The organism is Pseudomonas sp. R4-15 (genome assembly GCF_055768815.1).
Genome location: NZ_CM147293.1, coordinates 3,360,310 through 3,413,968 on the forward strand (window position 1 = coordinate 3,360,310; position 53,659 = coordinate 3,413,968).

Annotated in this window: 59 protein-coding genes and 1 riboswitch (2 of these 60 running past the window's edge); of the genes, 12 read left to right on the plus strand and 47 right to left on the minus strand. The window is 66.4% G+C overall.

The window, feature by feature from the left end:
* The 11 genes in view from ACYRGX_RS15980 to btuB are tightly spaced (at most 13 nt apart) and all read right to left on the minus strand, a layout consistent with a single transcriptional unit that may run on beyond the window.
* Positions 1-32, minus strand: the beginning of a protein-coding gene (locus tag ACYRGX_RS15980) for an adenosylcobinamide-GDP ribazoletransferase (protein WP_473053441.1). 703 nt of this gene lie to the left of the window's left edge; only the first 32 of its 735 coding nucleotides appear in the window; the start codon lies at positions 30-32; its stop codon lies off the left edge, out of view.
* Complete coding sequence (gene cobC, locus ACYRGX_RS15985; RefSeq protein ID WP_473053442.1) at positions 29-583, minus strand: alpha-ribazole phosphatase family protein; 555 nt, start codon at positions 581-583, stop codon at positions 29-31. Before cobC ends, ACYRGX_RS15980 begins: the two co-directional genes overlap by 4 nt.
* Positions 580-1,635 carry a nicotinate-nucleotide--dimethylbenzimidazole phosphoribosyltransferase gene (gene cobT, locus ACYRGX_RS15990; protein WP_473053443.1) on the minus strand — a complete coding sequence of 352 codons (1,056 nt, stop codon included), beginning with the start codon at positions 1,633-1,635 and terminating at the stop codon, positions 580-582. The genes cobC and cobT overlap by 4 nt, the downstream gene beginning before the upstream one ends.
* A complete protein-coding gene (gene cobU, locus ACYRGX_RS15995; RefSeq protein WP_473053444.1) occupies positions 1,626-2,147 on the minus strand; it encodes a bifunctional adenosylcobinamide kinase/adenosylcobinamide-phosphate guanylyltransferase in 522 nt (173 codons plus the stop codon). Before cobU ends, cobT begins: the two co-directional genes overlap by 10 nt.
* Positions 2,148-2,151: 4 nt before the next feature.
* Positions 2,152-3,606: a cobyric acid synthase gene (locus tag ACYRGX_RS16000; protein ID WP_473053445.1), complete on the minus strand. Its 1,455-nt coding sequence runs from the start codon at positions 3,604-3,606 to the stop codon at positions 2,152-2,154.
* Positions 3,594-4,589 (minus strand): threonine-phosphate decarboxylase CobD, encoded by a 996-nt coding sequence (gene cobD, locus ACYRGX_RS16005; protein ID WP_473053446.1) that lies wholly within the window; start codon positions 4,587-4,589, stop codon positions 3,594-3,596. Before cobD ends, ACYRGX_RS16000 begins: the two co-directional genes overlap by 13 nt.
* On the minus strand, positions 4,582-5,502 hold the full coding sequence (gene cbiB / locus ACYRGX_RS16010) for an adenosylcobinamide-phosphate synthase CbiB (protein ID WP_473053447.1): 921 nt from the start codon (positions 5,500-5,502) through the stop codon (positions 4,582-4,584). The genes cobD and cbiB overlap by 8 nt, the downstream gene beginning before the upstream one ends.
* Positions 5,499-6,170 (minus strand): 5,6-dimethylbenzimidazole synthase, encoded by a 672-nt coding sequence (gene bluB, locus ACYRGX_RS16015; RefSeq protein ID WP_473053448.1) that lies wholly within the window; start codon positions 6,168-6,170, stop codon positions 5,499-5,501. The genes cbiB and bluB overlap by 4 nt, the downstream gene beginning before the upstream one ends.
* Positions 6,167-7,459 (minus strand): cobyrinate a,c-diamide synthase, encoded by a 1,293-nt coding sequence (locus ACYRGX_RS16020; RefSeq protein WP_473053449.1) that lies wholly within the window; start codon positions 7,457-7,459, stop codon positions 6,167-6,169. The genes bluB and ACYRGX_RS16020 overlap by 4 nt, the downstream gene beginning before the upstream one ends.
* Positions 7,456-8,028 (minus strand): hypothetical protein, encoded by a 573-nt coding sequence (locus tag ACYRGX_RS16025; RefSeq protein WP_473053450.1) that lies wholly within the window; start codon positions 8,026-8,028, stop codon positions 7,456-7,458. Before ACYRGX_RS16025 ends, ACYRGX_RS16020 begins: the two co-directional genes overlap by 4 nt.
* A 13-nt stretch (positions 8,029-8,041) precedes the next feature.
* Positions 8,042-9,913 carry a TonB-dependent vitamin B12 receptor gene (gene btuB, locus ACYRGX_RS16030; RefSeq protein ID WP_473053451.1) on the minus strand — a complete coding sequence of 624 codons (1,872 nt, stop codon included), beginning with the start codon at positions 9,911-9,913 and terminating at the stop codon, positions 8,042-8,044.
* A gap of 114 nt (positions 9,914-10,027) precedes the next feature.
* Positions 10,028-10,251: riboswitch (cobalamin riboswitch) on the minus strand.
* 169 nt (positions 10,252-10,420) lie between these two features.
* On the opposite strand from btuB, the gene ACYRGX_RS16035 reads away from it, so the two are divergent.
* The 4 genes from ACYRGX_RS16035 to ACYRGX_RS16050 all read left to right on the plus strand — a co-directional run bounded on the left by ACYRGX_RS16035 (position 10,421) and on the right by ACYRGX_RS16050 (position 15,454).
* On the plus strand, positions 10,421-11,278 hold the full coding sequence (locus ACYRGX_RS16035) for a metallophosphoesterase family protein (protein WP_473053452.1): 858 nt from the start codon (positions 10,421-10,423) through the stop codon (positions 11,276-11,278).
* Between the two features lie 112 nt (positions 11,279-11,390).
* Positions 11,391-12,755, plus strand: coding sequence for a chloride channel protein (locus ACYRGX_RS16040; RefSeq protein WP_473053453.1), 1,365 nt, complete (start codon positions 11,391-11,393; stop codon positions 12,753-12,755).
* 106 nt (positions 12,756-12,861) lie between these two features.
* A protein-coding gene (locus ACYRGX_RS16045) for an IS3 family transposase (protein WP_473053454.1) occupies positions 12,862-14,027 on the plus strand; the annotation gives its coding sequence in 2 pieces (ribosomal slippage) (positions 12,862-13,123 and positions 13,123-14,027; 1,167 coding nt in all).
* Between the two features lie 269 nt (positions 14,028-14,296).
* The gene (locus ACYRGX_RS16050; protein ID WP_473053455.1) at positions 14,297-15,454 is read left to right on the plus strand and encodes an integrase core domain-containing protein; all 1,158 of its coding nucleotides are present in this window, start codon (positions 14,297-14,299) and stop codon (positions 15,452-15,454) included.
* Between the two features lie 60 nt (positions 15,455-15,514).
* Here ACYRGX_RS16050 and ACYRGX_RS16055 read toward each other — a convergent pair whose 3' ends face one another.
* The 4 genes from ACYRGX_RS16055 to ACYRGX_RS16070 form a co-directional block, all read right to left on the minus strand.
* On the minus strand, positions 15,515-16,447 hold the full coding sequence (locus tag ACYRGX_RS16055; protein WP_473053456.1) for a D-2-hydroxyacid dehydrogenase: 933 nt from the start codon (positions 16,445-16,447) through the stop codon (positions 15,515-15,517).
* A gap of 321 nt (positions 16,448-16,768) precedes the next feature.
* Positions 16,769-17,062 carry a YcgL domain-containing protein gene (locus tag ACYRGX_RS16060; RefSeq protein ID WP_473053457.1) on the minus strand — a complete coding sequence of 98 codons (294 nt, stop codon included), beginning with the start codon at positions 17,060-17,062 and terminating at the stop codon, positions 16,769-16,771.
* Entirely contained in the window at positions 17,059-18,189 is a 1,131-nt protein-coding gene (gene rnd / locus ACYRGX_RS16065; protein ID WP_473053458.1) for a ribonuclease D, read from the minus strand. The genes ACYRGX_RS16060 and rnd overlap by 4 nt, the downstream gene beginning before the upstream one ends.
* Before the next feature lie 80 nt (positions 18,190-18,269).
* Positions 18,270-19,085, minus strand: coding sequence for a lysophospholipid acyltransferase family protein (locus ACYRGX_RS16070; protein ID WP_473053459.1), 816 nt, complete (start codon positions 19,083-19,085; stop codon positions 18,270-18,272).
* A gap of 86 nt (positions 19,086-19,171) precedes the next feature.
* Here ACYRGX_RS16070 and ACYRGX_RS16075 point away from each other — a divergent pair, with 86 nt between their 5' ends.
* Together ACYRGX_RS16075 and ACYRGX_RS16080 are read left to right on the plus strand one after the other, a co-directional pair.
* Positions 19,172-20,020, plus strand: a complete 849-nt coding sequence (locus ACYRGX_RS16075; protein ID WP_473053460.1) for a sulfurtransferase — start codon at positions 19,172-19,174, stop codon at positions 20,018-20,020.
* 336 nt (positions 20,021-20,356) lie between these two features.
* A complete protein-coding gene (locus tag ACYRGX_RS16080) occupies positions 20,357-21,715 on the plus strand; it encodes an outer membrane protein transport protein (RefSeq protein WP_473053461.1) in 1,359 nt (452 codons plus the stop codon).
* A 49-nt stretch (positions 21,716-21,764) separates the two neighbouring features.
* Here the strand turns inward: ACYRGX_RS16080 and ACYRGX_RS16085 are convergent, their stop codons facing one another.
* Together ACYRGX_RS16085 and ACYRGX_RS16090 are read right to left on the minus strand one after the other, a co-directional pair.
* Positions 21,765-21,887, minus strand: a complete 123-nt coding sequence (locus ACYRGX_RS16085; RefSeq protein ID WP_473053462.1) for a hypothetical protein — start codon at positions 21,885-21,887, stop codon at positions 21,765-21,767.
* Positions 21,887-23,080, minus strand: coding sequence for an MFS transporter (locus tag ACYRGX_RS16090; protein ID WP_473053463.1), 1,194 nt, complete (start codon positions 23,078-23,080; stop codon positions 21,887-21,889). The genes ACYRGX_RS16085 and ACYRGX_RS16090 overlap by 1 nt, the downstream gene beginning before the upstream one ends.
* Positions 23,081-23,234: 154 nt before the next feature.
* Between ACYRGX_RS16090 and ACYRGX_RS16095 the strand changes: the two genes are divergently transcribed.
* From ACYRGX_RS16095 to ACYRGX_RS16110, 4 genes are all read left to right on the plus strand, one after another.
* Positions 23,235-23,561, plus strand: a complete 327-nt coding sequence (locus tag ACYRGX_RS16095) for a four-helix bundle copper-binding protein (RefSeq protein WP_473053464.1) — start codon at positions 23,235-23,237, stop codon at positions 23,559-23,561.
* 108 nt (positions 23,562-23,669) lie between these two features.
* Positions 23,670-25,013 (plus strand): glutamine synthetase family protein, encoded by a 1,344-nt coding sequence (locus ACYRGX_RS16100; RefSeq protein WP_473053465.1) that lies wholly within the window; start codon positions 23,670-23,672, stop codon positions 25,011-25,013.
* A 70-nt stretch (positions 25,014-25,083) separates the two neighbouring features.
* Positions 25,084-26,403: an MFS transporter gene (locus tag ACYRGX_RS16105; protein WP_473053466.1), complete on the plus strand. Its 1,320-nt coding sequence runs from the start codon at positions 25,084-25,086 to the stop codon at positions 26,401-26,403.
* A gap of 125 nt (positions 26,404-26,528) precedes the next feature.
* Positions 26,529-27,694 (plus strand): IS3 family transposase gene (locus ACYRGX_RS16110; RefSeq protein WP_473053467.1). Its coding sequence is split into 2 segments (ribosomal slippage): positions 26,529-26,790 and positions 26,790-27,694, totalling 1,167 coding nucleotides; the frame shifts between segments, so codons are not numbered across the junction.
* A gap of 248 nt (positions 27,695-27,942) precedes the next feature.
* Here ACYRGX_RS16110 and ACYRGX_RS16115 read toward each other — a convergent pair.
* Together ACYRGX_RS16115 and ACYRGX_RS16120 are read right to left on the minus strand one after the other, a co-directional pair.
* Complete coding sequence (locus ACYRGX_RS16115) at positions 27,943-28,905, minus strand: integrase core domain-containing protein (RefSeq protein WP_473053468.1); 963 nt, start codon at positions 28,903-28,905, stop codon at positions 27,943-27,945.
* 420 nt (positions 28,906-29,325) lie between these two features.
* Positions 29,326-29,775, minus strand: a complete 450-nt coding sequence (locus ACYRGX_RS16120) for a YcgN family cysteine cluster protein (protein WP_473053469.1) — start codon at positions 29,773-29,775, stop codon at positions 29,326-29,328.
* Positions 29,776-29,933: 158 nt separating this feature from the next.
* On the opposite strand from ACYRGX_RS16120, the gene ACYRGX_RS16125 reads away from it, so the two are divergent.
* On the plus strand, positions 29,934-30,527 hold the full coding sequence (locus ACYRGX_RS16125; protein WP_473053470.1) for a nitroreductase family protein: 594 nt from the start codon (positions 29,934-29,936) through the stop codon (positions 30,525-30,527).
* A gap of 332 nt (positions 30,528-30,859) precedes the next feature.
* Here the strand turns inward: ACYRGX_RS16125 and ACYRGX_RS16130 are convergent, their stop codons facing one another.
* From ACYRGX_RS16130 to ACYRGX_RS16170, 9 genes are read right to left on the minus strand one after another with little or no spacing between them, the layout of a single operon-like run.
* Positions 30,860-31,522 carry a DUF7338 family protein gene (locus ACYRGX_RS16130; RefSeq protein ID WP_473053471.1) on the minus strand — a complete coding sequence of 221 codons (663 nt, stop codon included), beginning with the start codon at positions 31,520-31,522 and terminating at the stop codon, positions 30,860-30,862.
* Positions 31,515-32,201 (minus strand): tail fiber assembly protein, encoded by a 687-nt coding sequence (locus ACYRGX_RS16135; protein WP_473053472.1) that lies wholly within the window; start codon positions 32,199-32,201, stop codon positions 31,515-31,517. The genes ACYRGX_RS16130 and ACYRGX_RS16135 overlap by 8 nt, the downstream gene beginning before the upstream one ends.
* 11 nt (positions 32,202-32,212) lie before the next feature.
* Complete coding sequence (locus tag ACYRGX_RS16140; protein WP_473053473.1) at positions 32,213-33,733, minus strand: phage tail protein; 1,521 nt, start codon at positions 33,731-33,733, stop codon at positions 32,213-32,215.
* Positions 33,734-34,357 (minus strand): YmfQ family protein, encoded by a 624-nt coding sequence (locus tag ACYRGX_RS16145; RefSeq protein WP_473053474.1) that lies wholly within the window; start codon positions 34,355-34,357, stop codon positions 33,734-33,736.
* On the minus strand, positions 34,345-35,394 hold the full coding sequence (locus ACYRGX_RS16150; RefSeq protein ID WP_473053475.1) for a baseplate J/gp47 family protein: 1,050 nt from the start codon (positions 35,392-35,394) through the stop codon (positions 34,345-34,347). Before ACYRGX_RS16150 ends, ACYRGX_RS16145 begins: the two co-directional genes overlap by 13 nt.
* Positions 35,384-35,833 carry a phage GP46 family protein gene (locus ACYRGX_RS16155; protein ID WP_473053476.1) on the minus strand — a complete coding sequence of 150 codons (450 nt, stop codon included), beginning with the start codon at positions 35,831-35,833 and terminating at the stop codon, positions 35,384-35,386. The genes ACYRGX_RS16150 and ACYRGX_RS16155 overlap by 11 nt, the downstream gene beginning before the upstream one ends.
* Positions 35,833-36,363 (minus strand): phage baseplate assembly protein V, encoded by a 531-nt coding sequence (locus ACYRGX_RS16160; RefSeq protein ID WP_473053477.1) that lies wholly within the window; start codon positions 36,361-36,363, stop codon positions 35,833-35,835. Before ACYRGX_RS16160 ends, ACYRGX_RS16155 begins: the two co-directional genes overlap by 1 nt.
* A complete protein-coding gene (locus ACYRGX_RS16165) occupies positions 36,363-37,430 on the minus strand; it encodes a phage baseplate assembly protein (RefSeq protein WP_473053478.1) in 1,068 nt (355 codons plus the stop codon). Before ACYRGX_RS16165 ends, ACYRGX_RS16160 begins: the two co-directional genes overlap by 1 nt.
* Positions 37,420-38,778, minus strand: coding sequence for a DNA circularization protein (locus ACYRGX_RS16170; protein ID WP_473053479.1), 1,359 nt, complete (start codon positions 38,776-38,778; stop codon positions 37,420-37,422). The genes ACYRGX_RS16165 and ACYRGX_RS16170 overlap by 11 nt, the downstream gene beginning before the upstream one ends.
* Positions 38,779-38,818: 40 nt before the next feature.
* Between ACYRGX_RS16170 and ACYRGX_RS16175 the strand changes: the two genes are divergently transcribed.
* Positions 38,819-39,028, plus strand: coding sequence for a hypothetical protein (locus ACYRGX_RS16175; RefSeq protein ID WP_473053480.1), 210 nt, complete (start codon positions 38,819-38,821; stop codon positions 39,026-39,028).
* Between the two features lie 2 nt (positions 39,029-39,030).
* Here the strand turns inward: ACYRGX_RS16175 and ACYRGX_RS16180 are convergent, their stop codons facing one another.
* From ACYRGX_RS16180 to ACYRGX_RS16270, 19 genes are all read right to left on the minus strand, one after another.
* A complete protein-coding gene (locus ACYRGX_RS16180) occupies positions 39,031-41,241 on the minus strand; it encodes a phage tail tape measure protein (RefSeq protein WP_473053481.1) in 2,211 nt (736 codons plus the stop codon).
* A 108-nt stretch (positions 41,242-41,349) separates the two neighbouring features.
* A complete protein-coding gene (locus tag ACYRGX_RS16185; RefSeq protein WP_473053482.1) occupies positions 41,350-41,715 on the minus strand; it encodes a phage tail assembly protein in 366 nt (121 codons plus the stop codon).
* The gene (locus tag ACYRGX_RS16190; RefSeq protein WP_473053483.1) at positions 41,716-42,075 is read right to left on the minus strand and encodes a phage tail tube protein; all 360 of its coding nucleotides are present in this window, start codon (positions 42,073-42,075) and stop codon (positions 41,716-41,718) included. It lies immediately after the preceding gene.
* 12 nt (positions 42,076-42,087) lie between these two features.
* Complete coding sequence (locus tag ACYRGX_RS16195) at positions 42,088-43,566, minus strand: phage tail sheath subtilisin-like domain-containing protein (RefSeq protein ID WP_473053484.1); 1,479 nt, start codon at positions 43,564-43,566, stop codon at positions 42,088-42,090.
* Positions 43,566-43,772, minus strand: a complete 207-nt coding sequence (locus ACYRGX_RS16200) for a DUF2635 domain-containing protein (RefSeq protein ID WP_473053485.1) — start codon at positions 43,770-43,772, stop codon at positions 43,566-43,568. The genes ACYRGX_RS16195 and ACYRGX_RS16200 overlap by 1 nt, the downstream gene beginning before the upstream one ends.
* On the minus strand, positions 43,769-44,332 hold the full coding sequence (locus tag ACYRGX_RS16205; protein WP_473053486.1) for a phage protein Gp37: 564 nt from the start codon (positions 44,330-44,332) through the stop codon (positions 43,769-43,771). The genes ACYRGX_RS16200 and ACYRGX_RS16205 overlap by 4 nt, the downstream gene beginning before the upstream one ends.
* Positions 44,332-44,757 (minus strand): gp436 family protein, encoded by a 426-nt coding sequence (locus ACYRGX_RS16210; protein WP_473053487.1) that lies wholly within the window; start codon positions 44,755-44,757, stop codon positions 44,332-44,334. Before ACYRGX_RS16210 ends, ACYRGX_RS16205 begins: the two co-directional genes overlap by 1 nt.
* Before the next feature lie 12 nt (positions 44,758-44,769).
* Positions 44,770-45,672 (minus strand): Mu-like prophage major head subunit gpT family protein, encoded by a 903-nt coding sequence (locus ACYRGX_RS16215; protein WP_473053488.1) that lies wholly within the window; start codon positions 45,670-45,672, stop codon positions 44,770-44,772.
* A 27-nt stretch (positions 45,673-45,699) separates the two neighbouring features.
* Positions 45,700-46,155 (minus strand): hypothetical protein, encoded by a 456-nt coding sequence (locus ACYRGX_RS16220; RefSeq protein ID WP_473053489.1) that lies wholly within the window; start codon positions 46,153-46,155, stop codon positions 45,700-45,702.
* 6 nt (positions 46,156-46,161) lie between these two features.
* Entirely contained in the window at positions 46,162-47,121 is a 960-nt protein-coding gene (locus ACYRGX_RS16225; protein ID WP_473053490.1) for a phage protease, read from the minus strand.
* 264 nt (positions 47,122-47,385) lie between these two features.
* The gene (locus ACYRGX_RS16230; RefSeq protein WP_473053491.1) at positions 47,386-47,847 is read right to left on the minus strand and encodes a phage virion morphogenesis protein; all 462 of its coding nucleotides are present in this window, start codon (positions 47,845-47,847) and stop codon (positions 47,386-47,388) included.
* A 91-nt stretch (positions 47,848-47,938) separates the two neighbouring features.
* Positions 47,939-49,180 (minus strand): phage minor head protein, encoded by a 1,242-nt coding sequence (locus tag ACYRGX_RS16235; protein ID WP_473053492.1) that lies wholly within the window; start codon positions 49,178-49,180, stop codon positions 47,939-47,941.
* On the minus strand, positions 49,173-50,762 hold the full coding sequence (locus ACYRGX_RS16240; protein ID WP_473053493.1) for a DUF935 domain-containing protein: 1,590 nt from the start codon (positions 50,760-50,762) through the stop codon (positions 49,173-49,175). The genes ACYRGX_RS16235 and ACYRGX_RS16240 overlap by 8 nt, the downstream gene beginning before the upstream one ends.
* Positions 50,759-52,261, minus strand: a complete 1,503-nt coding sequence (locus tag ACYRGX_RS16245; protein ID WP_473053494.1) for a terminase large subunit domain-containing protein — start codon at positions 52,259-52,261, stop codon at positions 50,759-50,761. The genes ACYRGX_RS16240 and ACYRGX_RS16245 overlap by 4 nt, the downstream gene beginning before the upstream one ends.
* Positions 52,258-52,422 carry a hypothetical protein gene (locus ACYRGX_RS16250; protein WP_473053495.1) on the minus strand — a complete coding sequence of 55 codons (165 nt, stop codon included), beginning with the start codon at positions 52,420-52,422 and terminating at the stop codon, positions 52,258-52,260. The genes ACYRGX_RS16245 and ACYRGX_RS16250 overlap by 4 nt, the downstream gene beginning before the upstream one ends.
* A complete protein-coding gene (locus ACYRGX_RS16255; RefSeq protein ID WP_473053496.1) occupies positions 52,422-52,940 on the minus strand; it encodes a DUF3486 family protein in 519 nt (172 codons plus the stop codon). The genes ACYRGX_RS16250 and ACYRGX_RS16255 overlap by 1 nt, the downstream gene beginning before the upstream one ends.
* 1 nt (position 52,941) lies before the next feature.
* Positions 52,942-53,259: a hypothetical protein gene (locus ACYRGX_RS16260; RefSeq protein WP_473053497.1), complete on the minus strand. Its 318-nt coding sequence runs from the start codon at positions 53,257-53,259 to the stop codon at positions 52,942-52,944.
* On the minus strand, positions 53,249-53,638 hold the full coding sequence (locus ACYRGX_RS16265; RefSeq protein ID WP_473053498.1) for a hypothetical protein: 390 nt from the start codon (positions 53,636-53,638) through the stop codon (positions 53,249-53,251). Before ACYRGX_RS16265 ends, ACYRGX_RS16260 begins: the two co-directional genes overlap by 11 nt.
* Positions 53,638-53,659, minus strand: the final stretch of a protein-coding gene (locus tag ACYRGX_RS16270; protein WP_473053499.1) for a DNA-packaging protein. 623 nt of this gene lie beyond the right edge of the window; the window shows 22 of its 645 coding nt (coding positions 624-645); its start codon lies off the right edge, out of view; it ends in the stop codon at positions 53,638-53,640. The genes ACYRGX_RS16265 and ACYRGX_RS16270 overlap by 1 nt, the downstream gene beginning before the upstream one ends.

Consider the following 53,659-nt stretch of genomic DNA (forward strand, 5'->3'; position numbering starts at 1 on the left):
AGGAATTGCAGGGCGATCAGCAGGGGCGTCATGCCGTTGCCGTCTCCGTCAGCGAATGCAGCTCGCCATGCCCGACCAGCACTTCCAACAGACGCTCGCGCGGCAACCCCCGCGCCCGCGCCAGCAGCAGGCGCATCGGCCCGCCATGGCCAATGAGCAGCAGGCGCTGGCCGGGGTACTCGTCGAGCAGGCGCTGTACAGCGGCCAGCACGCGGCGCTCGAAGTCCTGCATCGGCTCCCCACCCGGCGGCGTGAAGCCATAGGGATCTTCCCAGAAGCGTTGCAGCGCCTGGGCATCGCGCTCCATCAGTTGCGCCGCCGTCCGCCCTTCCCAATCACCGAAGTGCAGCTCGCGCAGGTCCGCCTCCAGGCGCAACGGCAGGTCGCGCTGCGCCGCCAGGGTTTCGGCGAAGGCCCGGCAGCGTTGCAGCGGCGAGCTGACCAGCAGGTCCCAGGGCCCCGCGCCTTCGACAGCGGCGTGCATCTGCGCCCAGCCCTGCTCGCTCAGCGGCTCGTCCAGGCTGCCGCGAAAGCCGCCGGCGCCCTCGGTGGCGCCGTGGCGCAGGAGCTCGATACGGGTCACGCGTCGCGCTCCGAGACCGCCGCCTCGGCGAAGGTCGCCATCTCGCCGTGCAGCGCGCAGGCCATCTGCAGCAACGGCACCGCCAGCGCCGCGCCGCTGCCTTCGCCCAGGCGCAGGCCAAGGGACAGCAGCGGCTGGGCGCGTAGCGCACGCAGTACTCGCGCATGGCCCGGCTCGGCGCCGGCGTGGGCAAACAGCAGCCAGTCGTGGCAACCCGGATTCAACGCACAGGCGAGCAACGCGGCAACGCTGCAGATGAAGCCATCGACGAGCACCGGCGTGCCCTGCTGGGCACAACCCAGGTAGGCGCCCGCCAAGGCGCCGATCTCGAAGCCACCCAGGTGCAGCAGTACCTGCAGCGGGTCGTCGAGGGCCGCCTGGTGCAGGGCCAGGGCGCGCTCGATGACCGCGGCCTTGCGCCGTACACCGGCGGCATCCAGCCCGGTGCCCGGACCGGCCAGTTCGGTGGGCTCGCAGCCGAGCAACGCGCAGGCCAGGGCCGCGGCGCTGGTGGTATTGCCGATGCCCATCTCGCCGCCGATGAACAACCCGGCCTCCGCCGCCAACGCCCGCTGCGCGCAATGCCGTCCGACCTGCAGCGCGAGCAGCCCCTGGGTCAGGTCCATCGCCGGTTCCTCGGCGAAGTTGCGGGTGCCGGCGCCGATGTCCAGATGATGCACGCCAGGCAGACGCTCCAGAGGTTGCGCGGTCCCCAGGTCGACCACCTCGAGCTCGGCGCCAAGCTGGCGAGCGAGCACGGAAATGGCTGCGCCCCCTTCCACGTAGTTGCGCAGCATCTGCCCGGTGACTTCCTGTGGATACGCGGAAATGCCTTCGGCGACCACACCATGGTCGGCGGCGAAGACCGTGATCCACGGCCGTCCCAGTTCTGGCCGTTCGCTGCCGCGCATGCTCGCCAGACGGATCGCCAGCGCTTCGAGCTCACCCAGCGAGCCCGCCGGCTTGGTGAGCCGTGCCTGGCGCGCCTCGGCGCGCGTTGCGGCGATGCCGTCGAGCGGCTGGCACGGTGCCTGCCACCAGTTTAATTGCATGTTTCCCCCTTTAGGATCATGGGCAACCCGGCTACGCAGAAGGTGACTCGCGCGCTGCGCTCGGCGAGTGCCTGGTGCAGCCAGCCGGCTTCGTCGACGTAGCGACGACTGAGTTCGCCCAGCGGCACCACGCCCAGGCCGGTTTCGTTGCTGACCAGAATGACGTGCCCCGGCAGCGCCGCCACGCTCGAAAGCAGCGCATCGCGCTCGGCTTCCAGGCGTCCGGGCTCGGCCAGCAGCAAGTTGGTCAACCAGAGCGTCAGGCAGTCCACCAGCAGGCAGCGGTCGGCCGCCGCCTGCTCGCGCAAGACCCTGGCCAGCGCCAGCGGCTCTTCGCAGAGCGCCCAGTGCGGCGGGCGGCGCTCACGGTGATGGGCGATACGCGCCGCCATCTCGCCGTCGCCCGCTGCTGCCGTGGCGATGTAGCTGACGGCCAACCCGGAATCGGCGGCGCGGCGTTCGGCCAGGCGGCTCTTGCCGCTGCGGGCGCCACCGAGGATCAGTTCCAGCATGAAGTCACTCCAGTCCGCACAGGCGACGCAGTGCGGCGCCGTCCAGGTGCGCCTCGACCTGATCGGCCAAGCGCTCGATGTCACGTTCGCGCAGGGCACGGTAGTCCGGTGCCTCGGCGTTTTCCAGCCCGGCCCAGCGCAGCAGCGCGGCGCAGCTTTCCGGGCGCTCGAAGAGCCCGTGCAGGTAGGTGCCGGCGACCTGGCCGTCCGCGCTCCGGGCGCCATCGTGACGTCCGTCCGCCAACTGCACCAGTGGCCGCGATAGGCCCTCACCGCGGGTCACCCCGGCGTGGATCTCGTAGCCCTCGATCGGTTCCCCACCTGCGCACAGACGCCCGGCGACGTTACGCAGTTGCTTCTGCGGCGCCAGTTCGGTGTCCAGGTCCAGCAGGCCGAGGCCGGCGCTCTCTCCCGCTTCGCCCTCCAGCCCCAGCGGATCATGGATGCGTCTGCCGAGCATCTGCAGACCACCGCAGATGCCCAGCACCCGGCCGCCGTAGCGCAGATGACGGAGCAGCGCTTGATCCCAGCCCTGTTCGCGGAGGAACGCCAGGTCGCGGCGGGTGCTCTTCGAACCCGGCAGCACGATCAGGTCCGCCGGCGGCAAGGCCTGCCCCGCCGTGACGTATTCCAATTGCACTTGCGGGTGCAGGCGCAACGGGTCCAGATCCGTATGGTTGCTGATGCGCGGCAGCACGGGCACCACCACGCGCAGGGCATCGCCAGCCTTGGTCGCCTGGCGACGGTCCACGGCATCCTCGGCTTCCAGATGGAAGTCCATCAGGTACGGCAGCACGCCGAGCACCGGCACCCCGGTGCGCTGCTCCAGCCAATCCAGGCCCGGTTGCAACAGGGCGATGTCGCCACGAAAGCGGTTGATGACGAAGCCCTTCACCCGCGCCCGCTCACTCTCCGAAAGCAGTTCCAGGGTGCCGACCAGATGAGCGAAGACGCCGCCCTTGTCGATATCGGCGATGACGACCACCGGGCAGTCCACCGCCTCGGCGAAGCCCATGTTGGCGATGTCGCGATCACGCAGGTTGATCTCAGCCGGCGAGCCGGCGCCCTCCACCAGCACCACCCCGTAGCGCTCGCGCAGGCGCTGGTGGGAGGCCAGCACCGCCTGCATCGCGGTGGGTTTGTACTGCTGGTACACCCGTGCGTCCATGTTGCCCACCGCCTGACCGTGGATGATCACCTGAGCGCCGATGTCGCTGTTGGGCTTGAGCAGCACCGGGTTCATGTCGATGTGCGGCGCCAGCCCGCAGGCCTGAGCCTGTACCGCCTGGGCGCGACCGATCTCGCCGCCCTCGGCGGTCACCGCCGAGTTCAGCGCCATGTTCTGCGGCTTGAAGGGCGCTACGCCAACGCCCTGGCGATGCAGCCAGCGGCACAGCGCGGTGACCAGGGTACTCTTGCCAGCATCCGAGGTGGTGCCCTGCACCATCAGCGTACCCATGCGTATTCCTCGCGACGGCTCAGAGCCTGGGCCAGGCGCTGCCAGCCCGCCTCGTCCGCCGGCAGACCAAAGCGCAGGGCGGTGGGTTGTTCGAACAGCCGTAGCAGCACGCCCTGACGCGCCAGCGCGGCGTGCCAGCGGGCCGCCGCGGGCGTGACCATATAGCGGAACAACGCGCAGCCGTGGCTTTCCAGACCTTCGCGGGCAAGCAGCGCGTGCAGCCGCTCCGAGGCCCGTGACAGGCGCTCGCGCTGCCGCTGCTGGGCCTCGCAATCCCTCAGGCAGACGCGCCCCAGTTCCCGCGCCGGGCCGCTGACCGTCCACGGACCCAGACGCTCGGCAAGCGCCGCGAGCAGCGCCGGCTCGGCCAGTACGAAGCCCAGGCGGGCGCCGGCCAGGCCGAAGAACTTGCCGAACGAGCGCAGTACGATCAGCCCCGGCGGACCGGTGTCACCGGCCAGGCTCTGCGCCGGCTCGACGTCCATGAACGCCTCGTCGACCAGCAGCCAGCCGCCGCGTGACGCCAGCCGCGCGTGCCAGTCGAGCAACCGGGTGCGTTCGAGCAGACGCCCGGTGGGGTTGTTCGGGTTCACCGCGACCAGCACGTCGAAGGCGTCCAGGCGAGCTTCCGCGCCCGCCTCGTCGAGCACTTCGACGGCATGCCCGGCGCCGCGCCAGGCCTGTTCGTGCTCGGCGTAGCAGGGCCCCAGCAGCGCCACCCGTGCGCGCTTGCGCAACGACGGCAACGCCTGGATCGCCGCCTGGGAGCCGGATACCGCCAGCAGCTCGGCACAGCCGTAGTAGTCGCGAGCGGCGGCCAGCAAGCCGTCGTCGTCTTCCGGCAGGCGACACCAGGCCTCCACGCTCAGATTCGGCAACGCCAGCGGCCAGGGCGCGATGCCGGTGGACAGGTCGAGCCAGTCCGCGCGGGGAATGCCGTAGTCACGAACCGCCCGACCGAGACGCCCACCGTGCTCAAGCATGCAGCAGTCCTCCGAGCAGCAGTACCAGCCACCAAAGCCCGACGCCCAGGTAGACCAGATTCAACGCGCGCTCGATGTCCCGCGCACGCGGCGCCGGGCCTTCGCCCAGCGGCGGACGGACGTGCAACTGGCCGTGATAGATCGCCGCGCCACCGAGACTGACACCCAGCGCACCGGCGCCGGCCGCCATCACCGGGCCGGCGTTGGGGCTGTCCCAGGCCGGCGCCTGGCGCCGCCAGCAACGCAGCGCCAGACGCGTCTGGCCGAGCAGCGCGTAGGTCAGCGCCACCAGCCGTGCCGGCAGGTAATTCAACAGGTCGTCGATGCGCGCGGCGGCCCAGCCGAAGCGCTCCAGACGCGGCGTTCGGTAGCCCCACATGGCATCCAGGGTGTTCGCCAGGCGATACAGCACCACGCCCGGCGCGCCGGCCACGGCGAACCAGAACAGCGCGGCGAACACCGCGTCGGAACCATTCTCCAGAACCGACTCGCTGGCCGCGCGCGCCACACCGTCCGCGTCCAGCGCGTGGGTATCGCGGCTGACCACCCGCCCCACGGCCGCCCGCGCCGCCGGCAGGTCGCCCAGTCGCAGTGCCTGGGCCACGGGGGTTGCGTGTTCGGCGAGGCTGCGCAGGCCAAGGGCCGCGTACAGCGCGACGATCTCCAGCAACGGGCCGATCCACGGCAGGCTGGACAGCCAGGCGGCCAGCGCCACCCAGGGCAGTACCGCCAGACACCAGGCGCTGACGCCATGACTGCGCCAGCCGCGCCCGGGCCCCTCGCCCTCGCCGTTGAAGCGTCGTTGCAGGGCATCCGCCCAGCGCCCGAAGAGCACCAGCGGGTGATGCCGGCGCGGCTCGCCTATCCAGGCATCCAGTGCCAGTGCCGCGGCGCAGGACAACCATAGACTCACGAGCGGCCGTCCTCGTCGCCCAGCGGCTGGCCCCAGCGATCCTCGTAGAGCAATTCCTGCAGAGGACGTGGCTGGCGCCAGCCCTGCCGTACCAGCATCGGCTCGTCGTAGAAGCTATCCACCGGGCCCAGGCAGAGCAGCGCCACCGGCTCGGCACCGTCGGGCAGCTCCAGCAGCTCGGCCAGCGCCTGGGGATCGAACAGCGAGACCCAGCCCATCCCAAGCCCTTCCGCGCGGGCTGCCAGCCAGAGGTTCTGGATGGCGCAGGAGAGCGAGGCGAGGTCCATTTGCGGCATCGTGCGCCGCCCGAAGACTTCCTTGTCGCGATCATCGCCCAGCGCCGCCACCAGCAGCTCGGCGCACTCCAGCACACCTTCCACCTTCAGCCGCAGGAAGCGCTCGCCCCGCGCACCGAGCGCTTCGGCGGTGCGCTGGCGCTCCCTCTCCACCAACTGGTGAATCAGCTCGCGACGGGCGCGACTGGCCACGCGGATGAAGCGCCAGGGCTGCATCAGGCCGACACTCGGCGCCTGGTGCGCCGCCTGCAGCAGTCGGTTGAGCGTCTCACGGGGAATTTCGCCACCGCTGAAATGGCGCATGTCGCGGCGTTCGGCGATGACCCGGTAGAGGGCGGCGCGCTCGGGGGCGCTGAAGGCGTGATCGTTCATGGTCTGAGCAACGCGGCGGCGGCCAAAGGCGCCGACGGCAGGTAGAAGTGAATGTAACTGGCGGTGGTACGGCCGATACGATAGACGGCCTCCGCCGTGGGACCACCGTTCGGACACTCGCCCAGCGCCAGCGGCGCCTGGGGCGTGTCCAGCAGCGAATGGTGGAAGCTGTGTCCGCGCAATCGACCTTCCGGCAGGCTGACCTGCTGCAGGCCGAGACCGGCCAGGCGCGGCTGCAGCCGCGCGCGGCCCGGTAGAATCCCGAGCATCGGCGCGACCTGGCCATCGCGGTCGGCCAGTTCATCGAGCAGATAGAGCAGTCCGCCGCACTCGGCGAGAATCGGCCGTCCGGCGGCGTGGTGCGCGCGGATCGCCTCGCGCAGCGCCGTGTTGTTTGCCAGGGTCGCCAGGTGCAGCTCGGGATAACCGCCGGGCAGGTAGAGGCTGTCCACCTCCGGCAGGCTTACGTCCGCCAGCGGCGAGAAGAACTGCAGCTGTGCGCCGAGCGTCTGCAACAGCTCCAGGTTGGCCGCGTAGAGAAAGCCCAGTGCGGCGTCCCGCGCCACGCCGATGCGCACCCCGGCCAGCACTTGGGGTAGCTCGTGCGCCTCGCTGGCGGCGAAGTCGACGCTCGGCGGCAGGCCGATGCCCTGCCCTTCGAGGGCGTCGGCGGCGGCTTCCAGGCGCGTCTCCAGATCGGCGATTTCCGCCGCCTGCACCAGGCCCAGGTGCCGCGAGGGCAGCGTCAACGCCGCATCGCGCGGCAACCCCGCGAGCCAAGGCAGGTGCGCCGGCATCGCCTCGCGCAGCAACTGCGCATGGCGCGCGCTGCCGACACGATTGGCGATCACCCCGGCGAAACGCAGGGTCGGGCGAAAGGCCGCCAGGCCCAGCGCCATGGCGGCAAAGGTCTGCGCCATGGCGCTGGCATCGATGACAGCGAGCACCGGCAGGCCGAATCGCTCGGCGAGGTCCGCCGCCGACGGCTGGCCGTCGTAGAGCCCCATCACCCCTTCGACGAGGATCAGGTCGGCCTCCCCGGCCGCGTCCCAGAGCAGGCGCCGGCACTGCGCCTCGCCGAGCAGCCAGAGGTCCAGGCTGTGCACCGGGGCGCCGCTGGCGCGTTCGAGCAGCATCGGATCGAGAAAATCAGGCCCGCACTTGAATACCCGCACGCGCTGGCCCTGGCGCCGATACAGGCGCGCCAGGGCGGCGGTGACGGTGGTCTTGCCCTGCCCCGAGGCGGGCGCCGCGACCAGCAGCGCCGGGCATCGGCGAGGGGTGTTCATCCCCGCGCCTCACGACGCTGCAGCGCCAGCAGTCCCAACGACAAGTGCAGGATCGCGGCGGCGACCAGGTACAGCACGAGGTTGCCGAGCTGGCGCGGGTAGTAACTGGCAATGCGCGCGACGAAGCCGGCCAAGTCCGCCTGGGGGTAATGTCCGGACAGGAAATAGAAACCGCCGCCGGAGATCAGGTAAGCGCACAACGCCGTGCAGCAGACCAACGCGGCCAACGCCAGCAGGTCACGCGCCTCGCCCTGGGCACGCTGGGCGAACAGGCGTCCCGCGCCCCACAGGCAGGCGTAGGCTGGCAGCAAGGCCCAGTACGCCGGCGACAGACACCAGTCCGTGATCTGCCCGCCGCGCAGCGCTGCCCAATCCAGCAACGAGGCCTCGACGAACAGCGCGGCGAAGCCCCAACCCGCACGCAGGTAGAGGCCGGCGAGGAAGAACACCGCCCAGGACGCACTGGGCAAGGCATCCAGGCTAGCGAAGTGCTGACCGCGGGTGACCGCCATCAGCACGGCGAGGGCCAGGCCGATCAGCAGACGTTGCTGCAGGGGGAGAACGGGCATCGTCGGGTCTCCGTCAGAGCGCCTGGTAGCGCAGGGTCAGGTAGAAGGCGCGACCGGGTTGTTCGTAGGTCTGCGCGGTTTCGTAGTCACGGTCGAACAGGTTGGCCAGACGCGCCTGCAGGCGCCACTCGGCATCGATGCGGTACTCGCCGCGCAGGTCCACCAGGGCGTAGCCGGGCATCCGTTCGTCGTCGGCATTGTCGTTGCCGTCGAAGCGCTGGCTGGCGGCGTAGAGGGTCGCGCCCACGCCGAAGGCCTCGCCCAGGTCGCGATCGGCGTCCAGGTTGAAGGTGCGCTTGGCGCGACGTGCCAATTGCTGGCCATGGTTCTCGCTGCTGCGATCCTGCGGGTCCATCAGCGTGGCGCTGGCCGCCAATTGCCAGCCGGCCCATTCGCCGCGGACCCTCGCCTCCAGGCCGCGAATGCGCGCGCGCTCGACGTTTTCCGGCCGCATCGGGCTGCTGCCGGCCCAGACGATCATGTCGTCGATCTGGTTCTCGAAGGCGTTCAGCTCCCACTCGCCCCAGCCGGCCAGCCCGCGCAGGCCCAGCTCGTAGCTGCGCGATTTCTCCGGAGAGAGATCGGGATTGCCGGCGGTAAAGGCGCTTTCGGGGTAGTAGAGGTCGTTGAACGAGGGCGCGCGGAACGCGGTGCCGTAGCTGGCGTTGAGCGTCAGGTCGTCACGCAGCGCGTAGCTCCAGCCGAGGTTGCCGGTGTCGTGCTCACCGAACGCCTGGTTGTCGTCATGGCGCACGCCCAGGGTCAGCCCGTGCCGGCCAAAGCGGCCCTGGTACTGCAGGTAGTAGCCACGGTTGTCACGCGAGTCCTCGGCGTAGTTGTCGCTGGTATCGATGCGATCACGCTGGAAGTCGAAGCCCGCGCTGAGCAACTGGTTCTCCGCCAGGCGGATATCGTTCTGCCAGCCGAAGGTGTCGCGGGAGGTATTGAAGCGCGAGTAGAAGTTGCCGGCGCGGTAGTTGTCGGCGCGATCCTCACTGTGTCCGCTCTGCAGCACCACCGTCCAGGACTGGAATACGGCGAAACGCGCGGAGCCGGAGATCACCTGCTGCTCCCCATCGGCATAGGGCTTGCGGGCGCTGGCGCTGGAGGAGCTGGGGTCGTACTCGCTGTGGGTGCTCGCCTGCAGCCAACTGCCTTCGAGCTGCAGGCCGTTGTCGAAGTGGTAGCCGCCACGCAGCGAGCCTGAGGTTTCCCGGTAGCCATCGGCGTCCGGCTCGTAGCTGCCCGGCGAGGACGCCCGGTAGGCGCGCGCATTGGTGCCGTCGGTTTCCTCGCTGCTCACGCCCAGGTCGAACCAGCCGCCGCCGTGCCGCGCGGAAACACCCGCGCTGCGGGTGTAGCTGGAGCGACTGCCCGCGCCGATCGACAGATAGGGTTTGAATCCCTCGCCGGAGCCCTTGCGGGTGAAGATCTGCAATACGCCGCCGAGCGCCTCGGCGCCGTACAGGCTCGAACGCGGCCCGCGCACCAGTTCGATACGCTCGATGCGCTCCACGGGAATGTCCTGCAGGGCCGCGGTGCCGGTGGTCGCGGAGCCGATCTTGACGCCGTCGACCAGCACCAGCAGTTGCTTGTCGCTGACCCCACGCAGGTACAGCGAGGTGCTGGTACCGCGCCCTCCGTTGCTGGCGAACTGCACGCCGGGCAGGCCGCGCAGCAACTGCGGCAGGCTCTGCGCCTGGCTGCGCTCGATGTCTTCGCGGGTCAGCACGCTGCTGGAGGCGACGTCGACCAGCGCCTGGTCGGTCCGCGTGGCGGTCACCACCTGTTCGGCCAGGGTCAGGGATGCGGCCAGGGCCGCGGGAGAAAAGCAGGATGCACCGACCAGCGCCCAGGCGATCGGCGAGAAACGTACAGGATTCAAGCGAGGTTCTCCGTCGTGCCACCCGCACGACTGTCAGTCATCGTGGGCAGACGGAGAAATGGACGCGAAACGGGACGGGCGCCGACGGCGCACTCCCCGCCGTGCCCGCCGCACTGCCATGAGCTGCGCCAGGCCGGTCTCCGGGCTCGCGAGCGACGGGCAATATCACCCGCCAGGACACGCACCTTCCCGTGCTTGCGCACAGTGGTCATCGCGTATCCGAGGCTCGCCTACCGTTGCGGGGGCAGCGCCGGAATGCTCCCGCGCAGCATGCGCGCGGAGGTCACCGGCTTCCCTGTTTCACCCTCGGGGCAGCGCCGGCACGAAGCTGGCGGATGCCCCGCCGACGTCATGCATCGGGCGGGCACCTGAGGCAGGCGGCAGGTTAGAGCGCGAGGCTTCGCGCGTCAACGACGGCGCTGTCGCGCCGTGGGGAATCTTTTTGCCAGCATGCGTTTCGAAACCTGCAGGACCCCAATTCGACAACGCCGCGGTATCCTCTGGCCTATGACGACCATCGTGCAGATCTCCGACACCCACTTCGGCACCGAACAGCCCGAGGTGGTCGCCGCCCTGGAAGCCCACGTGCGCGAGCGTCCGGCGCAATTGTTGGTGCTTTCGGGCGACATCACCCAACGTGCGCGCAACGGCCAGTTCGCCGCCGCCCGCGGGTTTCTCGACCGCCTGCAGGCCGACGGCATCGAACGTTCCCTGGTGATCCCCGGCAACCACGACATCCCGCTGTACAACCTGCTGGCGCGCTTCCTGCGGCCGTACGGCAACTACCGCCGGCATTTCGGCAAGAACCTCGAGCCGATCTACGAGGACGACTGCCTGCTGGCCATCGGCCTCAACACCACCCATCCCAAGCGCCACAAGGACGGATTGGTGAGCCGCGGCCAGGTGCGCCGGGTACGTCGCCTGCTCGAACGCGGCGACCCACGCAAAGTGCGCATGGTGATCGCGCACCAGCCGTTCGGCTCGATGGTGCCCAGCGATCTGAGCAACCTGCAACGCGGCGCCCTGGCGGCGCTGACCTGCTGGGCGGACGTCGGGCTGGACCTGGTGATGGGCGGGCACATCCATCTGCCCTACGTGTTGCCCCTGCGCAATCAGTACCCCAGCCTGAGCCATGACATCTGGACGGTACAGGCCGGCACCACCCTCTCCTCGCGGGTACGCGGCAGCGCGCCGAACTCCTTCAACCGGCTGTGCATCGAGCCGGGTGAAAACAAGCGCGCACGGGTCGAGCGCTGGGACTTCCAGCAGGGCCGCTTCGTCCTCGGCGCCCGCTTCGAATTGGGCTGGAAGGCAAGCGACGCGATGCTGGGCCTGGCACCCGTCCAGGCCCCTATCCCTTCCTAGGAGGGGTTGCGGAGGAGGAACGTCAACGCCGGCGCAAAGCCTTCGCGCATGCACGAGCGGGCAAAGAGGGTCATAATCGCCCACTTCGCTCTGTAACAATCCATTTCCGCCGATGTCCGAGCAACCCAGTCCATCGCCCCAACCGGCGCCCAGCCCCACGCCCGCCGCGAGCAAGCCTGGCCGCTTTCGCCGCCCACGTTGGCGGGAGTGGCGACAGCGCCTGGCCTTCTGGGTCGGGGCTCTGCTGGTGGGCCTCGCGGCCTTGGCCTTCGCTTGGCTGGCGGACGAATCCTTCGCGCTGTTCAAACGCATGCTCGGCGCCGCCAGTTGGTTGCCATTGCTCATCACCCCCGCGGGCTTCGCCCTGCTGGCCTGGGTCACCCATCGCTGGTTCGGCAACGCCAAGGGCAGCGGCATTCCCCAGGTGATCGCCGCCCTGGAAACGCCCTCGCTGCGCTTCCGTGCCCAGGTACTGGCGCTGCCGGTAGCGGCGATACGCATGCTCTTCACCCTCGGCGCGCTGCTGGTCGGCGGCTCGGTGGGCCGCGAAGGCCCGACGGTGCACGTGGGCGCCGCCATCATCTATGCCTTCGGCCGGCGCCTGGGGCTGCACGACCGCCGCACCATCGCCGGACTGATCCTCGCGGGCGGCGCGGCGGGGATCGCCGCGGCGTTCAATACGCCACTGGCCGGGATCGTCTTCGCCATCGAAGAGCTCAGCCGCACCTTTGAGCAGCGCTTCAGCGGCCTGGTGCTCACCGCGGTGCTGATCGGCGGCGCCGTGACCCTGGGCCTGATGGGCCACTACGCCTATTTCGGCAACATCGGCGGCAGTCTGCCGAGTGGCTGGGGCTGGAGCGAGGTACCGGCCTGCGCCCTGCTCGGCGGCGTGCTCGGCGGGTTCTACGTGAAGCTGGTGCTGCCGACCCAGGAGGGCTGGCTTGGACGCATGTGTCAGCTACGCGGGCGCTTCCCGGTACGCTTCGCCGCCGCCTGCGGCCTGCTGCTGGCGCTGCTCGGGCTGGCCTCGGGCAACCACGTATTCGGCACTGGCTACGAAGAGACCCGTGCGCTGCTGGAGGGCGAGCCGATGACCGATGCGAGCTTCCTGCTCTGGAAGTTCCTGGCCAACGTGGTGTCCTACCTGTCCGGCATCCCCGGCGGGCTGTTCTCGCCTTCGCTGAGCATCGGCGCGGCCTTCGCGCCGTTGCTCTCGCTACTGCCGGACGTGGACCCACGGACCTGCGCCCTACTGGGCATGGGCGCCTACCTCGCTGGCGTGACACGCTCGCCGCTGACCGCCACGGTAATCGTCCTGGAACTCTCCCATAGCCCCGACCTGCTGATTCCGATGCTGGCGGCCAGCGTCATGGCCTCGAGCATCTCTGGATGGATCGCCCCCGTCTCGCTGTATCACGCGTTAGCACGGCAGGTAATCGACAAGGTCGCACCGCGCAAGGATCAGGAGGGGCAGTAGACCTGCCCCCTCTCCCCAACCCCTCTCCCACAAGGGGCGAGGTGTAGTGGTCTACTAACCCCGGACACCTTTTTAGGCGAAGATGATCGCCAGACAGAGGTGTTTGATGAGCAGACCAAGACGTACCTTCACCCCCGAGTTCAAACATGAGGCAGCCTGCCTAGTACTCGATCAGGGCTACAGCTGTGCCGAGGCAGCCCGATCGCTTGATGTGGGTGAAACGGCACTCAGGCGCTGGGTGAGTCAGTTGCAACAGGAGCGTGGCGGTATTACCCCGACAGCCAAGGCTCTCACGGCTGAGCAGCAAACCATTCAGCAGCTCCAGGCGCGGATTAACCGGCTGGAGCTTGAGAAGAAAATCTTAAAGGAGGCTACTGCGCTCTTGATGGCCGAGGAACACGGGCGCAGACGTTGAGTTCGATTCGGCGGCTGACCGCACGTTATCCGGTACATCTGCTGTGCTCGGTGTTTGAACTCCCTCGATCCTGCTATTACGCCCACCAGGCCCGTCGCCGTCACATCGATGTCCGGCAGGTAGGTTTGCGTAGTCGCATCCATGAACTGTTCAGCCAAAGCCGTCGTTCGGCGGGTAGCCGCAGCATCGTGGCCATGTTGAAGGACGAAGGCACGGAAGTGGGCCGTTTCAAGGTTCGAGGCGTGATGAAAGCGCTGGGATTGATCAGCAAGCAGCCCGGTGTTCACGTCTATAATCGCGCCAACGTTGAGCGCCCCGACATTCCCAATCGTCTTGCACGCCAATTCACCGTTGAAGCGCCCAACCGCGTCTGGTGCGGCGATATCACCTACATCTGGACACAGGGACGATGGCATTACCTAGCGGTCGTGATGGATTTGTACAGCCGCCGAGCCGTGGGTTGGGCACTTTCGGAGAAGCCAGACGCCGAACTGGTGATCAAGGCACTCGACAAGGCCTATGCCGTGCGTGGACGGCCAAGTGGCGTGCTGTTTCATAGCGACCAAGGTAGCCAATACGCTAGCCGCAGCTTCCGCCAGCGCCTATGGCGCTATCGCATGACACAGAGCATGAGTCGCCGCGGAAACTGCCACGACAACGCACCGATGGAGCGACTGTTTCGCAGCTTGAAAACCGAGTGGGTACCTGCAACGGGGTACCTGAACCAGGCCATGGCTGAGCAGGATATTGGCCGTTACCTCATGCGCTACAACTGGATCAGACCGCATCAACACAACGGCTTTGTGCCGCCTGCGGTTGCAGAGGAACAACTCAATTCTGTGTCCGGGAATTGTTGACCACTACAAGGGGCTTTTCCGGGGGGGCCGGAAATCCTGCGGAGCGCGAAGGCACCCTCTCCCCAACCCCTCTCCCGCGAGGGGCGAGGGGCTTTTCGGGGGCACCGAGGGCCATGCGTGGCTCCAAAGCTCCCCTCTCCCCTCGCGGGAGAGGGGCTAGGGGTGTCCAAACCGGCAACATGGGTAACAAACGAGACCGGGAGGATGGGTTACACAAGTTACGGTGTGAGCAGGAGGTGCTGCCCATGCCCTGGAAAGAGACTTGTGTAATGGATTTGAAGGTAAAGCTGATTGCCGACTGGCTAAGCGCCCGGTACTCGATTAGTGAGCTCGCCGTGGGCTATGGGCTTAGCCGCAAGACCGTCTACAAATGGATCGAGCGCTATCAGCGGGCGGGAGCCGAGGGTCTGATGGAGCGCTCTAAAGCCCCTCACTGCTGCCCGCATGCGGTAAATCCGCAGGTGGCTGAGCAGATCGTAGCCGTCAAGAAAGAGCATCCCAGCTTTGGTCCCAAGAAGGTGATGGACCTGTTGCGCCGCGAGCGGCCTGGCCACGATTGGCCGGCGGACAGTACCGCCGGTGAGGTGCTCAAGTCTGCTGGGCTGGTCAAACAGCGGCGCTATCGTAGGCCCTATCCAGCGGCGCCCGAGCCCTTCGAGCTAGGCCGCAGCAACAATGCGTTGTGGAGCGCGGACTACAAAGGTCAGTACGTTACGCAGGGCGGGCACTGGTGCTATCCCTTGACGGTGACGGACAACGCCAGCCGTTTCCTGCTTGGCTGCCATGCCGTGCAGGCCCCTGATTACGCGCAGGCCAAGCCAATCTTCGAATGGGTTTTCCATGAGTATGGCTTGCCCGAGGGGCTCTTGACCGACAACGGCTCCCCCTTTGCCAGTCGAGGCGCGGGAGGCCTGACGCGCTTGTCGAAGTGGTGGGTCGAACTAGGCATCCGAGTGCATCGCACCCAGCCGGGCACACCGACGCAAAATGCTCGTCATGAGCGCATGCATGGATCACTCAATCGGGCTATCGGTGATCAGCTGCGTGGAACGTCGGCGCTCGCTCAACAGGCAGCATTAGCCGCATTTCGCAAGGAGTTCAATGAGCACCGTAGCCATGAAGGCTTGGACAGATATACGCCAGCGAGCCTATATCAAGCCTCGCTGCGCCGGTATTCGCCAGTGCAGCGGCCTGTCGAGTACAACGAGGACCAGCAGGTACGCAACGTTCGACAAAACGGTGAGATCAAGTGCAAAGGCCGCCTCGTTTACATCAGCGAGCTGCTAGCCCAGCATCGTGTGGGGTTACGTGAAGTCGATGATGGACGGCTGGAGGTGCGTTATAGCTTTCACCTGCTGGGTTACATCAACCTGCAGACTTCACGATTGGAGCCCGCATCCCAATGGCATGCGAGGGGAAAGGTGTAACCCATGCTGCCGGTTTAATTTGTTACCTATGCTCCGGTTGCACAGGGAGAGGGGGAGCCTCTAGTAGCCGCGGGAGAAATCCACCTCGCCACGCAATCCACTTCCGGCGCGATAGCTGCGCAGGTTTTCCAGGAACAGCGCGAGCATTGCCGCTGGCAAGGTCGGGGCGGCGGTATGCCCGGTGAGCAACAGGTTCGGCGCGCTCCAGAACGGATGTTGCGGCGGCAGCGGTTCCTCGCGGCAGACGTCGATCACCGCCCCCGCGAGCTGTCCGGCACCCAGGGCCGCGACCAGATCCTCGTCGACGACCGCCACGCCGCGCCCGACGTTGATGAACAGGCAGTCCGCACGCAGGCAGGCGAACAACGCGGCATCGTAGAGATCGCGGGTGGCTGGCGTATCCGGCAGCAGGTTGACCAGGTAATCGCAGTCACCGGCCATTTCCGCCAGCCGGTCCAGCGTCGCCATCTGCGTGAAGCCCGGCTGCGGCCGGGCGTGGCTGGCAATGCCATGCACCTCGACGCCAAACGGGGCGAGGAAGGCGGCAACCTGCCGGCCGATCTCGCCGGCACCGACCAGCAGCAGCTTGCGCCCCTGCAGACTGCCCGGCAGCAACGCATCCCAGTGGCGCTCGGCCTGGCTCTGCAGACGCGCCAGCAGGCGCCGCTCGTGGGCCAGCAGGTAGCCCAGCAGGTACTCCGCCATGACCTGGCCGAAGACGCCGACCGCACGGCTCAGGCGGTAGTCTCGCGGCAGGTCGTCGGCGAGCAACGGAGCGATGCCCGCCCAGGTGGACTGCAGCCAGGCGGGACGCAGCCCACGGCGCAAGAGCTGCGCGGCCTGGTCGGGCTGACCGAGCCAGATCGTGCATTCGGCGGCCTCATCCGGCAGTTGCTCAGCACTGAGCGCAGTGCACAGTTGCAACTCCGGTTCCGCCGCGGCCAGGCCCTGGGCGTACCAGGCCTGGTCGTGATCGAGGATTAATACACGCATCGTCAGGCTCCTAGGGTCTGTTGACGTTTCGTTCGCGAGCCGCGGATGGCCGCCCCGCGTTCTCGCCAGAAATGGCCTGCGACTAGGCGCAGGCTGCAGCCAATGACCAGACTGGCCGTGTCATTCCCTTGGCAAAGCCTGCAACGACGGCGCAGGCCATTTCTGGCACAGCCTCGGCGGCCCCACCCGCAGGGCCGGTGCCTATTTTGGCGCGATACGGCGTTGCTCGTCTTGGACTTACCCCGGTAAGCCCTGCGACTCGCGCCTTGCCTCGCGCCGAAATAGGCACCGGCGCGGCCGTGAACGAAACGTCAACAGACCCTAGATCGGATCGTTCATGCGCAGCAGTTCTTCGGGCAGGTGCTCGATGTAGTCGTCCTCGGCGGGCGGCATCTGCAGGTGGTAGCCCTGTTTCTCCAGGTTCTCCAGCACCTTGGCGATGTCCTCGCGAGCCAGCTTCTTCTCCGGGGTGAGCACCAGGTCGAAGGCATGCTGGGGTGGGCCGAAGGCCGCCAGCAGGCCTTCGGGAACCCGCGCCAGGGCCTCCTTGCGCTCGACGTAGAGGTACATCTCGCGTTTGCGTGGGCTCTTGTAGATCGAACACAGCACTTTCATTGGGAGGCTCCCGGCGTGAGCACTGCGAGCAGCGCTGCGCCCATCAGTTCGCGACGCCAGCCGCGCAGGGATTCGGGCAGTTGGTAGGGGCCATCGGGCCAGCCGCTGCGCAGCAAGGCCTCGAGCGACTTCTTGCGCAACATCAGTTCGGGAACGATGCCCAGGCGCTGAGCCTCGGCCTGGCCGACCGCGCGCAGCTTCTTGAGGGTTTTCGAGGACTCCAGCGGCAGTGGCTCCGGCAGGCGCTGCGGCCACTCGTCAGGCGGACATTCGGCGCCCCGGCGAATCAGCGCGAGCAAGGTTTCGCCGTCCTGCCGCAGGCAGCGCGGGTGCATGTCCTCGATGCGCCCGAGCGCCGCGAGATCACCTGGTTGCTGACGGGCCATGGGCCATAGCGAGGTTTCCTTGAGTACCCGGTTGCGTGGCAGGTCGCGCAGGCGCGCCTGTTCTTCGCGCCAGGCGGCCAGCTCGCGCAGCACTGCCAGTTGCTGGGGCTCCAGGCGCCAGGCTTGCTTGACCTCGCGATAGGCCTCGCGCGGGTCGCTGTGGCGGCGCTGGTTGTCGGTCATTTCAGCGCCGTCCTCCAGCAGCCAGCGGTGCTTGTCGGCGTCCAGGCGCGGCAGCAGCGCCTGGTACAGCTCGGCCAGGTGCAGGGTGTCGGCGGCGGCGTAGCGCACCTGGATATCGCTCAGCGGGCGCTGCAACCAATCGCTGCGGGTGGCGTCCTTGGGTAGTTCGAGGCCGAGCACCGCCTGCGCCAGGCGCGAATAGCCCATGGAGAAACCCAGGCCGAGGTAACCGGCGGCGATCTGGGTATCGAACAGTGGGGCCGGCAGCGTGCCACACAGCCGCGCCAGGACTTCCAGGTCTTCGCTGCAGGCATGCAGGACCTTGGTGACGGCGCGGTCGTCGAGCAGCGCGGCGAACGGCGACCAGTCGCCAATACGCAGTGGATCGATCAACCAGACCTGATCGCCATCGCTGACCTGCACCAGGCCGGCCAGCGGGTAGAAGGTGTCGACGCGCATGAACTCGGTGTCCAGCGCCAGAAAAGGCAGGCGGCGCCAGTGGCTGCACTGCTCGGCGAGGACGGCGTCCTCGAGGATCCAGAGGGTCTCGTTTGCCACGCGAGGGGGCTTCCTGCGGGTTGCTTGATCGAACGCGCAGTATATCGGGCGTAGCCTGGCTCCGCGAACCGCAAGACCGGCTAGGCCGGTTCGCCCTGCTCCGCCTGCGGCTGGACATCGCTCGCGGGAGGGGCAGCCTCGACGCCGTGGGCCTGGTCGAGCAGCCCCTGCAGGCGCTCGCGACTGGCTTCCATCAGTTGCGCCAAGCCGGCGCTGCCAAAGTCGGCGGCCTCCAATGGCTCGCCGATCAGGACCTTCACCGGCTGTCCGAGGTTCAGGTGCAGGCTGCCCGCCGGGAGTACCTCATGGATGCCGACGATGGCCAAGGGGACGATCACCGCGTCGGTCTGCACGGCAAGCTGAAAGCAGCCCTTCTTGAACGGCAACAGCTGGCCATCCTTCGAGCGGGTGCCCTGGGGCGCCGCCCATAGGACGATACCGCTCTCCATCAGTTGCCGCGCGTGGGCCAGGTCGCGGACCATCGAGCGCCGCGCACGACGATCGATCGCGGGAAACTCGGCCGCACGCATGGCGGCGCCGAACAGCGGGATCTGGAACAGCTCGCGCTTGGCCAGCATGCGGATCGAGCCGGGCAGCGTGGCGAAGGTGACCGGGATGTCGTAGTGGCTGCAATGGGTGCTGAGAATGATGTAACGGCGGCCGTCGTTGAAATCCGGCACCTGGCCGGTCACTTCGGGGGTCACCCTGACCAACCGCAGCAGCGCGCCCGCCCAGCGCCGCGCCCAGCGGTCGATGCGCTCGCGCGACAGGCGGCCACAGGCGGCACGCGCCAAGGTCGCAACGCTGTAGCCTGCGGTCAGTCCGAGGGTGGCGATGATCACACCAGTACGCCGCAGCGGCCCCGCTTCCCTGTGGCTCGTGTGTTCTGCTTTCATCCGTTCTCCCATGCAACCTGGCACGTGGCGAATCCCGCCGCTGTGCTTATGATGTCAGCTCTGCCCGCCCGGATACAGGAAGCGCCATGTCCCATGCCCAGTTGATCGATGCCGTCGACCTTCAGGCCCGCCTCGGCGAGCCCGGCCTGGTGGTCCTCGATTGCCGATTCGCCCTCGAGGACCCCGCCCAAGGCGCCCGCGACTATGCCGAGGGCCACCTGCCAGGCGCCCAGTATGCCGATCTGGAGCGCGATCTGTCCGCTCCCGTGATCGCCGGGCAGACCGGCAGACACCCACTGCCCGATGCAGAGGCCTTGGTAGAGCGCCTGCGTGCCTGGGGCGTGGACGACGACAGCCGCATCGTGCTCTACGACGACGGCCCCGGTGCCTTCGCCGCACGCGGCTGGTGGCTGCTCGCCTGGCTCGGCAAGCGCCAGGGCGTGTATCTGCTCGACGGGGGCCTCAAGGCCTGGCGCGAAGCCGGTTTGCCGTTGACCCGCGAGCTGCCCACGCCCCGCCGCGGCCACTTCGCCGGCACGCCGGACCCCGCACTGCTGCTCGCAGCCGACGACCTGCGCCTGGATGACCCTCGCCAGACGCTGCTCGACGCCCGCGCCCTGCCGCGCTTTCGCGGCGAGGTGGAACCCATCGACCCGGTGGCCGGACACATCCCCGGCGCCCGCTGTGCGCCCTTCAGCGACAACCTCGACGCCAACGACCACTTCCTCGATGCCGAATGCCTGCGCACGCGCTTTTCGGCCTTGCTCGAAGACCGACCGTTCGCCGGCGTGGTCGCCTATTGCGGCTCGGGCGTCACCGCCTGCCACAATCTGTTCGCCATGAGCCTGGCCGGATATCCGCTGGCAGCGCTCTACGCCGGCTCCTGGAGCGAATGGATCACCGACCCGCAGCGCCCGGTGGCGAGTGGCGACTAACACGCCCTCCAAGTCACGGTATCCGCAGGCTGGACGACGCTTTTTCCGTCTTTCGAGCACCTGCGGACCGGCCCCGCGCCGCTGGTGGATCAACAGCGCGGCTCGCTGACCGGGGAGTCTGTGCATGACTCAAAAAGCCGTGTGCGCGCCACGAATTTCGCGCCATCCCACAGCACATCGGGACGCCGGCCATCGGGTGCAACAGGCGCGCCAATCGGCCCCGACGAACGCCGTTCTTTTTTGCTACGCGAACCTGCACAAGCCTGATTCGAACATGGCATCATCGGGCTCGCTCGCCGTCTATTTCGGGCGCTGCGCACTGACTGATCAGTCAGCATGCCGAATAAAAGCCAAAGGAGTTTCACCGTGACAAAAACAACCACAAGATCCGCGTTGGCCCTCGCAATCGCCCTGGCATCCGGGCAGGTATTTGCCAATGGTCTGTCCATCAACGAGCAAAGCGCCAGCAGCGCGGGCACCGCCTATGCAGGCCGCTCCTCCTCCGCCCACGATGCCAGCACCGTGTTCGGCAACCCCGCCGGCATGTCCAAGCTTGACCGCACCGAAGTCGTCGGCGGTCTGGCAGTGATCCACGCCAAGACCGACATCAGCGACGTACAGACCACCGCCGCCGGCACCAGCGACGGCGACATGGTGCCCAACGCCGCCGTGCCCTTCGGCTACGTCGTCACCCCGCTGAACGACAAGTGGCACTTCGGCCTCGGCGTCTACGTGCCCTTCGGCGTGATCAGCGACTACGAGGACAGCTTCCAGGGTGCTTCCCACGGTCTCTACAGCAAGGTGCAAGTGATCACCGTGCAGCCGACGCTGAGCTACAAGTTCAACGACCGCGTGTCGATCGGCTTCGGTCCGACCATCAACCGCATCGACGGCAAGCTGACCAACACACTGACGACGGGCGGTCTTCCGCCGATCATCGGCGGCACCGGCAGTGATGCGGAAGTGAACATCAAGGGCGACGACATCGCCTATGGCTACAACGTGGGCATTCTCGTTGATGCCACCGACCGTACCCGTGTTGGCGTGACCTACCACTCCAAGGTCGATTACAAGCTCGATGGGCGCACCCGCATCACCGGCCTGCCGAACCTGGGCGCTCCCATCGGCCTGCCGCTTGGGGCGCTGGCCAATGGCACCTACGATGCCAGCCTCGATATCACCATGCCCGAGTCGGTAGATATTTCCCTCACCCACGAACTGAACGACCAGTGGACGCTGTACGCGGGCACGACCTGGACGCGCTGGAGCCGTCTGAAAGAGCTGAACGTGGTCAACGAGGGCGTAAACCCTGCGGTAGGCCCGTACTTCGGGACCGTCAGTGAAGAGTTGAACTGGGAAGACACTTGGGCCTTCTCCGTAGGCGCGTCCTACCAAATGAACCGTCAATGGGTGCTGCGCACCGGTCTGGCGATCGACCCGTCGCCGACCAGCAACGCTGATCGCAACGTGCGCATCCCGGTGGGTAACCGCAAAATCTTCACCCTGGGTGCCGGCTGGTCGCCGAACGCGGACCTTACCGTCGACCTGGCCTACGCCTACCTCTGGGAAAACAAAGCCGGTGTGAACACCAGCGGTACCGATCTGGCGCCTGGCCTGACCGTACAGCCGGCCTACAGCGCCACCTACGAGAACAGCGCCCACGGCCTGGTCGCTGGTGTCACCTACCGCTTCTAAGTCCGCTCCACGCGCTGGCCAGCCCGCCAGGCCAGCGCGCTTCCCCTCCTCAGCAAAGCGGGGCGCCCAATTGCAGGATCGCCAGCCCGCCCTGCTGCCAGCCCCACCAGACCAACGCCAGCAACGCCGCGAACAGCACCGCCAGTGCCAGATGGCGCAGCGCCCGGCCCATCACGCCAGCCCTGGCGAACGCACGACCGGACGCTCACGCACCGGCCAGTTGAGTGCGGCCGCGACCACGGAGAGCGCCACGGCGATCTGCCAGACCAGGTCATAGCTGCCGGTACGGTCGTACAGGTAGCCACCGAGCCAACCGCCAAGGAACGAGCCAAGTTGGTGAAACAGGAACACCACCCCGCCGAGCATCGACAGGTTGCGCACGCCGAACAGCGTCGCCACGGTGCCGTTGGTCAAGGGCACCGTGGACAACCACAGCAGCCCCATGGCGATCCCGAAGGCGTAGGCGCTGGCCGGCGTCAGCGGTACCGCCAGGAAGATCACGATGACCACGCCGCGCATCAGGTAGAGCGCGCACAACAGGCGCGGCTTGGCATGCCGACCGCCGAGCCAGCCGGCGATGTAGGTACCGAAGATGTTGAACAGCCCTACCAGCGCCAGCACCGTGGTGCCGACCTGGGCGGAAAGATGCTGGTCGACTAGGTAGGCCGGCAGGTGCACGCCGATGAACACCACCTGGAAGCCGCAGACGAAGAAACCCAGCGCCAACAGCCAGAAGCCCGGTTCACGCGCCGCTTCCGCCAGCGCCTGCAATAGAGTCTGTTGCGGTCCATGCTGCACCGGCGGCGCATCGCGCAGCAGGCCGGCCAGCGGCAGCATCAACGCGGACACCAGGCCCAGCGCCAGCAGCGCACCGGACCAGCCCAGGCCGCCGATCAGCCCCAATGTGCCGGGTAGCATGGCGAACTGGCCAAAGGAGCCAGCCGCCGCCGCCAAGCCCATCGCCATGCTGCGCTTCTCCGGCGGCACCGCGCGCCCAACCACGCCGAGCAGTACCGAGAAGGAGGTGCCGGACAGGCCGATGCCAATCAGCACCCCGGCGCTGAGCGACAACGACAGCGGCGAGTTGGCCTGGCTCATCAGCAGCAGCCCCGCCGCGTACAGCAGGCCGCCACCAAAGACCACGCGCCGCGCGCCCAGGCGATCGGCCAGGGCGCCGGCAAAGGGCTGGCTCAGCCCCCACAGCAGGTTCTGCAGGGCCAGGGCGAAGGCAAACACCTCGCGCCCCCAGCCGAAGTCCGCGCTCATCAGCGGCAGGAACAGGCCGAAGCCATGCCGGACGCCCAGCGACAACGCCAGGATCAGGGCACTACAGACCAGGATGGATACGACAGGGCGTTGGGACACGGGCACTCCTGCGGGCGATTGCCCTCGGATTCTTGTTCGGATGCTCTGTTTAGCCGTCGCCACGCACGCCGTCAATCGCAGCGCTGTGCAAGATGGCGAACGCCTGCTTGGCCGGGATGGTCCATCGCAGCAACCGGCTCGGAGAACCCGCCCGATGAACGACGCCACCCTTCTTTCCTGTATCCAGGCCTGTAGTGCCTGTGCCATGGCTTGCGAACGCTGCGCCAGCGCCTGTCTGGCCGAGAATGCCACGATGATGCGCGACTGCATCCGCCTGGACCGCGACTGCGCGGACCTCTGCCGCCTCACGGAAACCCTGCTGGTACGCGGCAGCGAATGGGCTGCGCGGCTCTGCGCACTCTGCGCCGATGCCTGTCGCGCCTGCGCCGAGAAATGCGCACGCCACGAGTCCAGCCATTGCAAACAGTGCGCCCAGGCCTGCCATCGATGCGCCGAGGCGTGCGAGGTACTGGCGGCCTAGGAGTCGTCGCCGTCTCGTTGGTGAGCGGCGCTTGAAATTTCGAACGCCCGCTGCGTATGTTGTGCGCTCCCGCCGCGCCCGCGGCAGCCTGCCTCAAGGATGCACAAGATGACCAGCCCAGGCCTGACCACGCTCGCCGAGCGCTTGGCCGGTGTCGACGAAGTGGAATGCGTGACGCCCGACCTCAACGGCGTGCCACGCGGCAAGGTAATGACCGGCTCGGGCTTTCTCGAAGGCAGGCGCCTGCAACTGGCGCGTGGCGTGCTGTTGCAGTGCGTGATGGGCGGTTATCCACCCGCGGAGTACTACGGCAGCGACGACGGCGACCTGCTGCTGCGTCCCGACCCACAGCAGATCCACCGCCTGCCCTGGAGCGACACGCCACGTGCGCTGGCGATCTGCGACTGCGAAGAGCTCGACGGCGGCGCCAGCGGCCTGTCCACCCGCGCGCTGCTGCGGCGTGTGCTCGACGCCTACCGCCAGCGCGGCCTGAGCCCGGTAGTGGCGACCGAGATGGAATTCTTCGTCTTCGCCCACAACCCCGACGCCAACCGCCCCTTCGAGCCGCCACGCGGCCTGGACGGCGGCGTCGAACAGGGTTGCTCGGCCTTCAGCATCGGCTCGCAGAGCGGGCTGCGGCCGTTCTTCAGCGAGGTCTATCGCTGCATGGAAGCGCTGGGCATGCCCCGCGATACCTTCATGCACGAGATGGGCACCAGCCAGTTCGAGATCAATCTGCTGCACGGCGATGCCCTGCTGGCGGCCGACCAGACCTTCCTGTTCAAGCACCTGCTGCGGGAGGTCGGGCTCAAGCACGGCCTTTCCGTGGTGTTCATGGCCAAGCCGCTGGCACGGGTGCCTGGCAGTTCGATGCACATTCACCACAGCGTGGTGCGCGCGGACAATGGCGACAACGTCTTCAGCGATGCCAGCGGCGAGCCTACCGCGGCCTTCCATGACTTCATCGGCGGCCTGCAGGCGTGCCTGGCGGACTTCACCCTGCTGTTCGCGCCCCATGTGAATTCCTTCCAGCGCCTGTGCAATCCCTTCGCTTCGCCGAACAATGCCTGCTGGAGCCACGACAACCGTGCCGCCGGCCTGCGCATACCTGCCAGTTCGCCGGCGGCGCGGCGCGTCGAGAACCGCCTGCCCGGTGCGGACTGCAACCCGTACCTGGCGATCGCTGCGAGCCTCGCCGCAGGACTCTACGGCATGGACCAGCAGATCCCCGCCAGCGAACCGCTGCAGGGCGAGCTGCAGGTGCCCGCGGCCCAGGCGCTGCCGGCGAGCATGGTCGATGCGCTGGAGCGCCTGGCACGCTCGACGATCGCCCGGGAACTGTTCGGCAACGAGTTCATCGAAGGCTACGCGGCGAGCAAGCGCATGGAGCTGGCAAGCTTTCACGACGAGATCACCCCCTGGGAACGCCGCATTCTCGGCAACCAGGTGTGACGCTTCACGCGGCGGGGCCGTCTCTGCGTCCCCGTCATCGTTTTTCTATCCCCTGGAGCCTGGTGCCGTCATGGGCCGTATCTGGAAATCATTCCGCGCGTTGTACTTCGCCACCCTGCTGATGTTGCTCGGCTCCGGCCTGTTGAGCACCTATCTGGCCCTGCGTCTGTCCGAATCGGTCGATGGCCTGTGGGTCGGCGCATTGATGGCCGCCAACTATTTCGGCCTGGTGCTCGGCGGCAAGATCGGCCACCGACTGATCGCCCGCGTCGGCCATATCCGCGCCTACGTCGCCTGTGCCGGCGTGGTCACCGCGGCGGTGCTCGGTCACGGCATCATTCCCTGGCTGCCGGCCTGGCTGGTCCTGCGCATGCTGGTCGGCCTGAGCATGATGTGCCAGTACATGGTGATCGAGAGCTGGCTCAACGAGCAGGCGGACGCCAGCCAGCGCGGCAAGGTGTTCTCGATGTACATGGGGGTGTCCTACCTGGGCCTGGTGCTCGGCCAGTTGGTGCTGGTCGTGTATCCCTCGCTCGGCCCGGAACTGCTGATGCTGGTGGCGCTGTGCTTCGCCCTGTGCCTGGTGCCGGTGGCGCTGACGCACAAGATCCACCCCGCGCCGCTGCATCCGGCGCCCCTGGAGCCGCGCTTCTTCCTCAAGCGCGTGCCACAGTCGCTCACCACCACCCTGGTAGCCGGTCTGGTGATCGGCTCCTTCTACGGCCTGGCGCCGCTGTATGCCACGCGCCTGGGGCTGGACACCCACGGCGTTGGCCTGTTCATGGCGACCTGTATCTGCGCCGGCCTCGCCGTGCAGTGGCCGTTGGGCTGGCTTTCGGATCACTACAACCGTGCGCAACTGATCCGCATCGTCGCCCTGGCGCTAAGCCTGGCTGCGCTGCCGCTGGCGCTGACTCCGCAACTTCCACTGCACTTGCTGCTGCCCATCGCCTTCGTCGTCAGCCTGCTGCAGTTCAGCCTCTATCCCCTGGCGGTGGCGTTCTCCAACGACCACGTGGAGCCCGAGCGGCGGGTTTCGTTGACCGCCATGCTGCTGGTGACCTTCGGCATCGGCGCCTGCCTCGGACCGCTGACCGCCGGCCTGCTGATGAAATGGCTGGGCGGCAACATGCTCTACGCGTTTTTCAGCTTCTGCACCCTGCTGCTGGTGTGGCAGGTCCGCCCGGAGAAGGTGACCAACCTGCACAAAGTCGACGAGGCGCCCGTGCAGCACGTACCGACTCCCGACGGCACCACCGGCTCACCGCTGACCGCGGCACTCGACCCACGTGTCGACGAACAGGTCGTCGAGGATCAGATGAAGAACAACGACCCCGAGCCGCCGGCCGACACGCCGGAGCCGAGCCCGGAGGAAGAGCCCAAGACGTAAACGGGGGAAGTGTGTCCTAGGGCGTTGCGAGGGCGGCAGCCTGCGGGCTCACCCTCTCTGTTGTAGTGGTCTACTAACCCCGGACACCTTTTTAGGCGAAGATGATCGCCAGACAGAGGTGTTTGATGAGCAGACCAAGACGTACCTTCACCCCCGAGTTCAAACATGAGGCAGCCTGCCTAGTACTCGATCAGGGCTACAGCTGTGCCGAGGCAGCCCGATCGCTTGATGTGGGCGAAACGGCACTCAGGCGCTGGGTGAGTCAGTTGCAACAGGAGCGTGGCGGTATTACCCCGACAGCCAAGGCTCTCACGGCTGAGCAGCAAACCATTCAGCAGCTCCAGGCGCGGATTAACCGGCTGGAGCTTGAGAAGAAAATCTTAAAGGAGGCTACTGCGCTCTTGATGGCCGAGGAACACGGGCGCAGACGTTGAGTTCGATTCGGCGGCTGGCCGCACGCTATCCGGTACATCTGCTGTGCTCGGTGTTTGAGCTCCCTCGATCCTGCTATTACGCCCACCAGGCCCGTCGCCGTCACATCGATGTCCGGCAGGTAGGTTTGCGTAGTCGCATCCATGAACTGTTCAGCCAAAGCCGTCGTTCGGCGGGTAGCCGCAGCATCGTGGCCATGTTGAAGGACGAAGGCACGGAAGTGGGCCGTTTCAAGGTTCGAGGCGTGATGAAAGCGCTGGGATTGATCAGCAAGCAGCCCGGTGTTCACGTCTATAATCGCGCCAACGTTGAGCGCCCCGACATTCCCAATCGTCTTGCACGCCAATTCACCGTTGAAGCGCCCAACCGCGTCTGGTGCGGCGATATCACCTACATCTGGACACAGGGACGATGGCATTACCTAGCGGTCGTGATGGATTTGTACAGCCGCCGAGCCGTGGGTTGGGCACTTTCGGAGAAGCCAGACGCCGAACTGGTGATCAAGGCACTCGACAAGGCCTATGCCGTGCGTGGACGGCCAAGTGGCGTGCTGTTTCATAGCGACCAAGGTAGCCAATACGCTAGCCGCAGCTTCCGCCAGCGCCTATGGCGCTATCGCATGACACAGAGCATGAGTCGCCGCGGAAACTGCCACGACAACGCACCGATGGAGCGACTGTTTCGCAGCTTGAAAACCGAGTGGGTACCTGCAACGGGGTACCTGAACCAGGCCATGGCTGAGCAGGATATTGGCCGTTACCTCACGCGCTACAACTGGATCAGACCGCATCAACACAACGGCTTTGTGCCGCCTGCGGTTGCAGAGGAACAACTCAATTCTGTGTCCGGGAATTGTTGACCACTACACTGTGCAACCGGAGCATAGGTAACAAATTAAACCGGCAGCATGGGTTACACCTTTCCCCTCGCATGCCATTGGGATGCGGGCTCCAATCGTGAAGTCTGCAGGTTGATGTAACCCAGCAGGTGAAAGCTATAACGCACCTCCAGGCGTCCATCATCGACTTCACGTAACCCCACACGATGCTGGGCTAGCAGCTCGCTGATGTAAACGAGGCGGCCTTTGCACTTGATCTCACCGTTTTGTCAAACGTTGCGTACCTGCTGGTCCTCGTTGTACTCGACAGGCCGCTGCACTGGCGAATACCGGCGCAGCGAGGCTTGATATAGGCTCGCTGGCGTATATCTGTCCAAGCCTTCATGGCTACGGTGCTCGTTGAACTCCTTGCGAAATGCGGCTAATGCTGCCTGTTGAGCGAGCGCCGACGTTCCACGCAGCTGATCACCGATAGCCCGATTGAGTGATCCATGCATGCGCTCATGACGAGCATTTTGCGTCGGTGTGCCCGGCTGGGTGCGATGCACTCGGATGCCTAGTTCGACCCACCACTTCGACAAGCGCGTCAGGCCTCCCGCGCCTCGACTGGCAAAGGGGGAGCCGTTGTCGGTCAAGAGCCCCTCGGGCAAGCCATACTCATGGAAAACCCATTCGAAGATTGGCTTGGCCTGCGCGTAATCAGGGGCCTGCACGGCATGGCAGCCAAGCAGGAAACGGCTGGCGTTGTCCGTCACCGTCAAGGGATAGCACCAGTGCCCGCCCTGCGTAACGTACTGACCTTTGTAGTCCGCGCTCCACAACGCATTGTTGCTGCGGCCTAGCTCGAAGGGCTCGGGCGCCGCTGGATAGGGCCTACGATAGCGCCGCTGTTTGACCAGCCCAGCAGACTTGAGCACCTCACCGGCGGTACTGTCCGCCGGCCAATCGTGGCCAGGCCGCTCGCGGCGCAACAGGTCCATCACCTTCTTGGGACCAAAGCTGGGATGCTCTTTCTTGACGGCTACGATCTGCTCAGCCACCTGCGGATTTACCGCATGCGGGCAGCAGTGAGGGGCTTTAGAGCGCTCCATCAGACCCTCGGCTCCCGCCCGCTGATAGCGCTCGATCCATTTGTAGACGGTCTTGCGGCTAAGCCCATAGCCCACGGCAAGCTCACTAATCGAGTACCGGGCGCTTAGCCAGTCGGCAATCAGCTTTACCTTCAAATCCATTACACAAGTCTCTTTCCAGGGCATGGGCAGCACCTCCTGCTCACACCGTAACTTGTGTAACCCATCCTCCCGGTCTCGTTTGTTACCCATGTTGCCGGTTTGGACACTCCCCCGCCCTCTCCCGTCAAGGGAGAGGGAGTAGTCCGCAGCGGTCATGACGCCCGGCACGAACCTCAGACCAGCACGAATAGTCCTCTCGCCAAGGGACGGGGGTAGTCCGCAGCGGCCATGGCGCCCAACACGAACCTCAGACCAGCACGAATAGCCCTCTCGCCAAGGGACGGGGGTAGTCCGCAGTGGCTATGGCGCCCGGCACGGGCCTCAGACCAGTACGAATAGCCCCTCTCCCCTCGCGGGAGAGGGGTTGGGGAGAGGGGGATGCAGCAAATCGACGCCAACGACATCCTTGTTCAAACGGCATCAACCCGCGCGAAAGATCAGGTAGGACTCCCAGTCCTCTTCCGGCACCGTCAGCTCGCTGAGCATGCGCCCAGCCTGGGAGATGCGCGCATGGTGCACCGCCTGCGGGTCACCGCTCACCAGGGGATGCCAAAGCGGCAGGTCCTCGCCTTCGGCGAGCAGGCGATAGGCGCAGGTCGCCGGTAACCAGCGGAAGCTGTCGGCTTGCTCGGGGGTGAGCTGGATGCAGTCGGGAACATGCCGGCGGCGCTGAGGGTAGTCGCTGCAGCGGCACGTGTTCAGGTCCAGCAACTTGCAGGCGATCCGCGTGTAGTAGACGCTGCCGTCATCCTCGTCTTCGAGCTTTTGCAGACAACAAAGGCCGCAACCGTCGCACAGTGACTCCCATTCCTGGGTATCGAGCTGGGCGAGCGTCTTGCGCTTCCAGAAGGGTTCGACTTTGGCGGCCATGGCTGCATGTGTGGGGCTGGACTTGGGGGCGCAGTCTATCCGGCTCGCCCCGTGCAGCCAAGCCACGACGATCGGCTTGCCGGCCAACGCGCTCATGGTTAACGTAACTCCCCCGCGGTGCTCTGCGCCGCCCTTTTTGCCTTGCCGCAGGATCTTCGATGAGCCAGTCACGCACTCCCGAATACGATATCCATCCGGTCTTCGCCGGCCGTTGGTCGCCCCGCGCCTTCGCCCAGGCGGAGATTCCCGAAGAGACCCTGCGCGGCCTGCTCGAAGCCGCCCGCTGGGCTCCTTCGGCCTACAATTCGCAGCCCTGGCGCTTCCTCTATGCCCGTCGCGATACGCCGAACTGGTCGCGCTATCTGGGGCTGCTCAACGAATTCAACCGCAGTTGGGCGCAACACGCCTCGGCGCTGCTGGTGGTGGTGTCCAAGACCCGCTTCACGCCACCCGGCGCCAGTGAAGAAGCACCGGCGCTCTGGCACACCTTCGATACCGGCGCGGCCTGGGGCTTCTTCGCCCTGCAGGCGAGCCTGTCCGGCTGGTACACCCACGCCATGGCAGGCTTCGACAAGGAGCTGACCCGCCGCGAGCTGAAGATTCCCGAAGAGTACGAAATCCACGCGGTGGTCGCGGTCGGCCAGCTCGGCGACAAGTCCAGCCTGCCCGAAGGCCTGCAGGCCCGGGAAACCCCCAGCCCGCGCCGCGCGCTCGGCGAACTGGCGGGCGAAGGCGACTTCGCGTTCGATTAGGCCCTGTTCCCGCTTCATTCACGGCCGCGCCGGTGCCTGTTTTGCCGCGAGACAAGGCGCGAGTCGCAGGGCTTACCGGGGTAAGTCCAAGACGAGCAACGCCGTATCGCGGCAAAACAGGCACCGGCCCTGCGGGTTGTGCCGGAAATGATCTGCGCCGTCGTTGCAGACTTTGCCAAGGGAGTGCCATTGGCTGCAGCCTGCGCCTAGTCGTGTAAGCGCGCGCCGTTTTTGGCACCGCGCGGCGTTCTAATTGGCACTGCCGCGCACCGCCTTGCATCCGGAATTTTGCGCCGCAATTGGCACTCGGCAATTAGACGGCGCCGGCCATCTCAGTCAATACGCTTCCAGGGGTTGATCTCGCACGTTAACCCCTTCCACCCTTTGGAAGGGTCGGCGCTGTAATCCTCGGACCAATCGCTGGGTTCACCTTTAAAGCCGACCTGGACTACTAACGCCCGCGTCGCAGTCCATTGCTTGACCCAGTACAAACCGAAATAGCGTCGGCCCGTGGCCTTGTGAGTAGCGACAAGCACGCGAAAGCCGCCTTTGCCCGGATCATCCTCGACAACCTCATCACCCCAATATTCATGGGAGCACTCGGACACGGGGCACCCCATGAGTCGAGTGAAACGAGCGTTATTCGCCGGGTTTCTGTAAGCCAACCAGGCCAGCATCGAGATCCAGTGATAGGCGCCAAGTCCCCAAGGGGCATTAGCATGCCACCACCCTCGCTTGTCGCCAGCGGCCCCATCACGGTCATTGCTCCAGAGCCAAGCCCAGGAAGGAAGCGTAACCAAAACCCAGTCGCCAGCGACCTCAGTGAATGGAACCCTCGTCGCCTCGTCGATGCTGCGAAACGGAAGGGCTATAGGAACAACGACAAGCCCCACAACAACCAGCACCACCCGCAGCGCGACCAAGACCAACGCCTGAGCGAGGCCACCCACTAGCACCGACCAGGATGGCCTATTACTCACTGCCGATTCAGCCATTTGCAGCGTCCTCCGGACTGGTCGGCCACTCGATATCCCCCGGATATCCTTCCTGTTCCTGGATGCGCGCCAACTCTACCCTGTACCCCTTCCATGCGAGCAGCCTTGCGGCCTCATCCTCGGTAGCTATGCCAAGGTCTACAGCGTCCTGGAGTGGCGCGATTTGAGTCGCCGCGCCTTGCAGCAACGCATTGCGCTGGCTGATCGCCGCAGCAACCAAGGCTTCGCGCTCGGACGCTTCGTCTAGCTGCCATTCCGTGCCGGTCCATGCGTCATAAGGGCTGGCAGGTGCGGTGGCTGTCAGCCCCTCGGGCAGCGGCCCGAGATTCGCCCAGGCCTGCTGAGCCCCGGTTTCAGTGCTGTACACAACGCCCCGATGGTCTTCGATCAGCTCCCAGCTGCTTTCGTCTTCTTTACGGCACACAACGTAACCCTCCGACGCCTCGGGCGGTGCGTCGAGATAGGCGTGGGCCGGGACTAACCAGTTGCCAACGTCCAGAGGATCAGCATCGGCCTGGCCGGAGCCGATGTACTCGCGCGTCAGTGGATGGCAACTGTAAATGGAGGGTGCTGGCTCCAGTGGCAAATCACTCCCGGATTCACCCTCAGTGATCTCGCCGGTTTCGGTCGTTTCGGTCGTTTCGGTCGTTTCGGTCGTTTCGGTCGTTTCGTCAGTCATGACTGCCTCTTTCAATACTTGATGCAAGCGAGCAACGCGATGTTGCGGGGGCGGGTTTCGCCACCGGTCAGGCGGAATCTGTTCCGGCTGCCATTTGCGCCCGGATCACCACCCGCCAGCCACGCCGACCAATCCCCGTTGTCGGGTATCGTGATGCTGCCGCTTGCGGGGCCTCCGCTTTCTTGCGCTTCGGCAAAATGATTGCTTTGGCCGGCCTGCGCCGAGCCCAGCACCCGCCCGGGATCGATGCCGCGGCCGTCGTCGAGCCCGCGAATGGACTCGGCGCGCAGGTCGGGGAGGTTGAACGTCGTAGAGCCATCGCCGGCGCCGAAGGTGGTGCCGATGGCGGCGAACAGGTCGGAATAGGTCGTGCGCGAGATGGCGGCACCGTTGGCTTTGAGCCAGCCGGTGGGGGCGGCGCTCAGGGCGAAGTGGGCGACCTGGCCGGGAGGGGTAGCCCTGACGACCGCTGTTTGCACAAAGGCGCAGGTAGCCAGGCGGTTATTGTTGGTGCCTGCCGACTGGGTAACGGCGTTGGGGTTTCCGGTGAAAACGGGGCTATCGAGGGTTGCGAGTTCGACCCATGTCCCCCACTCGCCGGTCGAGGCGCGCGCTCGACGGAGCGTCCGGGGCACGGTGCCTTCGGTACGAAATCCCATTTGGCTGGCTACTTCTCCAGCCAGTCGCTGAGCGTGTAACACGGTCATGTTGGTGGACGAAATCGGAAGTCCGACGGCCGTTGGGCTGGTGTTGTAGTAGAGGCCGTTCGAATTGATTGCGTCCCAGTCGTTGGACAGTATTGCCGAAGCTCCGATACCACCGGCTCCGGTGTCCATCTTCGCGGCCAGGGTCGTGGCCAGATTAGTAATGGCGGACTGCGGAATATCGGTCAGGTTGGTGCCCTTGCCGGCGAATACCCCAGCGGTATAAGCCCCAAGATGGCCAATGCCACCCAGCAGAGTGCCAGCGCGGTAGAGATACATTCCCTCGCCGATCCTCGCGTCGACAGAGACATGCGAATCTCGTAACCACGCGGTACCGAAGATCGTGGCTCCGGGTTCGTAGGCATTAGCGGAGCCAGAACCACCATACGCCCCGCCCATGCTCCACATGCATGCCCCCCACTTATTAGTGGTGTTCGACCCGCTAACGTAGCCCCCGTGTGTGCCCTTCGGCGTTCCAACCACATCAGTGAAGCCCCCCCCAGCAATCCCGTATCCCTCAAGGGTGGTCGGCTTGCCCGAAACAGTGCCCCACGACACCGGGAAGTTGGTCGGCTTCCCAGTGATCTGGCTCCAGCTGTGTGCATGCCCCTTGGCGGCGAACAGCGCTGCCAGGGCGGCACCCAGTTGTGCGTCGTTGGCCCTATCCAGTGTGAGGCCTGCGGCCTCGATGATGCTGACCAGCTCGCGCTGCAGCATGTTGAAGTAGTCCGCCAGCAAGGGCGTGGCGGACTGTCCCGTTGCGGGGTTGCCGGACCGGAACTCGCCGTTGTCCGTCGCCCTTTCAGTAAATGCGCCTACCTTTTCCACTTACGCCTCCACGTACCCAATTTGCAGCAATAGCCAGCTCGGCGCGGCATGCCGCAGCGAGCACTCGATTAGTTCATCGCCCCAGGAGCGCAGCGGGTCGCCGATGATTGCTTCCTCGATCACGGACTCGCGGACCACGTCGGCCGGCAGTAGCACCCGCCACGTCATTTCCCAGTCGGCGCCGTTCATGTCATCGCCGATCACTGCGCCCTGGTGCCCTGTCGGGGTCTCAACCTCGACGGTCGCTTCGCGAAATTCGAGGACCTGGGCGCCCGGATAGCCGAGCCCTTCAGCCAGGTCGATATAGTCCTGGGCGGCCATGCCGCCGCGCCCGACGATGCGCCCAATCAACGCGGCCCGACGGTCAGCCATCGACTGATCGGCAGGCGCACAGGACGACGGCAAGCCATAGCTCGCCTCCCACTCTTCGAAGGTGTACAGCGCCTGACGCGGGTCGGCCTCAAGACGCAGCGCCCCGGCTCGGGCGTCCACGCGGGCGAACTCTTGGGCCTGGCCCAGGAGCAGCTGCTGCAGGTTCGAGTCCTGGGCGGTGGTCCAGACCATGCCCTGGGGCAGCAGCGCGAACAGTTGCTGCCGGTAGTCGGCGGCGCTCAATCCAGCCACTGCACGCCCTCCCATACCGGCAGCGCGCCGTAGTCGAAGCCCACGTTTGCAGTGGGTGACTCCAGCTCGTAGTCCGTCACGCCATCGGCAGTGCCAATTGCGCTGCGAATCTGCGAGATCAACAGCACACCACCCGGCTCGCTCACGCGCAGCACCAGGTCTTGCAGCGCCGCTTCAACGGCGGCGCGGACGGTGGCGGTATTCGGGGTCACGCGCAGGGTCGGCGCGAACGGCACGGCCGTTGGCGCGATGACGTAGACGTGCGCCGTCACACAGCGCTGCGTCTCGATATAGGCGAACACGTCATCGAGCAGCTGTTGCGACGGCATCGGACCGTCGGCCGCATCATCCGCCATGACGCGCAGCACCACCGTGCCCAGGCCCATGCCTTGCGGATCTTCCCAAGCGCGAGTGACGCCAGCGACGGACAGCGCCCACTCTTCCCAGTCGCCACTCGCACCGCCACGCGGCACCCGCGCACGGCGCAGCATGATGCGCTCGCGCCAGGTGTCGAAGGACTCGATATCGACGCCGCCGGTGATCCCGTTCGCCGCTACGGTGGCGTTCGCGTTGACGCCCGCCACCGGGGTTACCAGCGTCAGCACCACGCCGCTGGCCAGCGCACCGGCACTGCCCAGCTCGACCGCCTCGATCTCAACCGTTGCCGAACCATCGACCAGAGTGGCCGCGTCGACGGTCTGATACTCGACGCCGTCGACCTGCAGCAGGGTTTCCTCGGCGATCAGGGCACCGTCGTTGCCGGTGAAGGTGACCGTGCCGCTGTTGCGCGTCGCCGCCCGGCGGGGCACGCCAACGCTGTGCAGGTACAGCAAGTCATCGTCGCAGGTCTCCGGGAACAGCTGCCGCTCCTGCCATTGCAGGTAGCCGTAGAGCCCGTGCACCACACCGGCCTGGCCGGTCGCGAGGATCTGCGTCATGCGCCGCGCGAGGACGGCCTGCGCACCGGGCAGTCGCGAGACCAGGTCATTGTCGACCCGGCTGATAAGCTCCGGCAGCGCCGGGCGTTTAAACCCCATCGGAGTCTCCCCATACATAGTCATAGCGGCGCTCCAGGACCTGCCCGCCCGGCCGCTGGATACCGACGATCAGTTGCAGTACGCCCCGGCGCAGATGGATGGCGGCCACGTCGACCGAAGCGGCAATGCCGTCGTCGATCAACCAGGCCAGCGCTTCGGCGGCGTAGGTCTCAGCGCGCCGCAGCACGCGATCCACTTCTTTCTCGCGCCAGAGCAGCCACAGCCGCGAGCCGATGGGCCGCTCGGCGTAGGTGTCCGCCCACCAGCCGCGCCGGTCGGTGCTGCCATCGGGCAACTCGTCCTCGCCCAGCGCCCGGCGGTCGGTGTAGAGCGAGATCAGGACAGCGGTCTGCAAGGTCTTGTCCGTGACCAGGTCGCCATCGCTGACGGCCATGTCGTAGGCCTTGGCCAGCGCGTCATAGCTCAGTGCGATATCCATCAGCCCATGCTCCTGTCGGGGCCGCTGCCGCCGTGGGTGTGCGGGTTGAAGGCGTCTCGCATCGCCCGCATCGTCCCGGTGTGGTCGCGCACCTCTCCAGCCACCGCCAGGTCGCCATCCATGGTCACCGTCGGGCAGTTCACGAACGCCAGCGAGTGCCCCGCGCCATTGATGACGATGCCGGCGCGCGTCAGGTGTACGGCGTGGCCCAGGTCGTCGTAGATCGCCACCTCGCCATTGGCCAAGCCGGTCAGTCGATAGCGCCGGTCATCAACGGCCAGCGCGACCAGGTGCGCGCGGGCACCGCCCACCGCCGCCACCACAGACTCGGCGCCGGCATGCGGCACGGACGTAAAGCCGTAGTTCTGGAAGCGCTCGGCCGGCGCTGGCTGCTCGCCCAGCAGCGTCACCTGGACGGTCTGCATCTGCGGTGCGTCATCGACCAGCGTCAGTACGCCCCGGCTGACCAACAGCCGAAGCCGGCGCCACATAGGCCCGAGGGTGCGCTGCAGCATCCTGCGTTGATCCATCACCACCCCCAATCGCCGGTTTTGGCATTGCTGCCACTGGCCGAAGACTCGGCAATGGGCACGGGCTCGAAGGCCGCCGGCGGCGCCACGCGCAGTTCGGCAAAGCGTCCATCCAGCCCCTCGATCAGCTGCACGTCGCTGACCAGCAGTGGCTCATCCAGGCCCAGGTAGGCATCACGGACGTGCACCAGGTCACCAGGGCGCCACACGCCTTGCTCGTGCCGCCAGCCGGCCACGGTGTAGGTCACGCCACGGCCCTTGGCCCAGCGCACCCGTGCTTCGAGCGCCGCACGCGTTCCGCAATCCGCGCTGTCGGCCGGGGTATCGCAGACGATCAAGGTCGACCTGGGTCGCCGCACACGCGGGTCGCTCGCGGTGCCGGCCGGCGCCGAGGCCTGCAGGCCATTCCAGTTGTCATTGCCTGGCGTCTGCGCCTCGACGACGTATTGATTGAAGCGGTCTCGGTCGCTGAATACCCCGGAGCCCTTGAGGATGTTGTTGCCCAGCTCCAGGGGCGTACGCACCGTGCGCTGCACGGCATGGACGATCAGCAGCCGGCCCTGGGAATCACTCACCACCCGCGCGCCCCGGATCTGCGCCGCCCGCTCGATGGCCTCGGCCAGCGGCTGGCCGTCCTCCACGGCGAACGACGCGAAAGGCTTGCTCGCTCCGACCAGGTCGACGACCTCGATGCCGTAGGGCTCAGCCAACGTCGTAGCGATCTGCGCCAACGTTCGCCCGTCCAGCCGCCGTTCCTTGCCGCTGCAATCGACCAGGTCGGCGGCACGACTGCGACCGCTGGCCACGATGGCATGACTCTGCGCGTCGTAGTCCGGCAGCACCTCGTCGAGGTAGCCGGTCAGCACCAACTCGTCGCCAATGGTGACGGTGCAGGCCTCGCCGGGCTGTACCGCGCGAGTCTCCCCCGACTCGTTCCAGCGCTCGGTCAAGCGCAGCGAGAAGTCATCGGCGATCTGTTCCAGCGACAGGCGAATGCTCACCTCCTGCCACCCGGTATGCCGTTGGCTACCAATCTGCAGCACGACCGGCAGACGATCATTCGTCACTCAGCACCTCCAGGACCTCGCCACCGCGCACCGCACCGGGGTGCGGCACGTTGTTGCGAATGCAGATCTCGTCCGCGCGCGACGCATCGCCATACAGGCGCTGGGCGATCACCAGCGCCGGCAGGGTCACTTGCGGCGTGTACTCGGTCAGGTTCGGCAACGCGGTAGCACGGACCTGCAGGTCGCTGGCCACGGTCTGGCGCAACGTCACCAGCGCGGCATAGACGCTGTCGGTGATCGGCTCGTCGGCCTGCATCGCGTGATCGATCAGCGCCAGCGCATCGTCTGCCGCCGCCAGGGCGTCCTGCCGAGAGGCCCACTCGGTCTGCGCCACGATCCGCGCGGCCGTCACCGCAGCCAAGCGGCTGTTGAGCTGATTCGCCGCCTGAATGTTGTTCGCTCGGGTCACGCCGTGGGGCGTGTCGGCCGAAGGCAACGCCACGGCATCGCCCGCTTCGCCGATGCTGCGCACCAGGCGGATGGCCCGCGCCGGGGAGCCTGGCGCAATGCGCACCGCTGCACTGGCTTCGGTCAACGGCTCGTCGCCGCTGGTGATGCCTTCCCAGGTGCCGCTGCTCTGTGCAGTGGCGTTCGTTGTGCCAAAGGCGGCGCTTGCCGAGGTCGAGTCCCGCGAGTTGCTGCCGAAGGACAGCAGGCTATCGCCGCTGTACAGGTCCAGGGCGTTGACCGGGCGCATCACGGCGCCGCGCAGCCGGTAATAGCTGCCCTTGATCATGCCGATGATGTTCGCCGGGAAACGGATCACGCTGGCGATCTCGTCGGCGATCCCGCCGATGATGCGCTCGCCTTCGGACAGAATGTCGCCCAGGTCACGCTGCAGCGCCTCCAGCGACCACCCCGTCAGGCCCTCGATACTCCAGCGGTCCAGGAAGTCGCCTTCGGCCTCTTCCTCGGCCGCGTCGGCTGCATCGCTGGCCGCGCGTTGCGTGTCGGTGCTGGTGGCTGGATACACCTCCAAGCCGCTTTCGGAGAAGGTCACCTGGAACGTGCACACGCCACCCTCGCGGGTCGACTCGCTGAACTGCACGTCGGTGGCCACCGCCGAGAAGGTGCCCAGGTACGGGTGCACCAGGGTGGCCGAGCCGGGAGCGTCCAGGGCGACCAGCAGGCGGTCGCGCTGCTGGTCGTAGTCCTCGCCAGCCACGAAGAACGCCAGGCGCCACTCTTTCGCACGGCGGCCCATGTCTTCGCTGTAGGGCTTGTCGCGGCGCGGGTATTCGTGGATCAGCCAGCGCCGGCCCGCCGTGGTATCGGCGCGCTCGACGTGGAACTCCACACCCCGATAGCTGCCGCGCAGCTCGGGGTCGATACGGTCACGCCAGCTCATGTGCTAGGCTCCCCGAATCAACGTCAACGGAGGACTGGGCATGAAACCGACTGAGAAGGCCGCTTTGATTGCAGGCGTTATTGGCCTTGGATTGGGCGGAGCCCTGGCCTGGCTGCTGCCAGAGGCAGCGTGGTGGGTACCAGTCGGCTTTGGATTCCTGGTGGCTGGCGGCATCCATCACCAAATCGTCAAGGACGCGGCGACAGCGCGTGTGGCAAACGGCGACTTTGGCCCCAAGGGCAGCCAGTAACCTCACGGCACCATCCCCAGCAGGCCCGTCTCGACGCTGAAGTCGAGGCCGCCATTGCGGCGCATCGAGTCCACACGCGGGCGCCCCTGCCCATCGATCACAATTCGCAGCTCGCCGCCCACGTCGGCCCGCACGGGTGCGCTCGACAACGCGGGGCGGTCCTTCATCACCGGCGGCCCCAGTTGAGCCGATGCGGGGCCACGTGCTGCGGTCGCCCCCAGGCCCAGCCCGTTACGCGCCCAGTTCGGCAGCCATCCCGTCAACGTCTCGCCCTTCTGCGAGAGCCAGCGCGTCAGCTCGCCCCACTGGGCGGCAATGCCGTCACGTAGCGCAGCCACCCAGCGGGCACCCACGTCGGTAAACGCCTGCGTCCGCTCCTGCAGCCAGCTCCAGGTGCCGCGCCAACCCTCCGCCAGCCCGCCCATCAAACCATCGGCCAATAGCCCGCCCAGGGTCGAAAAGCGCGCCGGCACCTCAACGCCCAGGCGCGACAGCCCAGCGACCAGGCCGCGATAGATCAGCCCCAGAGGCGACCAGTTCGCCAACAGGCGGGTAATACCGCCCAAACCCTCGGAGAAGGCGCGCCGCACGTCCGCCCAGCGTTGGCCGAACCAGCGCAGTACGCCTTGCCAATGGGCCGCGAGACCATCACGCAGCGCTCCCACCCAGCGGGCACCCACGTCGGTAAACGCCTGCGCACGCTCCTGCAGCCAGCTCCAGGTACCGCGCCAGCCTTTGGCCAGCCCGCCCAACAGACCATCGATCAGCAGTCCGCCCAGGGTCGAAAAGCGCGCCGGCACTTCAACGCCGAGGCGCGAGAGCCCAGCGACCAGGCCGCGATAGATCAGCCCCGCCGGCGACCAGTTGACCAGCAACTTGCCGATGCCGCCGATACCCTCGGAGAAGGCGGCTTGCACGTCCGCCCAGCGCTGGCTGAACCAGCGCGAGATGGAATCCCAGTTGCGATAGATCAGGTACACCGCGCCGGCCAAGGCGGCGATGCCGGTAAGAATCAAGCCAATCGGGGTGGTGACCAGTGCCAAAGAGAAGGCGCGGATGCCCATGATTGCCGCAGGGATTGCCCTCGCTGCAAAGCCCAGGAGGGCGCTACCACACGACGCAATGGCTTTGACCACGACGCCCCCCATAGAGAACGCCCACACCACAAAGCGCTTGGCTAGACGACCGACTTCGATGCCAGTAAGGATCAGAGACACGATCAACTTAGTTGCCAGCAGCCCCGCAATAATGCTCATCAAGTTCCCGAAGCCACCAACTGCATTGGCCGCCGACTGAATGGCACCCCCCACACGACTGAGCCATTCCCACAACTGCCGAATCTTCACCAGGAACTGATCCGCAATGGCCTCTCGATTGGCCTTGGTCAGTTCGCGCACACGCCCCAGCCATTCGTTGATGACGGGCAGCAACTGCCCGGCGATCAGGTTGCGGACCGAGGTAAACACCGTGCGCAGGTCGGCCATCTGCCGGGTGTATAGGCGGGACTGCTCGATCTCGTCATCGCTCAGCACCGCGCCCTGGGCGTGGGCGTCACGGCGCATGCCGTCGAGCTGTTCGCGCGCGGCCGTCAGCATGGCGACCATCTGTTCACCGCCGGTGCCGCCGAACATCTCGTCGAAGATCCGCTGGCGCGCGGCCGCGTTCTGGATACGCCCCAAGCGCCCCAGCACCAGGTCCAGGATCTTGTCGGTATCGCCGGCCGTGGCGCGCAGGTCCTTTACGGTAATGCCCAGGCGCTGGAAGGACTCGGCGGCGCCACCTTGGCCCGTCATCACGAACTCGTCGGCGCGCAGCGAGAGTTCCTTGAAACCGTCGATCAGCGCGTCGTTTTCCACGCCGAACTGGCGGCCGACGTACATCCATTCCTGCAGCCAGCGCGAATTGACGCCCAGGCGTTCCGAGGCGGTCTTCACCTCGTTGCCCAACTCGGCCACGCCCCCGACGAAGCGCGAAACGCCCCAGGCCGCCCCCGCGGTTGCGCCACCAATCAACGCAACACGCTTGGCCAGTTGGCCGGCCTGCTGCAGGGTGCCAGCAAGCGCGGCACGGGTACGCCGTGCCGAACTCATCAACTGATCGAAGCCGGCCTGGCGCGCCATGCCGCGCAGCCCTTGGGTTACGCGACGCAAGGGCGTGGTCAGCCGGTCGACCAGCTCCAGAATGACCGAGGTTTTAAGGGCATTACCCGCCATCGCGCTTGATCTCTTCGGCTAGCTTCTGCGCCTGGCCAAACCACCATTGCAGGTCGACCAGGTCCATTTCCAGCAGGTCCAGGGGGTTGAACCCGCCAAAGGCGGTGGCTACGACTCGGACGAGTCCGTCCCAGTCTTGCGGGACTTCGGCAAGAAAGGGTCGAGCACCGCCCGGACCACATCCAGGTCGCGGCTGTCGATCTCATCCATGGCCTGGGGCGGTACGCCCGCAACCGCCGCGAGCAGGGCCAGGGTCTGCGCCATCTCGCCGGTGGCCTTGTCCAGCGCCTTGAGGTGCTTGCCTTTCAGGCGCTTGACCAGGCGCAACTCGGTCAGCGTGCGCTGACCGTCGATCTTGCCGTGCACGTAGGTGATGGGTTCCAGCAGGGTGACCTCGATGGTGTCGCCCATGTCCTTCACGCGCCCGCGCTCGTCCTCGGACAGGTCGGCCAGGTAGTCGATGGTGGTGGTCATTTAGTTGATCCTCTCGCAGCGCGCGGCGCTCAGATTCAGTTGCACCTTGCCCTCGCCGCTGTTGAGTTCGGAGGGCGCCGTGGAAAACGCATTGGTCAGCATGTAGTCCTGGCCGTTGTCGCACTCGAACAGCACCGTGGCGTCGGTGATCGCGTTGAGGTCGATCAGGTCAACGTCCGGGGTATGCAGCACCGTGCATTGCACCGTCGGCGCCACCGGCTCTTCGTTCCAATACACGCGACGGCCCGCCATCCGGGTGGTGCGGTTGACGCCGCCGGGGTTGAGGGTGGCGCCGCGTTCGGAGGGGATTTCGACGCCATCGACGCGGATGGTGGCGATCCCGGTAACTTGTCCTGACATGGTGGGCTCCTGTTAGCGACGGAACTGCGTCTGCTGGGCGTGGACGCGGTACTGGCCGATCAGCATCGGCTGATCGATGACGTTGAGGCGGGTCGGATCGTCCGGGTCGATGTTGACCTGCAGGCTTTCCTTGTAACCGTCGTAATCACGGACCCACGCGCGTTCGGCCATGAAGGTCTGGCGGTACAGGCTCAGCAGCTCGGCCTGGCACACCTTGGGCGTCATCACGGGCTGGCTGGGGTCGTACAGGGCGCGGTCGGCATCGGTCGCTAGCTTGTGGCGCGGGTACTTCTGCGCGAACAGGCTGCGCTGCTCGTAGCGGATGCGCTCCAGGGTCTCGGGGGTGTTGATGTCCAGGTAGGAGTCATCAGCCACCCCGGCGGCGTTGCGTTTGTAGGTGGTGATCTGCCGTTCGATCTGCACCGTGCCGTCGGTGGCCACGGTGTAGGTGGCGATCCCGTCGTACAGCAGCAGGTTGCGCTCGTCATCGCGCCAGCGCTCATCCTCGCGGGGGCCGATCAGCCCCGGCAGCGCCAGGCGCTGCAGCGGGCGCGCGGGGTCCGTTGCGAGGTTTTTGGCACCGACGATGGCATTCACCGCCGCCCACAGCCACGGGGCGCTGGGGGCGGACCCCATGCCCATCAGGGTCAGATGCGGGGAGTTGCGGCTGTTGCCCAGGGTCGCGGTGGCGCTGTGCGTGCCACGGAAGGCCGCGAAGGCCCGGCCGCCTTTCTGCACCATCGGGCCATAGCGCTCGGCCAGCTCGGTTTCCACGGCCTCCAGCGAAGTCGCATCGGTGTAGGGCAGGCACAACCAGTTCCACCACTCGTTACCCAGCGCCGCCATCGCGGCGACCAGGTCAGGGTTGACGGCGCCACCACTGGCCTGGGTATAGGTCAGGCCCAGCCCGTCGGGGAACTGCTCGCCCTTGAGGCTATCGCCCAGGAACAGCCCGTTGCCGGACTCGCCGGCCCAACGACAGGTCAGGGTCACGGTAGCGTCGGCCACCGTAGCCACCACCGGCACCTGGTCATCGGCATTGATGGCGTCGGCAATGGCCTGGGCCGTGGCGGCCGGGGTAGCCCCCGCCGTCATCTCGCACCAGACGCGATAGCCAGCGACGTACAGCGCCAGCGGTTGAGTCTGCGCGGGGCCTGCGCTGACCAGCAGCGTGCCGGCCGCTTTGGTCGCGACCTCGGCGTCGGCCAGGGGCATGGCCCAGGTCTCGACGTACAGGTCGACGCCTTTGATGGCGCGCATCATCTCCGCGAGCATGGAGCCACGCCCGAACAACGCATCGGCCTGCTCGGCGCTGGTCACCTGGACCGGCATGCCGGCTTGAGCGGTGCCGCTGCTGAGCATCTGCCCCAGCACCAGGAGCTTGCCCTGGAACACGGCATTGCCTGCCAGGCGGTTGTCGAACTCGATATAGATGCCCGGCACGCGCAATGCGGCCGGAATGTCGTTGAATACCGTAGCGCTGATGGCCATTACTTGCCCTCTTTCTTGGCCGTGGCTGCGTCGCTTTTCGCAGCCCCGGTCGTGGTTTTCGGCTCGATCACGGAGCCTTCACGCAGGCGCCGCTCCCAAAACACGGACCAGTCCACCGGCTCGCCCGAGGCGGCCAGTGGGCGACCGTTCTCCGGCCTCCGCACGACCAGGCCGGGCTCGGCGGGCTTGATGAATCGCTGAGTCATTGCGAGTCCTCGCTGCCGGTGGGCAGCTCCAGGTGAGTGACGGTGTCGGCGCCCTCGGGCACCTTGCTGTCGACGTGAAAGGTGGCGAAGTCGGCCAGGCCGCTGGCGTCCAGGGCGGCCGGGAACATCAAACGATCCATACGGAAGACGGCGCCGTAGATGACCAGCCCCTGCTGATCGGTACGGTCCGAATAGAGGTTGTCAACGCGCTCAAGGAGCAACGAGCCGAAGCCGGACACGTTCATGCCGTGCAGTGCCGGCACCACGCGCTCCAGGATCTCGTAGGCGCCCACCTGGCGGCTGTTGCCGCGCCGACGCTCACGCTCGCCACTGGCCTGCCCGGTGACGACGTAGACGGCATAACGGCTGTTGATGCCAGCGCGCGCGCCGTTGATGCCGGCACCGCCCGACCAGGCGATATAAACGCCCGGCACGTCGCGACGGGCGGCCTTGATCGTCGCGTCGTCCCAGTTGCCCGGCAGATCCTCGACGGTCTTTACGTGCGCGCCGACCACGTCTTTGCAGCGCGCGATCATCGCGTCCTCGATCTCGCCCAGCATCAGAACACCCCGCCCGGAAAGGTCCGGCGACCCGGCACCATCACCACGTCGCCCGCGCTCACCGCGTCATCGTCAGCACGCGGCAGTCCGAGCTTCAGCGTGCCGGTAGCGATCATGCGCAGCGCCCGGATGGCGTCGTCATAACGCTTGGTCACCTGCTCAGTGGCGCGCGCGTCGTACAGCCGATAACGGGCGATATCGCAGCCATAGGCCGTCAACAGCGGCGGCACCATGGCCAGCGGCAGGCGATAGCCGCCGCCGGCCAGGGCGCTGTCGATCTCGCCAGTCGCATCCTGGATGGCGTCGTCGACCTTCTGCTGGTCGATGGTTTCGCCCGTGTCGTCGCTCCGGTCTTCGGCAAGATCCAGGATCTCGTCTTGGCCAAAGCGGCGAATCAGGGCGTCCAGGGTCAGATAGACGGCCATGGCTGTTCCTTATCAGGCCGCGCTGGGCATCCAGGGGTTGAGAATCAGCTTCGAGGTGCCGGCCCACTCGTTGGTCGCGCCGTTCGCCGCCTGGCTGTTGTTCAGCACGCGCAGGGCGGCGCCTTCCATGGCGTTCGGCACCATGGTGTGGCTGTGACGCAGGGCCAGCGGGCGGCCATGGTCGCCCTTGAGTTCCTGCAGGCGCGCACGAGCGGCTTCGTAGGTCTCGGCGTTGAACGGCTCGTTACAACGCACCACCAACTGCCACAGGCCGGGGCCGGCGTTCACGCGGGCATCCACGCCGAACAGGAACTGGTCGGTCATGTAGATCTGGCTGCTGTTGAGGTCGGTCAGCGCCCTGAAGTCGTAGTCGCGACGCTTCTGGAACACCACCGGCTTGATGACGCGGGTCAGGTCCATCACGTACCAGGCCGCGCCCGTCCCGCCGATATCGTTGCTGACCTGGGCTTCCTTGCCCTTTTCGTTGAGCACGACGTGGTTGCCGAACAGCTTGGCGCCGTCGTAGCACTTGGGGTTTCCGGTCAGGGTCTCGACCATCAGCTCGTTCGGGTGCTCGCGGGAACTGCGACCGAACTCCTGATAGACCGGGCCATAGAGGCCATAGGTATCGTCCTCGATGGCGTCACGCTCCACGCCCTCGGTTAGCTCGAACTTGCGGTTCTTGATGCTGAATTCGCCGCCTTCGAGGCTGTGAATCACGCGGTCGCCGATCCATTCGCGCAGACGCGGCAGGCCCTTGAGGAACGGGTAAACCTCGACGGCAGTGGTCGACGGCACTACGGTGCAGACCTGCTCATAGAGCGCGCCGTCGTCGCCCAGCGAGGCGAAGCCCTGCTGGAAGTTGGTCCGATAGGCGCGGTACAGCGCCTGCAGGTTCGTGGAGGTGAGATCCATTGATGCTTCTTCCTCTGTAGTTGGCCGTTAGCCGGCAACGGTGTTGGCGGCGCTGGCCAGCACGCCACTGGTGGGATCGATCAGCACCCACACGCCCACCTCGTCGACACCATCGACGATGCCGGCCACGGAGCGGGTGCCCTCGCCATCGGTCTTGGCCACGGTCTGGTCGTCGACCAGGTAGCAGCGCTGACCGATATCGGCCTGGGTGATCTCGTCGGCGTCGGCGCTGTTCTCCAGTCGCGCGAAACCGCGCAACAGGGAGGCCGTGACGTCGCCATCGAGTCCCCCGACGTTGTCCGCCAGGTGCTCGAAGACACCGACGGCGATCAGGTCGAGACCGGCAGCGGCCGGACGGACCATGCCGTCGGCTTCGAGCACGCCGATGGTGCCGGCGAAGCAGCGCGTATCAGCGGCGACCGGGTAGCCGCGCCGGTGTCCCGACACGGAGGGGGTATTGCGGTTCTTGGTAGCGGCAACCATCTCGGCTTACTCCTTCGGGTTGGCTTTGCGGTAGTCGGCAGGGTCGATGCCCGTGCGCTTACACACCGCGAGTTCGGCTTCGGTGAGGGCATCCGACGGGGCGCCCGGCTCATTCGTACGGGTGTCGGACTGACGCCCACGCAACGCGGCGATAGGCGTGGCGCCTTCCAGGTACGCCTTGCAGGCCGCCAGCCCCTGGGGGCGCAGCCACTTGGCGGTCGCCTCGCCGGGAATGCGGCCATCGGCCAGGCCGGCCTCGATCAGCGTGTCCACCTCGGCGGTGTTGCTGTTGGCGCGCAGGGCGGCCAGTTGGGCGCCCTGTTCCTGGTACACGGCCAGGGGGACGAACTGGGCCGGGTCCAGGGTGTTGGCAGCACGGGCGGCGGCTACGGCCTTATCCGAGTCGCTGGCGGTCTGCTTGAGCTGGTTGATGGCGGCGGTGATCTGCTCGTCGGTGGCGTCGCTGGGCAGGCCCAGCAGCTCGATCAATACTTCGCGGTCCACGGTGTCTTCCTTCTGTGCAGGGTCATAGGCGCCACTGCCCATCCGGGCCGCAGCGAGGGCGGGAATAGCGGTATCAATGGCGGGGTTGTTCACCAGGCCGACGTGCAGCAGGTCGAGCACCGCGCCGGTCTTGGGGTCGTACGGGAAAACGGGCGACAGGTAGCGGTACTCGTCCGCGTCGATGGCGCCCTTCGCGGCGGCGGTCCAGGCGACACGCCCATACAGGCCGTCATCGCGCCACTCCAGCGAACCATGGTCGATCCAGCCCGACGCAGGCGCCGGCTTGCCGTTCTCTTCGGCCAGCAGGGTCTGGTGTTCGTAGTCGATGACGATGTCGGTGCTGCGCGCTGCAGCTCGCTCGATGATCGGCCGCGCCGCCGCCTCGTCCATGAACCAGGGGCCGCTGCCGGACAGTGCGCCCCGCGGGGCATTGAACTCACCGGCCGGAACGAGGCGAGTCATGCCGCCCTCGGGCGCCACTTGAAGGGCCAGGGAGCAGGCAGCGATGGGAAATCTGGGCGTCGTTTTCATGCCTCCATCATCGGGGGGCAGGCTGGACGCTCGGGACTAAAGGGATTTAGTAAAAATCACCCCATTGCAGGGTGATCCGAAGCACTCGCGGGCTAACACGCGCCTCGCGCATGGCGCTGCGCGCGAATCTAACGCGGGTCTAACGCCCCTTTCACCGCTTACGCGGGCAACCCCAGCGCCCACCCCGCGAACGCATCACCTGGCGCCGTTCTGGAGAGGCGCCGCCAGGTACTCCTGGACGATCTCCAACACAGCCGCTTCATCGTCGTCGGAAATGCCCAGGAAGGGCCGCGCCGGAACGTCGCCCCACAGGTGCGGATAGGCCTCTTTCAGCCCGCCATTCTGCTGCATGCCGGCATAGACCAGGCTACTGCCCCATTCGAGCAGGTTGGCACCGGCTCGATAGTGGATCTCGTTGGAGAGCCGCCGGCTTTCGCCGATCAGCGGATCATTGCGCCCCTTTTGCTCGACGGTAGTGCCGGCATTGTCTTTCCACTTCACCCCATCCGGGCCGGTCTTTGTGGCAAAGCGCCGCTTGGTCGACTCGATGAAGTACTCGCCCAGGTCCTGCATGACCGGGCGGGTGTCCTGGCCGCGCGCCAGCAGCCCGTTAAGGGCGTCCAGGACGCGGCGATTGTCGGCGTGGATCTCGATCATTGGTTATACTCCAGGACGACCCCTCGCATCGGACCGTCATGCTCATACCATGAAACGTCTAGGGCGTTAGGCCGGGGGTGGGGTCGCATCCTCATTGCCGCACACGTACATAGAACGTTTGCAGCACCAGCATTCGGCGCTTGCGCCGCACCTCGAACACCGCCACATAGGTCTCATTGCCCAGCGTCAGCTCTCGACGCACCAGCGGCGTGTTCGTTGACTCCGAGTTCCCCGCATCCAGCAGTGGCCCGCCTTCGTTCAGCAGGCGCGGCAGCACGCTGTAGTCAGCAGCCGTCACCGGCCGTTGCCCACGGGAGTACTCGCCGTTGTCGCCATGCTTTCGCTGCACATGGCGCACTGCCGAGGCGTCCAGGGCGTAGTCATAGCCGTCGACCTGCAGATCCTTCAACGCCCGCACCTGGCCCACGTCGTCAGCCAGCAGCAGCCCCAACGTGCGATAGACCGGCAGCTGCTCGGGCGCCTCACCGCGCAGCACGCGCTGGGCATAGCGCCGGGCATCGTCGGCCACGCTGGGCAACGCGCGGTAGCTGCGTGCCAGCTGGTCCCGTTGCCGCGTGGGCACGCCCTCCATGTAGGCCTTGGCGATCTCGTACGGCCAGGCCCTGGACTTCTCCGCCATCTGCGTCACGGTTTGCGCCACACGGGCGCCGGGCTGGTAGTCCCACCCCTCATCGATGCCGGGGGCTTGCTCGGCGTCCCAGCCGTCCGGCGGGGTCTGCTCGGGATTTCCACCCAGGCGCCGCGCCCCGGCCGCCGAGCGCGCGCCGACCACGTAGCACTGGCAACCCCAGCCGTTCGGCGGGTAGTAGCGCCGCCATAGCGGGTGACTGGGGGGCAGCGTCAGCCCGTCCAGGCGCTGGTGCTCGGGGCGAGGATTGCGTACCGAATCGTTGTGGCGGTAGACCCACAGGTCGAAGTTGCCTTCCTGCAGCTGTGCCAAACGTCCCGCCGAATAGCTGGTCACGGCGTTGGTCTGGTAGATGACACGGGTGCGCCAGCGCTGGCCGGCGGCGGTGCTTTCGCCCGTCCAGCCGTGCCAGCCGTTGCGCTGGACGATGTCGCGAAAGTCCTTGCGAAACTCGCCCAGGCCGCGCCCTTCGGTCTGGAAACGGTCGACTGCCATCGCCAGATCAGCCAGCAGATCGGCCTTCGCCGCGCCGGCCACCATGAACCCGGTGTCGTGGGCATCACGCTTGATATCGTCCCAGCGCGCCGTGGGCACCAGGTTGCCCAACTTGTTGCGGTAGAACGCCACCTGTTGCGCGAAGGGGCGCCCCAGCACGGCGCGCAGGGTGGGCTGGGCGTCAGGCATCGCGAGATTCCGAAGCGTCTTCCAGGTCGCTGCGCCCGGCCAGCTCGGCGACGGACAGTCCATCACCGATCAGCGCGGCCAGCTCGTCGTCGTCCAGGTCGGCCTGCGCCGCCATCAGCATCTCGCGGAACTCTTCCAGGCTCTTGGCCGCGCCCAGCATGGCTTCGATGCGCTCCAGCCACGCGGCCACCTTCGGGTCGCCTTCGCGAGCCATGCGGGCGGCGATGGCATCGGCCGGGGTAGCCGGTCGCTGCCCCGCGCGCAACACGGCCAGGTGGCTCCCTGGCTCTGGCTGCTGCTTGAGCATCGCAGGCATCGACTGCTGTGGAATCGGCCGCAATACGGCCTCGCCGGCGGCCGCCTTGGGAATGCCGGTTTTCTCGTGGAGCCACCACATCGGGATCTCAACTCCCATGTCGACATAGACGGGCAACACGCTGGCCAGGGTTTGATAGTCCTCGGTCTCGCCCAGGTCCAGGGCGAAGCGCGGCGCCCGATTGGCGTCCTCGATGCCGAAGTTCATCGCCGCCATCGGCCATAGGATCGAGCGGCGGATGCTACTGCAGTACTGGCGCACGTCCGAGCGGATCAGGCTCGCCTGACCGCGCTCATGCACGTTGCCCAGGGCGTTGGTGTTGCTCCCGTCGCCGGTTCCACTGGTCAGCGTGCCGCCCAGGATGACGCGGCTCTTGCTGCGCTCGCACCAATTCATCATCGCCAGGTAGATATCTGCGGAACCTGTCGCGGCCTCCAGGTATTCCAGGCTCATCCCCTCGGGGATGATCCCGGCGGCGTCCTTGCCCATGGCCACGACAGCGCGCAACAGCGTCGCCTTTTCCTTGGCGGTGGCGTTCTTCGGGTATTTGCCCAGTCGTGCGGGCATACCGTAGATCTCCAGCAACTGCGCCAGATCGCCCAGGGCGTAGTTCTGGAACAGGTACGGCCAGGCCAGCATGCGGTGCAGGCCCGAACGGGCCACGTAGCCAGGACGGGCACGGTGCCGGTGCTGCACCCACCCCAGCGGCCACAACTCGGCACCGTTGGCACTCATGTCGCGCAGGGTGATGAGGTTCTGATCGTCAGGGTGCAGGCGGAACCAACTGTGCGGGCGCAGCAGCGGCTGCTCGATGTAACGCAGGGCACCGTCTCGCTGCCACGGCAGCTCCAGATTGGCCCAGCCATGCCCCAGGCCGGCACCGAGGTCGAGCACCAGGTCTTCCACTTCCATGGCGGAAAACACTTCGTTGGCGTGGTCCGTTGCGCGGCGCTCCTGCGCACTGGCGTTGTCCGGCGGAACGATCTGCCATTCCAGTTCGGCGGCCAACTGGCGGCGCTTGAGCAGGTCCGCACCGATCTGCGGGTCCTTCTCTTCCATGTCCTCGAACAGGTCCGACTGCGCCTGCAGGTCGCCCTGTTCGGCGCTCTCCAGGATCTGATACAGCCGCCCCGGCGTCAGCCCCTTGGTCGGGTGCTCGGCAAACTCGCGCTTGAGCTGCCCGATCCGCGCCTGGTCATCGGTCTGCTTTTCGCCCAGGGCGGCCAGGTCGCCACCAAACAGGCGCTTGATAAAGGTAGGGATCACCAGCAGCCACTCCCGAAGCCGTCGTTATCGTCGTCATCGTCATCAACGGCCCGGCCGGGAGCCGGAACCGCCGTGAACTCGATCTGGGTCACCTCCAGTAGGGAGGCGTAATAGGCCATGACCAGGGCAATCGCCGCGTCGCCATGGCGGTCCTTGTTGTTGCCGGTGCGCCCCTCGGGCACACGCGGAATGCCCTTGATGACCTCGATGGCGCGCAGGTCGTCGCCCACGTCCCGGTCACGCGGGATGCTCACCACATCGTCCTCGAGGCCCGCCTTGAACTTGGGCATGGCCTCCAAGTACCAGGCCTGGGAGATCATTACCGCCTGAATCAACCCGGAGCCGTAACGCTCCACCGCCTGCTCGGCCAGGTATTGACCATTGCCTCGGGCGTCCAGGGCGCCGCCCTGCAGGCGTGGCAAGCGGTCGGCGATGTAGAACAGGACCTGCTCTTGCTGCTTGAACGGCACGTTGCGCAGCTCGACCAGGAAGGGCACCGGGCGTTTGAGCAACTGCGTAATCACCATCGGCGCAATGACGGTCAAGTCACCCGTACGACCGAAGTCCTCGCCAAAGCAGTGCTGGTCGTTGGGACTGAGTTGCACCAGGTGCGGGAGTAGATGCACCTCGCACCAGTCGCGCATCTCTGCCGCCCGCAGGTGCTCCGGCATCGCGTTGAACGCGGCCGAGCCTTCGAAGCGGATCACCGGCGCATCGGTCATGCGCGCCTCGATCAATGCCCGCGACAGGTAGGCACCGCCGCCGGACTTCGGCACGCAATAGTATTCCTCCAGGGCGTCTTCACGGGTCGCGGTGTCGGCCAGCAGGTTGGCCTTCCACTGGTCTTCCGCTTCCTGGCTCCAGGGCTTGCCGCGCACCTGGCAGATGCGCTTGTACAGGCCCTGCTCGCAGGCATCGTCCAGGGTGATCCGGTGAACGCTGTAGCGCTTTTTCCCGGCCCGGCTGTCCTGGATCAGCTCGTTGAACAGGTTCTCGGCGCCGTTGTGGGTCGAGATCAGACGCACCTTGGCGCCCCACATCGTCAGCGCCAGGGCGGCCTTGAGTACTTCGGCGAGCTGTTCATGGAAGGCCGCTTCGTCGATGGTCACATTGCCCTGACGGCCGCGCAGGTTCGACGGCCTGGAGCTGAGCGCCTGAATCTTGAAGCCGCTGGCGAAGTAGATGTTGAAGGTCAGAATGTCCTTGTCTTCATCGGCCAGGACTTCTTCCTGGATGGCCCCAGCAGCTCGGTCGAACGCGCGCGCCCACATGGCGCAGGCGTCGATGAACTCGATGGCCATCTCTTTGTTGGAGCCGACATAGAAGTGATTCGTACCCCCGGCGGCCTTGGCCGCGCTGGCACTGAGCACCGCATCGGCCGCTTCGGCCCAGGTGATCCCGGTCCGGCGACTTTTCTCGGCAATCTTCAGCTCGGCCGGGTCTTCGATCCATTCCTGCTGATAGGGCAGCAGCACCGACGTTGGCACAGGCACGGTCATTCGCCGGGCTCCTTCTGCTCGATGGCCTGGCACCGGAACACGGTGTTGCCGACGTAGAAGCCGCCCAGGCGGCGGCATTCCGTGGCGACCGTGACGTGCGCTGCGACCCAGCCAAAGGCGAAATACAGGGCGCCGACGCCGAGGACCGCAAAAAGCTTCATCAGGCGATCCCCAGAATGTCGCGCTTGATCGTGTCGATAGCTGCCTGGCTCATGCCCTGGCTGGCCATGGCACCTTCGGCAACGTTCGCCGCTTCTTCCAGCGCCGCACGTCGCGCTTCGGCCTCGGCGGCGTACTTCTTCTGCGTCACCGATGCCTTGATGATCTCGGCCACGGTCTTACCGACCTTGCTGATATCCAGCTTCCCGTCGGCGGGCTGCAGCATCATGAACAGCCGCTCCTGCGTCAGGCGCAGCAAGGCCTCGTTGAGAGCCCCGGCCTCATCCGGTGCGGCCGCCACAACGGCTTTGGCTTGCTCGCTGGCCATCTTCAGGGCGGACAAACGTTCCTCGAAGTTCTGGCCGTAGCGCTGCAATGCGCTGCGGCTGATGGCAAAGCCACGCGCGGCCAGCTCGCCCGACAACGCCTCGTAGTCGCTGAAGTTGTTCTCGGCCAGCGCCTGGTCGAGCCACGTCTTGACCTTAGCAGGCAGGCCCTTGACCTTGCTGCGCGGCGGCATATCAGCTGCCCGCCCAGTACTTCTCGGGGCGCGCGATGCCCGGTCGGCAGTCCACGGTGTACTCCGCGATATCGACGCCGTAGTGGGTCAGCCCGCAGATCCACACGCCGGAGGGCTCCTTCTTCAGCGTGACCAGGCTGCGATCCTTCAGGTAGTCGAGTTCGCGGCGCAGTTCCAGCTGGGTCAGGTCGGGCAACACGCCCTGGATCGTCGACAGCACGACCGCTTCGTGCGGGTCCACGGGCCGGCTGGTGTTGAGGGTGAGCAAGATGAACCAGCGCAGGGTCTCGCGCCTGGCTTTTGCGGGGTCAATGTTCATTGCGTGGGGTTCCTTTGAGCATGATGTTCTCGAATTTCAGCGCCAGGCCATCGAGCTTGGCTTCGATCACCGACTGCCCCCGCACCCAGTCTTCGCGGCGCACGTAATTGACGGGCAGTTCGGCCTGAAACTTCATGAAGTTGCGCTCTAGCTGTTGCAGCGCATGGGCGTCTTTCTCCTGGCGCTCCAGGACCTTCGAGAACGCCGCCTCCCAGCGCAGCGCGGCCGCCTCTCGGGCGCGCTCCTGGGCATTGAATCGCTCGGTCTGGCGCTTCTCGAACTGGGCCAGCGCCAACTTGACCAACCCAAACACGACCGTGGTGAAGATCCCCAGCAACGAGATCGCCCATCCGATCATCTCGACGAGATCCGGCGGCATCAGTGGCCTCCTTGCACGGCG

What these genes read in the sequence shown, in the direction of transcription:
- cobT (WP_473053443.1), bottom strand. Translation starts at nt 1,635, where the DNA reads ATGCAATTAAACTGGTGGCAGGCACCGTGCCAGCCGCTCGACGGCATC.
- cobU (WP_473053444.1), bottom strand. Translation starts at nt 2,147, where the DNA reads ATGCTGGAACTGATCCTCGGTGGCGCCCGCAGCGGCAAGAGCCGCCTG.
- ACYRGX_RS16000 (WP_473053445.1), bottom strand. Translation starts at nt 3,606, where the DNA reads ATGGGTACGCTGATGGTGCAGGGCACCACCTCGGATGCTGGCAAGAGT.
- cobD (WP_473053446.1), bottom strand. Translation starts at nt 4,589, where the DNA reads ATGCTTGAGCACGGTGGGCGTCTCGGTCGGGCGGTTCGTGACTACGGC.
- bluB (WP_473053448.1), bottom strand. Translation starts at nt 6,170, where the DNA reads ATGAACGATCACGCCTTCAGCGCCCCCGAGCGCGCCGCCCTCTACCGG.
- ACYRGX_RS16020 (WP_473053449.1), bottom strand. Translation starts at nt 7,459, where the DNA reads ATGAACACCCCTCGCCGATGCCCGGCGCTGCTGGTCGCGGCGCCCGCC.
- ACYRGX_RS16025 (WP_473053450.1), bottom strand. Translation starts at nt 8,028, where the DNA reads ATGCCCGTTCTCCCCCTGCAGCAACGTCTGCTGATCGGCCTGGCCCTC.
- ACYRGX_RS16035 (WP_473053452.1), top strand. Translation starts at nt 10,421, where the DNA reads ATGACGACCATCGTGCAGATCTCCGACACCCACTTCGGCACCGAACAG.
- ACYRGX_RS16040 (WP_473053453.1), top strand. Translation starts at nt 11,391, where the DNA reads ATGTCCGAGCAACCCAGTCCATCGCCCCAACCGGCGCCCAGCCCCACG.
- ACYRGX_RS16050 (WP_473053455.1), top strand. Translation starts at nt 14,297, where the DNA reads ATGGATTTGAAGGTAAAGCTGATTGCCGACTGGCTAAGCGCCCGGTAC.
- ACYRGX_RS16055 (WP_473053456.1), bottom strand. Translation starts at nt 16,447, where the DNA reads ATGCGTGTATTAATCCTCGATCACGACCAGGCCTGGTACGCCCAGGGC.
- ACYRGX_RS16060 (WP_473053457.1), bottom strand. Translation starts at nt 17,062, where the DNA reads ATGAAAGTGCTGTGTTCGATCTACAAGAGCCCACGCAAACGCGAGATG.
- ACYRGX_RS16070 (WP_473053459.1), bottom strand. Translation starts at nt 19,085, where the DNA reads ATGAAAGCAGAACACACGAGCCACAGGGAAGCGGGGCCGCTGCGGCGT.
- ACYRGX_RS16075 (WP_473053460.1), top strand. Translation starts at nt 19,172, where the DNA reads ATGTCCCATGCCCAGTTGATCGATGCCGTCGACCTTCAGGCCCGCCTC.
- ACYRGX_RS16080 (WP_473053461.1), top strand. Translation starts at nt 20,357, where the DNA reads ATGCCGAATAAAAGCCAAAGGAGTTTCACCGTGACAAAAACAACCACA.
- ACYRGX_RS16085 (WP_473053462.1), bottom strand. Translation starts at nt 21,887, where the DNA reads ATGGGCCGGGCGCTGCGCCATCTGGCACTGGCGGTGCTGTTCGCGGCG.
- ACYRGX_RS16095 (WP_473053464.1), top strand. Translation starts at nt 23,235, where the DNA reads ATGAACGACGCCACCCTTCTTTCCTGTATCCAGGCCTGTAGTGCCTGT.
- ACYRGX_RS16100 (WP_473053465.1), top strand. Translation starts at nt 23,670, where the DNA reads ATGACCAGCCCAGGCCTGACCACGCTCGCCGAGCGCTTGGCCGGTGTC.
- ACYRGX_RS16105 (WP_473053466.1), top strand. Translation starts at nt 25,084, where the DNA reads ATGGGCCGTATCTGGAAATCATTCCGCGCGTTGTACTTCGCCACCCTG.
- ACYRGX_RS16115 (WP_473053468.1), bottom strand. Translation starts at nt 28,905, where the DNA reads ATGGATTTGAAGGTAAAGCTGATTGCCGACTGGCTAAGCGCCCGGTAC.
- ACYRGX_RS16120 (WP_473053469.1), bottom strand. Translation starts at nt 29,775, where the DNA reads ATGGCCGCCAAAGTCGAACCCTTCTGGAAGCGCAAGACGCTCGCCCAG.
- ACYRGX_RS16125 (WP_473053470.1), top strand. Translation starts at nt 29,934, where the DNA reads ATGAGCCAGTCACGCACTCCCGAATACGATATCCATCCGGTCTTCGCC.
- ACYRGX_RS16130 (WP_473053471.1), bottom strand. Translation starts at nt 31,522, where the DNA reads ATGGCTGAATCGGCAGTGAGTAATAGGCCATCCTGGTCGGTGCTAGTG.
- ACYRGX_RS16135 (WP_473053472.1), bottom strand. Translation starts at nt 32,201, where the DNA reads ATGACTGACGAAACGACCGAAACGACCGAAACGACCGAAACGACCGAA.
- ACYRGX_RS16150 (WP_473053475.1), bottom strand. Translation starts at nt 35,394, where the DNA reads ATGGGGTTTAAACGCCCGGCGCTGCCGGAGCTTATCAGCCGGGTCGAC.
- ACYRGX_RS16155 (WP_473053476.1), bottom strand. Translation starts at nt 35,833, where the DNA reads ATGGATATCGCACTGAGCTATGACGCGCTGGCCAAGGCCTACGACATG.
- ACYRGX_RS16160 (WP_473053477.1), bottom strand. Translation starts at nt 36,363, where the DNA reads ATGGATCAACGCAGGATGCTGCAGCGCACCCTCGGGCCTATGTGGCGC.
- ACYRGX_RS16170 (WP_473053479.1), bottom strand. Translation starts at nt 38,778, where the DNA reads ATGAGCTGGCGTGACCGTATCGACCCCGAGCTGCGCGGCAGCTATCGG.
- ACYRGX_RS16175 (WP_473053480.1), top strand. Translation starts at nt 38,819, where the DNA reads ATGAAACCGACTGAGAAGGCCGCTTTGATTGCAGGCGTTATTGGCCTT.
- ACYRGX_RS16180 (WP_473053481.1), bottom strand. Translation starts at nt 41,241, where the DNA reads ATGGCGGGTAATGCCCTTAAAACCTCGGTCATTCTGGAGCTGGTCGAC.
- ACYRGX_RS16185 (WP_473053482.1), bottom strand. Translation starts at nt 41,715, where the DNA reads ATGACCACCACCATCGACTACCTGGCCGACCTGTCCGAGGACGAGCGC.
- ACYRGX_RS16190 (WP_473053483.1), bottom strand. Translation starts at nt 42,075, where the DNA reads ATGTCAGGACAAGTTACCGGGATCGCCACCATCCGCGTCGATGGCGTC.
- ACYRGX_RS16195 (WP_473053484.1), bottom strand. Translation starts at nt 43,566, where the DNA reads ATGGCCATCAGCGCTACGGTATTCAACGACATTCCGGCCGCATTGCGC.
- ACYRGX_RS16200 (WP_473053485.1), bottom strand. Translation starts at nt 43,772, where the DNA reads ATGACTCAGCGATTCATCAAGCCCGCCGAGCCCGGCCTGGTCGTGCGG.
- ACYRGX_RS16205 (WP_473053486.1), bottom strand. Translation starts at nt 44,332, where the DNA reads ATGCTGGGCGAGATCGAGGACGCGATGATCGCGCGCTGCAAAGACGTG.
- ACYRGX_RS16210 (WP_473053487.1), bottom strand. Translation starts at nt 44,757, where the DNA reads ATGGCCGTCTATCTGACCCTGGACGCCCTGATTCGCCGCTTTGGCCAA.
- ACYRGX_RS16215 (WP_473053488.1), bottom strand. Translation starts at nt 45,672, where the DNA reads ATGGATCTCACCTCCACGAACCTGCAGGCGCTGTACCGCGCCTATCGG.
- ACYRGX_RS16220 (WP_473053489.1), bottom strand. Translation starts at nt 46,155, where the DNA reads ATGGTTGCCGCTACCAAGAACCGCAATACCCCCTCCGTGTCGGGACAC.
- ACYRGX_RS16225 (WP_473053490.1), bottom strand. Translation starts at nt 47,121, where the DNA reads ATGACTCGCCTCGTTCCGGCCGGTGAGTTCAATGCCCCGCGGGGCGCA.
- ACYRGX_RS16230 (WP_473053491.1), bottom strand. Translation starts at nt 47,847, where the DNA reads ATGATCGAGATCCACGCCGACAATCGCCGCGTCCTGGACGCCCTTAAC.
- ACYRGX_RS16235 (WP_473053492.1), bottom strand. Translation starts at nt 49,180, where the DNA reads ATGCCTGACGCCCAGCCCACCCTGCGCGCCGTGCTGGGGCGCCCCTTC.
- ACYRGX_RS16245 (WP_473053494.1), bottom strand. Translation starts at nt 52,261, where the DNA reads ATGACCGTGCCTGTGCCAACGTCGGTGCTGCTGCCCTATCAGCAGGAA.
- ACYRGX_RS16250 (WP_473053495.1), bottom strand. Translation starts at nt 52,422, where the DNA reads ATGAAGCTTTTTGCGGTCCTCGGCGTCGGCGCCCTGTATTTCGCCTTT.
- ACYRGX_RS16255 (WP_473053496.1), bottom strand. Translation starts at nt 52,940, where the DNA reads ATGCCGCCGCGCAGCAAGGTCAAGGGCCTGCCTGCTAAGGTCAAGACG.
- ACYRGX_RS16260 (WP_473053497.1), bottom strand. Translation starts at nt 53,259, where the DNA reads ATGAACATTGACCCCGCAAAAGCCAGGCGCGAGACCCTGCGCTGGTTC.
- ACYRGX_RS16265 (WP_473053498.1), bottom strand. Translation starts at nt 53,638, where the DNA reads ATGCCGCCGGATCTCGTCGAGATGATCGGATGGGCGATCTCGTTGCTG.